Source organism: Dechloromonas sp. CZR5 (genome assembly GCF_008711155.1).
Classification (GTDB): domain Bacteria; phylum Pseudomonadota; class Gammaproteobacteria; order Burkholderiales; family Rhodocyclaceae; genus Azonexus.
Genome location: NZ_VUYQ01000002.1, coordinates 560,762 through 618,107 on the forward strand (window position 1 = coordinate 560,762; position 57,346 = coordinate 618,107).

General features: G+C 62.8%; 50 protein-coding genes (1 of these 50 only partly in view). 20 read left to right on the forward strand and 30 right to left on the reverse strand.

What is annotated here, in order from left to right; all coding sequences use genetic code 11:
• The 3 genes in view from yidD to rpmH are tightly spaced (at most 15 nt apart) and all read right to left on the reverse strand, a layout consistent with a single transcriptional unit that may run on beyond the window.
• Window positions 1–204: the 5' portion of a membrane protein insertion efficiency factor YidD gene (gene yidD / locus F1002_RS07830; protein WP_150428451.1), read on the reverse strand. It extends 6 nt beyond the left edge of the window; the window shows 204 of its 210 coding nt (coding positions 1–204); the start codon lies at window positions 202–204; its stop codon lies off the left edge, out of view.
• Window positions 201–572 (reverse strand): ribonuclease P protein component, encoded by a 372-nt coding sequence (gene rnpA / locus F1002_RS07835; protein ID WP_150428452.1) that lies wholly within the window; start codon window positions 570–572, stop codon window positions 201–203. The genes yidD and rnpA overlap by 4 nt, the downstream gene beginning before the upstream one ends.
• 15 nt (window positions 573–587) lie before the next feature.
• Complete coding sequence (gene rpmH / locus F1002_RS07840; RefSeq protein WP_027457001.1) at window positions 588–722, reverse strand: 50S ribosomal protein L34; 135 nt, start codon at window positions 720–722, stop codon at window positions 588–590.
• Between the two features lie 235 nt (window positions 723–957).
• Between rpmH and dnaA the strand changes: the two genes are divergently transcribed.
• From dnaA to dtd, 4 genes are all read left to right on the forward strand, one after another.
• On the forward strand, window positions 958–2,352 hold the full coding sequence (gene dnaA / locus F1002_RS07845) for a chromosomal replication initiator protein DnaA (protein ID WP_150428453.1): 1,395 nt from the start codon (window positions 958–960) through the stop codon (window positions 2,350–2,352).
• Between the two features lie 209 nt (window positions 2,353–2,561).
• Window positions 2,562–3,668: a DNA polymerase III subunit beta gene (dnaN, locus tag F1002_RS07850; protein ID WP_150428454.1), complete on the forward strand. Its 1,107-nt coding sequence runs from the start codon at window positions 2,562–2,564 to the stop codon at window positions 3,666–3,668.
• Window positions 3,669–3,742: 74 nt separating this feature from the next.
• A complete protein-coding gene (gyrB, locus tag F1002_RS07855; protein WP_150428455.1) occupies window positions 3,743–6,232 on the forward strand; it encodes a DNA topoisomerase (ATP-hydrolyzing) subunit B in 2,490 nt (829 codons plus the stop codon).
• 38 nt (window positions 6,233–6,270) lie between these two features.
• Complete coding sequence (gene dtd / locus F1002_RS07860) at window positions 6,271–6,723, forward strand: D-aminoacyl-tRNA deacylase (RefSeq protein WP_150428456.1); 453 nt, start codon at window positions 6,271–6,273, stop codon at window positions 6,721–6,723.
• A gap of 25 nt (window positions 6,724–6,748) precedes the next feature.
• Here the strand turns inward: dtd and F1002_RS07865 are convergent, their stop codons facing one another.
• From F1002_RS07865 to gshA, 5 genes are all read right to left on the reverse strand, one after another.
• Window positions 6,749–7,885, reverse strand: a complete 1,137-nt coding sequence (locus tag F1002_RS07865; protein ID WP_150428457.1) for a two-component system response regulator — start codon at window positions 7,883–7,885, stop codon at window positions 6,749–6,751.
• Between the two features lie 23 nt (window positions 7,886–7,908).
• Window positions 7,909–12,222: a response regulator gene (locus F1002_RS07870; RefSeq protein ID WP_150428458.1), complete on the reverse strand. Its 4,314-nt coding sequence runs from the start codon at window positions 12,220–12,222 to the stop codon at window positions 7,909–7,911.
• 207 nt (window positions 12,223–12,429) lie between these two features.
• Window positions 12,430–13,470, reverse strand: coding sequence for an FAD:protein FMN transferase (locus F1002_RS07875; RefSeq protein WP_150428459.1), 1,041 nt, complete (start codon window positions 13,468–13,470; stop codon window positions 12,430–12,432).
• Complete coding sequence (gene gshB / locus F1002_RS07880; RefSeq protein ID WP_150428460.1) at window positions 13,455–14,474, reverse strand: glutathione synthase; 1,020 nt, start codon at window positions 14,472–14,474, stop codon at window positions 13,455–13,457. The genes F1002_RS07875 and gshB overlap by 16 nt, the downstream gene beginning before the upstream one ends.
• Window positions 14,474–15,766, reverse strand: a complete 1,293-nt coding sequence (gene gshA, locus F1002_RS07885; RefSeq protein ID WP_150428461.1) for a glutamate--cysteine ligase — start codon at window positions 15,764–15,766, stop codon at window positions 14,474–14,476. Before gshA ends, gshB begins: the two co-directional genes overlap by 1 nt.
• 148 nt (window positions 15,767–15,914) lie before the next feature.
• Between gshA and F1002_RS07890 the strand changes: the two genes are divergently transcribed.
• Window positions 15,915–17,537 (forward strand): ABC-F family ATPase, encoded by a 1,623-nt coding sequence (locus F1002_RS07890; protein ID WP_150428462.1) that lies wholly within the window; start codon window positions 15,915–15,917, stop codon window positions 17,535–17,537.
• 64 nt (window positions 17,538–17,601) lie between these two features.
• Here the strand turns inward: F1002_RS07890 and F1002_RS07895 are convergent, their stop codons facing one another.
• The 4 genes from F1002_RS07895 to F1002_RS07910 form a co-directional block, all read right to left on the reverse strand.
• Window positions 17,602–17,964 carry a GlpM family protein gene (locus tag F1002_RS07895; protein WP_223879500.1) on the reverse strand — a complete coding sequence of 121 codons (363 nt, stop codon included), beginning with the start codon at window positions 17,962–17,964 and terminating at the stop codon, window positions 17,602–17,604.
• 78 nt (window positions 17,965–18,042) lie between these two features.
• Window positions 18,043–18,801 (reverse strand): hypothetical protein, encoded by a 759-nt coding sequence (locus F1002_RS07900; protein WP_150428463.1) that lies wholly within the window; start codon window positions 18,799–18,801, stop codon window positions 18,043–18,045.
• A gap of 69 nt (window positions 18,802–18,870) precedes the next feature.
• Entirely contained in the window at window positions 18,871–19,584 is a 714-nt protein-coding gene (locus F1002_RS07905) for a response regulator transcription factor (RefSeq protein ID WP_150428464.1), read from the reverse strand.
• Window positions 19,581–21,203 carry a cell wall metabolism sensor histidine kinase WalK gene (locus F1002_RS07910; RefSeq protein WP_150428465.1) on the reverse strand — a complete coding sequence of 541 codons (1,623 nt, stop codon included), beginning with the start codon at window positions 21,201–21,203 and terminating at the stop codon, window positions 19,581–19,583. The genes F1002_RS07905 and F1002_RS07910 overlap by 4 nt, the downstream gene beginning before the upstream one ends.
• A gap of 178 nt (window positions 21,204–21,381) precedes the next feature.
• Here F1002_RS07910 and F1002_RS07915 point away from each other — a divergent pair, with 178 nt between their 5' ends.
• Window positions 21,382–21,939: a hypothetical protein gene (locus F1002_RS07915; protein ID WP_150428466.1), complete on the forward strand. Its 558-nt coding sequence runs from the start codon at window positions 21,382–21,384 to the stop codon at window positions 21,937–21,939.
• 71 nt (window positions 21,940–22,010) lie between these two features.
• On the opposite strand, the gene F1002_RS07920 is transcribed toward F1002_RS07915, so the two are convergent.
• The gene (locus tag F1002_RS07920; RefSeq protein WP_150428467.1) at window positions 22,011–22,481 is read right to left on the reverse strand and encodes an SRPBCC family protein; all 471 of its coding nucleotides are present in this window, start codon (window positions 22,479–22,481) and stop codon (window positions 22,011–22,013) included.
• Between the two features lie 23 nt (window positions 22,482–22,504).
• Here F1002_RS07920 and F1002_RS07925 point away from each other — a divergent pair, with 23 nt between their 5' ends.
• A complete protein-coding gene (locus F1002_RS07925) occupies window positions 22,505–23,212 on the forward strand; it encodes a pseudouridine synthase (RefSeq protein ID WP_150428468.1) in 708 nt (235 codons plus the stop codon).
• Entirely contained in the window at window positions 23,209–24,123 is a 915-nt protein-coding gene (locus F1002_RS07930) for a hydrogen peroxide-inducible genes activator (protein ID WP_150428469.1), read from the forward strand. The genes F1002_RS07925 and F1002_RS07930 overlap by 4 nt, the downstream gene beginning before the upstream one ends.
• 101 nt (window positions 24,124–24,224) lie before the next feature.
• On the opposite strand, the gene F1002_RS07935 is transcribed toward F1002_RS07930, so the two are convergent.
• From F1002_RS07935 to F1002_RS07965, 7 genes are all read right to left on the reverse strand, one after another.
• Window positions 24,225–24,470 (reverse strand): pentapeptide MXKDX repeat protein, encoded by a 246-nt coding sequence (locus F1002_RS07935; RefSeq protein WP_150428470.1) that lies wholly within the window; start codon window positions 24,468–24,470, stop codon window positions 24,225–24,227.
• Between the two features lie 47 nt (window positions 24,471–24,517).
• Complete coding sequence (locus F1002_RS07940) at window positions 24,518–25,276, reverse strand: molybdopterin-dependent oxidoreductase (protein ID WP_223879501.1); 759 nt, start codon at window positions 25,274–25,276, stop codon at window positions 24,518–24,520.
• Window positions 25,273–25,914, reverse strand: a complete 642-nt coding sequence (locus tag F1002_RS07945) for a cytochrome b/b6 domain-containing protein (RefSeq protein WP_223879502.1) — start codon at window positions 25,912–25,914, stop codon at window positions 25,273–25,275. Before F1002_RS07945 ends, F1002_RS07940 begins: the two co-directional genes overlap by 4 nt.
• A 17-nt stretch (window positions 25,915–25,931) precedes the next feature.
• Complete coding sequence (locus F1002_RS07950; protein ID WP_150428472.1) at window positions 25,932–26,729, reverse strand: thioredoxin family protein; 798 nt, start codon at window positions 26,727–26,729, stop codon at window positions 25,932–25,934.
• A 368-nt stretch (window positions 26,730–27,097) separates the two neighbouring features.
• Window positions 27,098–29,626, reverse strand: a complete 2,529-nt coding sequence (locus F1002_RS07955) for a DNA topoisomerase III (RefSeq protein ID WP_150428473.1) — start codon at window positions 29,624–29,626, stop codon at window positions 27,098–27,100.
• Window positions 29,627–29,701: 75 nt separating this feature from the next.
• Window positions 29,702–30,787 carry a DNA-processing protein DprA gene (gene dprA / locus F1002_RS07960; RefSeq protein WP_150428474.1) on the reverse strand — a complete coding sequence of 362 codons (1,086 nt, stop codon included), beginning with the start codon at window positions 30,785–30,787 and terminating at the stop codon, window positions 29,702–29,704.
• The gene (locus tag F1002_RS07965) at window positions 30,784–31,824 is read right to left on the reverse strand and encodes a LysM peptidoglycan-binding domain-containing protein (protein ID WP_150428475.1); all 1,041 of its coding nucleotides are present in this window, start codon (window positions 31,822–31,824) and stop codon (window positions 30,784–30,786) included. The genes dprA and F1002_RS07965 overlap by 4 nt, the downstream gene beginning before the upstream one ends.
• 145 nt (window positions 31,825–31,969) lie before the next feature.
• Between F1002_RS07965 and def the strand changes: the two genes are divergently transcribed.
• Genes def through htpX form a run of 3 tightly spaced genes read left to right on the forward strand, consistent with a single transcriptional unit; the run spans window position 31,970 to window position 34,295 of the window.
• A complete protein-coding gene (gene def, locus F1002_RS07970) occupies window positions 31,970–32,473 on the forward strand; it encodes a peptide deformylase (RefSeq protein WP_150428476.1) in 504 nt (167 codons plus the stop codon).
• Window positions 32,470–33,393: a methionyl-tRNA formyltransferase gene (gene fmt, locus F1002_RS07975; RefSeq protein ID WP_150428477.1), complete on the forward strand. Its 924-nt coding sequence runs from the start codon at window positions 32,470–32,472 to the stop codon at window positions 33,391–33,393. The genes def and fmt overlap by 4 nt, the downstream gene beginning before the upstream one ends.
• Window positions 33,394–33,452: 59 nt before the next feature.
• Window positions 33,453–34,295, forward strand: a complete 843-nt coding sequence (gene htpX, locus F1002_RS07980) for a zinc metalloprotease HtpX (protein ID WP_150428478.1) — start codon at window positions 33,453–33,455, stop codon at window positions 34,293–34,295.
• 12 nt (window positions 34,296–34,307) lie between these two features.
• On the opposite strand, the gene F1002_RS07985 is transcribed toward htpX, so the two are convergent.
• The 4 genes from F1002_RS07985 to F1002_RS08000 form a co-directional block, all read right to left on the reverse strand.
• Window positions 34,308–34,640 carry a ribbon-helix-helix domain-containing protein gene (locus F1002_RS07985; protein WP_150428479.1) on the reverse strand — a complete coding sequence of 111 codons (333 nt, stop codon included), beginning with the start codon at window positions 34,638–34,640 and terminating at the stop codon, window positions 34,308–34,310.
• Between the two features lie 46 nt (window positions 34,641–34,686).
• Window positions 34,687–35,268, reverse strand: coding sequence for a DJ-1/PfpI family protein (locus F1002_RS07990; protein ID WP_150428480.1), 582 nt, complete (start codon window positions 35,266–35,268; stop codon window positions 34,687–34,689).
• Window positions 35,269–35,364: 96 nt separating this feature from the next.
• Complete coding sequence (gene speD, locus F1002_RS07995) at window positions 35,365–35,748, reverse strand: adenosylmethionine decarboxylase (RefSeq protein WP_150428481.1); 384 nt, start codon at window positions 35,746–35,748, stop codon at window positions 35,365–35,367.
• A 9-nt stretch (window positions 35,749–35,757) separates the two neighbouring features.
• Window positions 35,758–36,645, reverse strand: coding sequence for a S1/P1 nuclease (locus F1002_RS08000; protein ID WP_150428482.1), 888 nt, complete (start codon window positions 36,643–36,645; stop codon window positions 35,758–35,760).
• Window positions 36,646–36,679: 34 nt separating this feature from the next.
• On the opposite strand from F1002_RS08000, the gene rsmB reads away from it, so the two are divergent.
• From rsmB to F1002_RS08045, 9 genes are all read left to right on the forward strand, one after another.
• The gene (gene rsmB, locus F1002_RS08005) at window positions 36,680–37,939 is read left to right on the forward strand and encodes a 16S rRNA (cytosine(967)-C(5))-methyltransferase RsmB (RefSeq protein ID WP_150428483.1); all 1,260 of its coding nucleotides are present in this window, start codon (window positions 36,680–36,682) and stop codon (window positions 37,937–37,939) included.
• Window positions 37,940–37,943: 4 nt separating this feature from the next.
• Window positions 37,944–38,552, forward strand: coding sequence for a DUF4390 domain-containing protein (locus tag F1002_RS08010; protein WP_223879503.1), 609 nt, complete (start codon window positions 37,944–37,946; stop codon window positions 38,550–38,552).
• Window positions 38,549–40,705 (forward strand): ATP-binding protein, encoded by a 2,157-nt coding sequence (locus tag F1002_RS08015; protein ID WP_150428485.1) that lies wholly within the window; start codon window positions 38,549–38,551, stop codon window positions 40,703–40,705. The genes F1002_RS08010 and F1002_RS08015 overlap by 4 nt, the downstream gene beginning before the upstream one ends.
• Window positions 40,683–41,948 (forward strand): sigma-54 dependent transcriptional regulator, encoded by a 1,266-nt coding sequence (locus F1002_RS08020; protein WP_150428486.1) that lies wholly within the window; start codon window positions 40,683–40,685, stop codon window positions 41,946–41,948. The genes F1002_RS08015 and F1002_RS08020 overlap by 23 nt, the downstream gene beginning before the upstream one ends.
• 92 nt (window positions 41,949–42,040) lie before the next feature.
• The gene (trkA, locus tag F1002_RS08025) at window positions 42,041–43,474 is read left to right on the forward strand and encodes a Trk system potassium transporter TrkA (protein ID WP_150428487.1); all 1,434 of its coding nucleotides are present in this window, start codon (window positions 42,041–42,043) and stop codon (window positions 43,472–43,474) included.
• An 11-nt stretch (window positions 43,475–43,485) separates the two neighbouring features.
• Window positions 43,486–44,940 carry a TrkH family potassium uptake protein gene (locus tag F1002_RS08030; protein ID WP_150428488.1) on the forward strand — a complete coding sequence of 485 codons (1,455 nt, stop codon included), beginning with the start codon at window positions 43,486–43,488 and terminating at the stop codon, window positions 44,938–44,940.
• 92 nt (window positions 44,941–45,032) lie between these two features.
• Complete coding sequence (hemE, locus tag F1002_RS08035; protein ID WP_150428489.1) at window positions 45,033–46,100, forward strand: uroporphyrinogen decarboxylase; 1,068 nt, start codon at window positions 45,033–45,035, stop codon at window positions 46,098–46,100.
• A gap of 301 nt (window positions 46,101–46,401) precedes the next feature.
• A complete protein-coding gene (locus F1002_RS08040; protein ID WP_150428661.1) occupies window positions 46,402–48,384 on the forward strand; it encodes a primosomal protein N' in 1,983 nt (660 codons plus the stop codon).
• A 51-nt stretch (window positions 48,385–48,435) separates the two neighbouring features.
• Window positions 48,436–49,419, forward strand: a complete 984-nt coding sequence (locus F1002_RS08045) for a hypothetical protein (protein WP_150428490.1) — start codon at window positions 48,436–48,438, stop codon at window positions 49,417–49,419.
• Here F1002_RS08045 and F1002_RS08050 read toward each other — a convergent pair.
• Genes F1002_RS08050 through F1002_RS08075 form a run of 6 tightly spaced genes read right to left on the reverse strand, consistent with a single transcriptional unit; the run spans window position 49,363 to window position 57,311 of the window.
• Window positions 49,363–50,580 carry a nitrate/nitrite transporter gene (locus F1002_RS08050; protein ID WP_150428491.1) on the reverse strand — a complete coding sequence of 406 codons (1,218 nt, stop codon included), beginning with the start codon at window positions 50,578–50,580 and terminating at the stop codon, window positions 49,363–49,365. The genes F1002_RS08045 and F1002_RS08050 overlap by 57 nt on opposite strands.
• Window positions 50,577–51,287, reverse strand: coding sequence for an MOSC domain-containing protein (locus F1002_RS08055; RefSeq protein WP_150428492.1), 711 nt, complete (start codon window positions 51,285–51,287; stop codon window positions 50,577–50,579). The genes F1002_RS08050 and F1002_RS08055 overlap by 4 nt, the downstream gene beginning before the upstream one ends.
• Window positions 51,288–51,347: 60 nt before the next feature.
• On the reverse strand, window positions 51,348–52,253 hold the full coding sequence (locus tag F1002_RS08060) for an ROK family protein (protein ID WP_150428493.1): 906 nt from the start codon (window positions 52,251–52,253) through the stop codon (window positions 51,348–51,350).
• A complete protein-coding gene (locus F1002_RS08065; RefSeq protein ID WP_150428494.1) occupies window positions 52,250–52,945 on the reverse strand; it encodes a response regulator in 696 nt (231 codons plus the stop codon). The genes F1002_RS08060 and F1002_RS08065 overlap by 4 nt, the downstream gene beginning before the upstream one ends.
• Window positions 52,939–55,635, reverse strand: a complete 2,697-nt coding sequence (kdpD, locus tag F1002_RS08070; protein ID WP_150428495.1) for a two-component system sensor histidine kinase KdpD — start codon at window positions 55,633–55,635, stop codon at window positions 52,939–52,941. Before kdpD ends, F1002_RS08065 begins: the two co-directional genes overlap by 7 nt.
• Complete coding sequence (locus F1002_RS08075; protein ID WP_223879504.1) at window positions 55,632–57,311, reverse strand: CorA family divalent cation transporter; 1,680 nt, start codon at window positions 57,309–57,311, stop codon at window positions 55,632–55,634. Before F1002_RS08075 ends, kdpD begins: the two co-directional genes overlap by 4 nt.
• Between the last annotated feature and the right edge of the window lie 35 nt (window positions 57,312–57,346).

The following is a 57,346-nucleotide window of genomic DNA, read 5'->3' on the forward strand; positions in this document are numbered from 1 at the left end:
TACGGGATCATACCCGCCGGGATGCCACGGGTGACAGCGGCAGATGCGTTTTGCACCCAGCCAGCCGCCGCGAATGGCGCCATATTTCTGTACTGCTTCCACCGTATATTCCGAACAGCTCGGAAAATATCGGCAACGTCGTCCGAGAAAAGGGCTGATTGCATATTGATAAGTGCGAACCAGTCCGATCAACAGCCGCTTCATCCTGTTTCCCGCTTTGGCCGGGGTCGTTGCAGCTTGTCGAGCAGAACGAGGAAATCATCGGCCAACATTTTGCCATCCAGCGGAGACGGTTTTGTTGCAAGCCGGACGACCAGATCGACTGCCGGCAAAGATGGGCAACGTAAACGGAACTGTTCGCGGACGACACGCTTGACGCGATTACGGTCTACGGCCCGCTTCAATTGCTTCTTGCCGACAACCAGACCCAGGCGCGCTTCGGTGTTCCCTTCGGGGCGCGGCTGGTAGTGCAACATCAGCCACTTCCCGCGAATCGCCCTCCTGAAACCAAAAACGGATGAAAATTCATCCGTTTTGGTCAGGCGATAGCGTCTGGCGAAGCTTTGATTCACCTCGCCGTGTCCGGCTTAAACAGCCAGACGCTTGCGGCCCTTGGCGCGGCGAGCGGCGAGAACGGCACGGCCGCCCTTGGTGCGCGAACGGACCAGGAAGCCATGGGTGCGCTTGCGGCGCACGACCGACGGTTGATACGTGCGTTTCATGTCGTAATCCCTTGATGTGCTAAGAAAAACACGCGATTAGACTCCGTTGAGAGGGGGTTTGTCAAGATCAATTATTTTTCAAAGCTGTGGATAACTTGATTGAGGGCGGGTAAAATTGCGAGTTCGTCAGTCACCGAACGGTTTTTGACGTATCCAGAAAATTGCAATCAAATCATAGATCTAATAACCGCCATCGAATGATTGTTCGAATGCGCGGGGAGGAGTTTTTTCGTCGATGGCCGGTTTTTGGGAATCCTGTTTGCAACGCTTCGAGCAGGAACTGCCCGCGCAGCAATTCAACACCTGGATCAGGCCGCTTCGGCTCGAAGGTGAAACCACGGCTCTGGAAAACGGTTTGCGCCTCATCGCGCCCAACGGATTCATCCTGAAGTGGGTACGCGATCGCTATCTGTCGCGTATCGAAGACTACAGCCGCAACTTTTTTGCCGGCCCGGTGACCATTGCCTTGGTCATCGGTTCGGGCAAGGTTGCGCCGACGCGTGTCGAGGCGACTGCCGAATCTGTTGAAAGCACCCCGGCCAAGCCGAGCGGACCGGTCGAACGCAAGGGTAGTGCCCAGGAAAAACCGGGAGCCCGCAAGAACAATTACGAAAAATCCCGCCTGTTCCCCACTTTCACCTTCGACAATCTCGTCGTCGGCAAGGCCAACGATCTGGCCCGGGCGGCGGCGGTCCAGGTTGCCCATAATCCGGGCGGTGCCTACAACCCGTTGTTTATCTACGGTGGTGCCGGCCTTGGCAAGACCCACCTGATCCACGCCATCGGCAACACCATCCTGGCAGAAAACCCGGAAAAGGTCGTCCGCTACGTACACGCCGAGGACTATTACTCCGACGTCGTCCGCGCCTATCAGCAGAAATCCTTCGACACCTTCAAGCGCATGTACCGCTCGCTCGATGTGCTGCTGCTCGACGACGTGCAGTTCTTCAACGGCAAGAACCGTTCGCAGGAAGAATTCTTCTTCCTGTTCAACGCGCTGATCGAAGCCCGCAAGCAGATCATCATTACCTGCGACACCTATCCGAAGGACATCAACGGTCTGGACGACCGGCTGGTCACCCGTTTCGACTGGGGCCTGACCGTGCAGATCGAACCGCCGGAACTGGAAATGCGCGTCGCCATCCTGAAAAAGAAGGCCGAGGCGGAAGGTATCCAGCTTGACGACGAAGTCGCTTTCTTCATTGCCAAGCATCTACGCTCCAATGTGCGCGAGCTGGAAGGGGCGTTGAAGAAGGTGCTGGCCTATTCGTCCTTCCATGGCCGCGCCATTGCACTGGATCTGGCCAAGGAAGCGCTGAAGGATGTCATTGGTTCGGTACGCAACGTCGGTATCGACAATATCCAGAAGACTGTCGCCGACTATTACAAGATCAAGGTCGCCGACCTGTTCTCCAAGAAGCGTACACGCGCCATTGCCCGGCCGCGCCAAGCGGCGATGTGGCTATGCCGCGAAGTGACCTCGCACAGTTTCCCGGAAATCGGCGATGCCTTCGGTGGTCGCGACCATACGACGGTCATTCATGCGGTAAAGACCATCGACAGCCTGCGCACCAAGGAAAACGAGTTGAACCACGATTTGCATGTTTTGCTGCAAGTATTGAAAGGATGAGGCTGTCGATAATCCTGTGAACAAGTTGTCGACGCTTTGTGAGTCATCTGGTGAAACCCGCTTTGTGGGAAAATTATCCGGATTTCATCCACAGGCAATCCAGAGACTTTCGCAGACGGCCAAATCAATTTTAATTTATTGAAATAAAAGATAATTTTTCAGTTGTCCACAGAATTGTTCCCGATATAGTCTATAAAGGAATTTAATTTATGGTTCTTATTAAAACCCAAAGAGACACGCTTCTTGCCCCGCTGCAGTCTGTGTCGGGAATTGTCGAACGTCGTCATACGCTGCCGATCCTGTCCAACGTCCTGCTGGAAAAGAAGGGGGATCGCCTGACGCTGCTGGCGACCGATATCGAAATTCAGATCACGACTGCGACTGAAGGCGCTGGTGGCGATGGCGATGGCGCCGTGACGGTGGGTGCCCGCAAATTGCAGGAAATTTTGCGTTCGTTGCCGGATACCACCGAAGTCAGTCTGGTCCTCGAAGACAAGCGCCTGCAAGTGCGGGGCGGCAAGAGCCGTTTCAGCCTGCAGACCTTGCCGGCCGATGACTTCCCGCGGATGACTATCAGCGAGGGCGAGACCAAGCAGTTCTCGATTTCGCAGAAGGCCTTCCGCCAACTGATCAGCAAGACCCAGTACTCGATGGCGGCACAGGACGTGCGCTATTACCTGAACGGTCTGCTGCTGCTAGTCGAAGGCAAGGAACTGCGTGCCGTGGCCACCGATGGTCACCGCCTGGCCTTTGCCAGCGTCGAGATTGAAACCGAACTGCCGCGCCAGGAAATGATCCTGCCGCGCAAGACGGTTCTCGAACTGAACCGCCTGCTGGTCGATACCGACGATGCGCTGAACATTACGCTGACCCCGAACCAGGTCCGTTTCGCTTTCGGTTCCGTCGTTCTGGTTTCGAAGCTTATCGACGGCAAGTTCCCGGATTACGAGCGTGTCGTTCCGGCGACCCTGAAGAACCACATGAAGGTTGGCCGCCAGACGTTGATGCAAGCCATGCAACGCGCCGCCATCCTGACCAACGAAAAATTCCGTGGTGTCCGTGTCGTGCTCGGTGAAAACAGCCTGAAGCTGATCGCCGCCAACGCCGAACAGGAAGAAGCACAGGAAGAAATCGAAGTCGACTACACCGGCGACGTCATCGACGTCGGTTTCAACGTCGGCTATCTGCTGGATGTGCTGAACAACGTCCATGCCGATGAAATCCAGTGGAGTTTCAACGACGCCAATTCGAGCGCGCTGATTACCTTGCCGGGTAACGACCGCTTCAAGTACGTCGTGATGCCGATGCGCATCTGATTTTCCAGCAGTAACCCGAAAGAAGGTCTGTCCAGCCGGGCAGACCTTTTGCAGTTTCACGTGGAACCAAAACAATGAGTGAAGAGAACGTCCCGCAAAGCGCCTCGCCGGCCTATGGCGAATCCAGCATCCAGATCCTTGAAGGTCTGGAGGCCGTGCGCAAGCGTCCCGGCATGTACATCGGCGATACGTCCGACGGTACCGGCCTGCACCACCTGGTTTTCGAAGTCGTCGACAACTCCATCGACGAAGCGCTGGCCGGGCATTGCGACGACATCATCGTCACCATCCACACCGACAACTCGATTTCCGTCATCGACAACGGCCGCGGCATCCCGACCGGCGTCAAGATGGACGACAAGCACGAGCCGAAGCGCTCGGCGGCTGAAATCGCGCTGACCGAACTGCACGCTGGCGGCAAGTTCAACCAGAACTCGTACAAGGTGTCCGGTGGTCTGCACGGTGTCGGCGTTTCCTGCGTCAATGCACTGTCCAAGTTCCTGCGCCTGACCATTCGCCGCGATGGCAAAAAGCACTTCATGGAATTCTGCCGTGGCGTGCCGGTGGACCGCGTGCTCGAAACCCGCGACGGCGTCGAGATTTCGCCGCTGAAAGTCATCGGCGAAACCGAAAAACGCGGCACCGAAGTGCACTTCCTGGCCGACGAGGAAATCTTCGGCCATGTCGAATTCCACTACGAAATTCTCGCCAAGCGCCTGCGCGAGCTGTCCTTCCTGAACAATGGCGTCTCGATCAAGCTCGTCGACCAGCGCACCGGCAAGGAAGAACTCTTCGCCTTCGCCGGCGGCGTGCAAAGCTTCGTCGAGTACGTCAACCGCACCAAGTCGGTCCTGCACCCCAAGATTTTCTACTCGGCCGGTGAGGCCAAGGTAGGCCAGGGTGCCAGCGACAACGGCGTCACCATCGGTGTCGAAGTGGCGATGCAGTGGAACGATTCCTATCAGGAACAAGTGCTCTGCTTCACCAACAACATTCCCCAATCCGACGGCGGCACCCACCTGACCGGCCTGCGTGCCGCGATGACCCGCGTCATCAACAAGTACATCGACGAAAACGAGATCGCCAAGAAGGCCAAGGTCGATATCAGCGGCGACGACATGCGCGAAGGCCTGGCCTGCGTTCTGTCGGTCAAGATGCCTGACCCCAAGTTCGCTTCGCAGACCAAGATGAAGCTGGTTTCCTCGGAAGCCCGCCCGGCGGTCGAAGAAGTCGTGGCTCAGAAGCTGGCAGATTTCCTGCTGGAAAACCCGATTGACGCCAAGACCATTTGCGGCAAGATCGTCGAAGCTTCCCGCGCTCGCGAAGCGGCTCGCAAGGCCCGCGAAATGACCCGCCGCAAGGGTGTCCTGGACGGCATCGGTCTGCCCGGCAAGCTGGCCGACTGCCAGGAAAAAGACCCCGCGCTGTGCGAAATCTACATCGTCGAGGGTGACTCGGCCGGCGGCTCCGCCAAGCAAGGCCGCGACCGCAAGTTCCAGGCGATCCTGCCGCTGCGCGGCAAGGTACTGAACGTCGAGAAGGCGCGTTTCGATAAGCTGATCTCCTCCGAACAGATCGTCACGCTGATCACCGCCCTCGGCACGGGCATCGGCAAGGACGATTTCAACGTCGAAAAGCTGCGTTACCACCGCATCATCATCATGACCGACGCGGACGTCGACGGTGCGCACATCCGAACCCTGCTGCTGACCCTGCTCTACCGCCAGATGCCGGAACTGGTCGACCGCGGCTACATCTACATCGCTCAGCCGCCGCTCTACAAGGTCAAGCACGGCAAGACCGAGCGCTACCTCAAGGACGACCAGGAATACAACCAGTTCCTGCTCAACATGGCGCTGGATGAAGCCGTCCTGACGCCGCGTGCCGGCGCCGAGGGCATCAGCGGCCCCGCTCTGGAGGCACTGGCACGCTCCTGGCTGGCCACCGAAGCGGTGATCGAACGCCTGTCGCACATCATCAACCCCGAGGTCCTGCAATCCATCGTGCGCCACAACCTGGCGATCGATCTCTCCTCCGAAGAGAAGGCACGCGCCAGCGCCGACCTGATCGCCGGCAGGATTGCTGCCGGAACCCGCATCGTGCCCAAGTTCGACGACATACAGGAACGCTGGATTCTGCGCATTGAGCGCATGCACCACGGCAACCTGAAGGTAGGCCTGATCGACGAGGATTTGCTGCTCTCCGGCGACTTTATACAGCTCAAGCGTACGGCGGAAACCCTGTCCGACCTGTTCGGCGCAGGTGCCGTGATGGCCCGCGGCGAGAAGAAGCAGGTCGTCACCAACTTCGGCGACGCCATGAAGTGGCTGCTCAACGAAGTCGAGCGCGGCATCAGCAAGCAGCGCTACAAAGGTCTGGGCGAAATGAACCCCGAGCAGCTGTGGGAAACGACCATGGACCCGAAGGTGCGCCGCCTGCTACGCGTGCAGATCGACGACGCCATCGCCGCCGACGAAATTTTCACCACGCTGATGGGCGAAAACGTCGAACCGCGCCGGGAATTCATCGAAACCAATGCGCTCAATGCGCGGATCGATATCTAGGAATTCTTGCTAAGAAAGGCTGGAGGCGGAGTTCGGGCATGCGCGTCGTAGTTCAGCGCGTCTGTGAGGCGTCGGTCACGGTTGATCGCCAGGTGTCCGGAAGCATCGGCAAGGGGTTGCTGGTGCTGGCCGGTTTCGAGGCTGACGATAGCGAGAGCGATCTCGACTGGATGGCCGGCAAGCTGGTGCGCATGCGCCTGTTTTCCGACGAGGCGGGCGTGATGAATCGCAGCGTTCAGGAGGTCGGCGGCGAGATTCTCGCCGTTTCGCAATTCACGCTCTACGCCTCGGTCAGAAAGGGCAACCGGCCGTCGTGGAGCCGCGCGGCGCGGGGTGAGGTGTCGGGGCCGTTGTTCGAGCGCTTTGTCGCCAGGCTTTCGGCCGAGCTGGGCAAGCCGGTGCCGACCGGTGTTTTCGGCGCCGACATGCAGGTAGCGCTGGTCAATGACGGGCCGGTGACCATCGCGGTGGATTCTCGCAACCCCGATTGATTGCCAATCGGTACAAACGTGTTCATCAGAGCCCGGTTTGGGTGCTGGCAATGATCGCCGGATAGCCCGGCGGGCTGTCCTTGTGGTGGTAGATTTCCTTGATGTGGAATTCCAGGTCGGTCAGGGCGCCGTTTTCGTCGGCGTAGATTTCCTTGATGCGCAGTATTTCCGGCAATGCCGACTTGAAGGCGGCGATCAGGGTGGGGTCGAAATGGCGGCCGCTCTGCTCGTCGAAGTACTGCAGGGCGGCTTCGAGGCTGACTGCGGCCTTGTAGGGACGAACCGACATCAGGGCATCGAAGACGTCCGCGATGGCGACGATACGCCCTTCCAGCGGAATGGCTTCGCCGGCGAGGCGTTGCGGGTAGCCGCTGCCGTCCCACTTTTCGTGGTGGGTGAGGGCGATGATGCGGGCGGTTTCGAGCAGTTCGTTGTCGTGCTTGCCGATGATCTCGGCACCCATCACCGGGTGGCGATACATCACCTCCCATTCCGCTGGGTCGAGCTTGCCCGGTTTGAGCAGGATGGCGTCGGGGATGCCGATCTTGCCGATGTCGTGCATCGGCGCCGTGTTGAAGATGATGTTGGCCGCTTCTTCCCCCATGCCGTGCGCCAAGGCGATCAGGCGGGCGTAGTGGCTCATGCGCAGCACGTGGTTGCCGGTTTCGTTGTCCTTGAATTCGGCAGCGCGGCCGAGGCGCCTGATGATCTGCTGGCGGGTGGTGAGCAGTTCCAGGGTGCGCTGGCGGACCATGCGCTCGAGTTCCCGCGACTGGTCATAGAGGGCCAGATGGGTGCGTACCCGCGCCTTGACGATGGGTGGGCTGATCGGCTTGGTGATGTAGTCGACGGCGCCGGTGTCGAGGCCGCGCTGCTCGTCTTCGGTGCTGCCCATCGCGGTGACGAAGATGATCGGAATGCGCCGCCGGTCGGGGTTCGTCTTCAGGCGCCGGCAGATTTCCAGGCCGCTGATGCCGGGCATCATGATGTCGAGCAGGATCAGATCGGGCGGTTCGTCGGAATAGACGATCTTCAAGGCCTTTTCACCGGAGGTGGCAACCCGGACGCGATAATCGTCGCGCAGCACTTCGCTGAGCAGTTCGATGTTGTCCGGGCTGTCATCGACAACCAGCACGCATTGTTTGGGCAGAAGGGGGGACATGGCTGGCGACTCTCTTTGGCAGGTCAGGTGTTGTTCTGGTGGGTGGTCATCTGATGCAGTGTTTCCTTTGCGTCCTCAAAGGCATACTGATTGATCTGACGGGCCAGTTGGTCGACCAGCACGGGGTCGAACAACTGCTTGAGCCGTATGGCAATGTCGTCGAAGGACTGTACGGCGGCAGCATCGTCATTGTCCAACAGGCGATGCAGATTGGATAGCGCATCGGCCGCCAGTTCGTCGACCGGTGGCGCCGCCACAGATGATGTCTGGCTGTGGATTTCGCGGGCCTGGACGATGACGGTGGCGAGGTGTTCGGCCAGGGTTTTCAACCGCACATCGATGTCCGGATGGCCGACGGCGAGGCCGCGCTTGAGTTGTCCTTCCAGTTCGCCTGCCTGTCCGGCCAGTGCGTGCGCGCCGATATTGCCGGCGAGGCCGCGCAAGGTGTGGGCGCGGAGCAGCATGGCATCGATATTGCCGTTGGCCTGGTCGGCCAGCAGTCGGCTGGCAGCATCGGCCTGGTTGTCGCAAAAACGGCCGAGCAGGCGGTTGTACAGGGCCCGGTTGCCGCCGAGCCGGGACAAGGCGGCCGCCATATCGATGCAACTGTCGCCAGCGGGCGATGTGGTCCGGGAATTCTCGTTTTCGAGGGGGCTTTCGCGTGCGATGGATGCTTGTTGGCCCAGCCAGCGGGCCAGGGTGTCGTGAAGAAGGGTGATGTCGATGGGCTTCGGTATGTGATCGTTCATGCCGACGGCCAGGCAGCGTTCCCGGTCGCTGGCCAGGGCGTTGGCGGTCATGGCGACGATGGGCAGGTGGCGGGTGCCGGGCAGCCGGCGTATGGCTTCGGTGGCGGTGTAGCCGTCCATGACCGGCATGTGGCAATCCATCAGGATCAGATCGTAGGGGGTGAGCCCTGCCTTCTGGAGGGCAATCTGGCCGTTTTCAGCCGTTTCCACATGGAGGCCGATGCTGCTCAGCATTTCCTCGGCCAGCTCCCGATTGACTTCGTTGTCTTCGACGAGCAGCACGCGTTGGCCGGAAAATCGGCTTGGTGCGCGCGGCCTGCTGGCGGGCACCTCCCGGTTGCCGGCGTCGCGATGGAGGGCTTCCATGATGGCGTCGAACAGCGTCGACGGGGTTGCCGGTTTGCCAAGGATGGCGCCGACTTGCCTTTCGCCCAGTGCCGCCTGCAGTTCCTCCCGGTCGTAGGCGGTCGCCATGACAATTGCCGGCGACTGATCGGCCTGCTCTAGAGCGATCTGGCCGAGCAATTCGACGCCATCCACGTCGGGCATCTTCCAGTCGACGATGAGCAGGCCGTAGGGACGATTCTCCTTCTGCGCGCTGGCGAGGGCGGCGAGGGCGGGCTCGGCGCCGGCTACGGCATCGCCTTCGATATCCAGCATGTGCAGCATGTGCAGAAAAACGTCGCAGGTGCCCGGGCTGTCGTCGACGACCAGCGCCCGCAGGCCGTTCGGCAATCCCATGCGCCGGGGTGCTTCGGTCTCGCCAGCCGGGGTGCCGAACGGGAGACGGAAGGTGAAGCAACTGCCGACCCCGAGCTGGCTGCGCACGCCGATGGTGCCACCTTGCAGGTCGACGATGCGTTTGCAGATGGACAGCCCCAGCCCGGTACCGCCGTATTTGCGCGTGGTCGACGCGTCGGCCTGCGTGAAGGCGGCAAACAACCCTTCCTGCTGTTCGACGGTCATCCCGATGCCGCTATCCATGATCTCGAAGGCAAGTTCGAGCCCATTTTCGCCGCGCGAGGCCGCGGAGACGGCGACCTTGATTTCCCCGACCTCGGTGAACTTGATGGCGTTGCCGACCAGGTTGAGCAAGACCTGTCCGAGGCGCAGCGGGTCGCCGAGCAGGCGATCGGGAACCCCGGGAGCGATGTCGTAGATCAGTTCCAGCCCGCGGTCGCGGGCCTTCACGCCGCACAGGTCGCCGAGATGGCGCAGGGTGGCGTCGAGACTGAAGGGAACGCATTCGAAGTGCATCATCCCGGCCTCGATCTTGGAGAGATCGAGGATGTCGTTGATGATGCCGAGCAGCCCCTTGGCGGCATTGTCGACCTTGTTCAGGTAGTTCCGCTGGCGTGCGTCCAGTTCGGTTCGCAGCGCGAGGTGCGTCATGCCGATGATGGCGTTCATCGGGGTGCGGATTTCGTGGCTCATGTTGGCCAGGAAATCGGCCTTGGCGGCGGCGGCCGCCTCTGCCGCCTCGCGCGCCCGGCCGGATTCGCGCTCGGCTTCCTTCAGTGCCGAGATATCGACAATGACGCCGACCAGCCCGTCCGGCCGGCCATCCTGGGCGCTGAAGCCGCTGACCGAGTAGAGGGCATCGCGCAAACGGCCTTCGGCGTCGACCAATTGCACTTCGCGGCTTACCCGGGCGCATTCGGCAATGATGTGCTCGTCTTCGGCCTGATAGGCCAGGCGGGCTTCTTCCGGAATATAGGTCAGTTCGAGGACGCTTTTGCCGATCAGATCCCGGCGCTGGATGCCGAAAAACGATTCGTAGGCCTTGTTGCAGCCCAGAAAGCGGGTGCTGGTCCCCTTGTAGAAAATCGGGTTGGGAATGGTATCGAGCATCGCCTGAAGCAATGCGAACTGGCGGATCAGTTCAGCTTCGATTTCGCGGCGATCCGTGACGTCGAGAACGGTGACCAGGATCGAGTCGAGTTCGCCGTCGCCCTGGCGGATGGCGGTCAGCTGCACGTCGCCCCAGCGCGATTCGCCTCCCCGGGTGACGAATTCAAATTCATTGCGCAGGCTTTGCCGGCCATCGTGCCGCTCCTGGTTCAGCAGATCGTCCATCCGGCGCTGGATATCGACCGGCAGTTCGATGCTGTCGGGGCGGGCGAGCAACGGCTCCATCGGTTGATCGATGAAGCGGGCGAAAGCCCGGTTGATCAGTGTCGGCTTGCGCTCGCGGTCGAGGCTGACGATACCGACGGCCGCGTTGTCGAAAATGGCGCGGAAGAACGCTTCCCGTTTCTCAAGGATTTCCTGATTCTGGCGCAATGCCTGGGTGCGGACGGAAACTTTCTGCTCCAGCGCGTTGTTGGCGTCTTTCTGCTCCCGGCGGGCGCTCTGCAGATGCTGGCGCATGACGTCCAGGGCCGCGGCGAGCTGGATGACTTCCCGCCAGCGGGCAGCGGTCGTGACCGGGGCATCCAGGTCCATGTCGCCGATCCGCATGCTGTCGTTGGCCAGCGCGATCAACGGTTCGCCGAAGCGCTTGGCGATCCGGATGGCGACAATCATCCCCAGCGCCAGCGCCGACAGGGTGATCAGGCCAAGCAGTAGCAAGTCCTGCCTGGTGATCGGGATGAAGTCGCTTTCCGGCGCGCTGGCACCAAGCCATATCCCGGTATCCTTGATCGGCCTGAAAAGGCTGATCCAGCGGCCGTCTGCATGTGCGATGCGATGTACGCCCTGGGCCGGATTCGGCTCGGCCTGCCACGCCTGGAAGGCGCTGGCCAGCTCGGGAAAGCCGAGTTCCTCCGGTGTCTTGAGCAGCGCATCCTGCATGGACTGCCGATCCGTGAAGCGCGGATCGTTGGGGAGGGCGATCATCCGGCCCTCCTTGAGGAAGAGCGCGGCCTTGCCCCGCGGGCTGATATCCAATTGGGTGGTGAACTCGGCGATGTCGATCAGCCGGACGTCGTGGGCGATCACGTAGCTCGATCCATCGGCTGCCTGCCAGCGCATGCTGGCCGTGACGCCGGGTTCGCGGGTCGTGAAGAAGATGTAGGGTTCCGTCCAGAACACCGTGTTGTCGTCGGACAGCGCCAGCGCGCCCTTGAACCAGGGCCGTTCGCGGGCGTCGTAGTGGCGCTCGCGCATCTCGACGCGCTCGATCTGCCGGTTGGTATCCCAGGTGATCCAGTAGGTCTGGGCTCCCCACGCCTCCGGATTGGAGATCCGGTTGATCCAGCGGCCTTCCTTGGTCATCAGCAACAGAATTTCGCGCCCGGATTCGTGCGCAAAAACAACTGACGTGATCTCGCCATGGTGGGCGATGATCGGGAAAAAGAACTCGTTGAAGCGCAGCAATCCGTCAAGATCGAGATCGCTGTTCCTGCCCCAGCCCTGGCTGCTGCGCAAGGTGACTTCGACCGTCTTGAGGAGTCGGGTGTAACGGGCCTCGAGCTGTCCGGCGGCCAGCTCCATCTGCGATCTGGCCAGGCGGTCGACGGTCGGCATGCCGATCAGCTGGTAGAGGGCGGCCGCGAATGCGATCAGGGCAAGCAGAATGAGCAGCCCGATACGCATGATCAGGCTGTTCGCAAATCCCGGCATCCTGAAGGAAACGCTGCGCAGCATCCCTTCCCCCCCTCGTGTCGTTTTCTCGATAGCGGCCTGTCGCCGGAGGCCTCGAAATTTATTCTGTGGCGACTTTGTGTCGAGATATACGGTGGGCGTATTCCCATGTCAACAAATTATGCGATGGGCGTAGGGTTCCGGGCCGCCATTGCCCGGGCTTGCTGCACGGGAAAGGCCGCTTTTTCCGGGTTTTCGGGAAGTCGTGCCTTAGCGGACGACGATTGTGTCGGGTACTTTCCCGATGAATTCCAGGCGCCGGCTCAGGGCCTCGCTGACGAAGATGCGGCCGTCGCGGTCGACGCGCAGCACGAGGCCGACGTCCATTTGGCGAGCCATCTCGCGCCAGCCCGCAGCGCCGGCGATGAACACCGGCTTGGAGGATGCATCCGACAGGGTGCCGGACCTGGGGCCGGCGGGAATCAGTACCGTCACCGCCTGCGTATGGGCGGCGGGGTGGCCGCTGCGGGGGTCTAGCAGGTGCGGGTAGCGCTCGCCGTCGACTTCGAAGAAGCGCTGGTAATCGCCGGAGGTGCCGATGGCTTCGCCGTCGTCGAGGGTCACTGTGGCGAGCGGGCCGGGCTGGCGCGGATGCTGGATGCCGACCCGCCACTTCTTGCCTTCCTTGCTGCCCAGCGCCATGACGTTGCCGCCGATGTTGATCAGCGCGTTGCGTATGCCCATGTCGCGCAGGATGGTGGCTGCACGGTCGAGGGCGACGCCCTTCAGGTAGCCGCCGAAGTCGAGGGCGACGTGGCGATTGCGGCTGGTGACGATATTCCCGTCGACGGCGATGTCGGCAATCGACGGCCGGTCGGCCAGCCAGGTCTTGATCTCGGCCTCGGGCGGCAGTTCCGCCTTGAATTCGTCGGCTTGGAAACCCCATAGCTTGATGAGGCGGCCAATGCCGGGATCGAACAGGTTATCGCCCTGTTGTGCCAGCGCCTGGGCTTCGCGGACGAAGCCGGCCAGTTCGGTCGTGACGGTGTGCGGCTTGCCGGCGGCGATGGCCTCGTTGAGGGCACTCAGTTCCGACGGTTGCCAGGCGTGGTAGGCGCGATGCAGGCGGTCGAATTCGCGCAGTACGGCGGCAATGGCCTGGCGGCCCTGCGCCGGATCGTCGCCGACGACGATGACCTCGACCCGGGTGCCGAAGACATAGGCCTGTTGCTCCTGCAGCGGGGTGCGGCTGCAGGCGGTCAGGAGTACGGCGAGCAGGACGAACAGGAACCGCGTTACGACAATCCGCATGCGTGTTCGAGGGCGGTGATGAAGGCGCCGGCGGCATCGAATCCCGACTGCTGGCGGATCTCGACCATGCAGGTCGGGCTGGTGACGTTGATCTCGGTGAGATGGTTGCCGATGACGTCGATGCCGACCAGCATCAGGCCCCGCTTGAACAGGATGGGGCCGAGCGCGTCGGCGATCTGCCGGTCGCGGCCGGACAATTCCTGGGCAACGCCGGTACCGCCGGCGGCCAGGTTGCCGCGCGTCTCGCCGGCCTTGGGAATGCGCGCCAGGCACCACGGCACCGGTTTGCCGGCAATGAGCAGGATGCGCTTGTCGCCGTGGGTGATCTCCGGCAGGTAACGTTGCGCCATGATCGTGCGGGCGCCCTGGTGGGTCAGCGTTTCCAGAATGACGTTGCGGTTGGGGTCGTTGCGGTGCACGCGAAAGATCTGGCTGCCGCCCATGCCGTCGAGCGGCTTGAGGATGACGTCACGCTCCTCGTCGATGAAATGCTGGAGTTGCGCCATCTCCCGGCTGACCAGGGTGGGCGGCGCGAAGTCCGGAAACTCCATGATCGCCAGCTTTTCCGAATGGTCGCGCAGGGCGCGCGGCCGGTTGAAGATGCGTACGCCGTCGGCTTCGGCTCGTTCGAGCAGCCAGGTGGCGGTCAGGTACTCAAAATCGAAGGGCGGGTCCTTGCGCATGACAACCGCGTCGAAGGCGGCAAGCGGCAGCCATTCGCGGCCGGTTTCACGGTACCAGTCGTGATCGTCGGGGCGCAGGTGCAGATGCAGGGCCTCGCCCGACACGCCGCCGGTATGGGTCGTGTCGGCCTTGCGCCAGCCCAGCGTCCGGGCCTCGATGGCGTAGACCTCGTGGCCGTGTTTTTCGGCGGCCCGCATCATGGCCACCGACGAATCCTTCCACGCCTTCAGCTCGGGCAGCGGATCGACGATGAAGGCCAGTTTCAGCGACCGGCTGCTGCCGCCGAGCAGGTGCTTCTCGAAATGCAGCTGCTGCGCCATCAGTCCTCGTCGGTCTCGGGTGCCGTGCGCTCGAGCTCGATGGCGGCAGCCAGGCAGGCCAGGCGGCCGACGACGCCGTAGGCGTAGAAGCGGTTGGGCGGCGAATCGGGATTGCCGCAGCGATAGTCCGGCAGGTTGCAGCCGGTCTCGAAGGCCAGCGGCTCGAAGTGCATGCCCGGCGCATTGAGGTTCTCGTCCTTGCCGCGGCCGGTATGGACGCGATAGAAACCGCCGACGACATAGCGGTCGATCATGTAGATGACCGGTTCGGCGACGCCTTCGCCGACCGTCTCGAAGGAATGCACGCCTTCCTGGATGATGACCTCGGAGACTTCAAGTCCCTCCTTGATCACGCTCATCTTGTTGCGCTGCTTGCGGTTCAGGGCGATGACCTCGTCGGCATCGCGCACGGTCATCACGCCCATGCCGTAGGTGCCGGCGTCGGCCTTGACGACCACGTAGGGCGTCTCGTCGATGTCGTATTCGCGGTATTTTTCCTTGACGATGTCGAGCACCGCGGCGACGTTGGCGGCCAGGCATTCCTCGCCTTGCCGTTCGTGGAAATTGACGCTGCGGCAGACCGAGAAGGCCGGGTTGATGCGCCACGGGTCGATGCCGATGGCCTTGGCGAAGTCGTTGGCGACCTGGTCGTAGGCGGCGAAGTGGTTGGACTTGCGGCGCACCGCCCAGCCGGCATGCACCGGCGGCAGTACGACCTGCTCGTTGAGGCCCTGCAGGATGGGCGGAATGCCGGCCGACAGGTCGTTGTTGAGCAGGATGGCGCAGGGATCGAAACCGTCCAGGCCGAGGCGGTAGGGGGTGCGGACCAGCGGTTCGAGCAGCAGTTGCTGGCCGTTCGGCAGGTCGATGGTCGTCGGTTTGTCGATGTCCGGCAGCAGCGAGCCGATGCGCACGGTCAGGCCGGTCTGCTTGAGAATGGCGGCGATCTGCGCCACGTTCTGCAGGTAGAACTGGTTGCGCGTGTGGTTTTCCGGGATCAGCAGCAGGCTGCGCGCATCCGGGCAGAATTTCTCGATGGCGCTCATCGCCGCCTGCACGCACAACGGCAGGAAGGCCGGATTGAGGTTGTTGAAGCCGCCGGGGAACAGGTTGGTATCGACCGGCGCCAGCTTGAAGCCGGAATTGCGCAGGTCGACCGACGAATAGAAGGGCGGCGTGTGTTCCAGCCACTGGCCGCGCAGCCAGTGCTCGATTTGCGGACTGGCGGCCAGGAAGCGGCGTTCCAGTTCGAGGAGCGGCCCGGTGAGGGCCGTGGTGAGGTGGGGAACCATGTGCTGTCTCTTTCCCGGAAAATTTTTATTGTGGCTGCAAATCTTACACCGCAGTGCACAAATAGGGGGCTTCCGTGCGCGGTCAAACCGTTGAAAACAGGTAAAATTCGCCCTTTCGCTTTACCGCTATTCGCAGATCGGAATCACCGTGCTCGTCGCCGCCAACATCACCATGCAATTCGGGGTCAAACCCCTGTTCGAGAACGTCAACGTCAAGTTCGGCGAGGGCTATCGCTACGGCCTGATCGGCGCCAACGGGGCGGGCAAGTCGACCTTCATGAAGATCCTCTGCGGCGCGCTCGAGCCGTCGGCCGGCAACGTCTCGAAGGACGTCCATGAGCGCATGGCCTACCTGCGCCAGGACCAGTTCGCCTACGAAGACATGCGCGTGCTCGACGTGGTCATGATGGGCCACGAGGAGCTGTGGGCGGCGATCCAGGAACGCGACACCATCTACGCCAACCCGGAAGCCACCGAAGACGATTACATGCGCGCCGCCGAACTCGAAGGCAAAGTCGGCGAATACGACGGCTACACGGCCGAAGCCCGTGCCGGCGAGCTGCTCCTGGGTGTCGGCATTCCGACTGAACGGCACAACGGCCCGATGAGCGAGGTCGCGCCGGGCTGGAAGCTGCGCGTGCTGCTCTGCCAGGCGCTGTTCGCCAACCCGGACATCCTGCTGCTCGACGAACCGACCAACAACCTGGACATCAATACCATCCGCTGGCTGGAAGACGTGCTCAACAATCGTGATTCGACGATGATCATCATCTCCCACGATCGCCACTTCCTGAACCAGGTCTGTACCCACATGGCCGATCTGGACTACGGCAAGATCACCACCTACGCCGGCAACTACGACGACTTCATGGAAGCCGCGCAGCAGGCCCGCGAACGCCTGTCGCAGGCCAACGCCAAGGCCAAGGAACGCATCGCCGAACTGCAGACCTTCGTCCGCCGCTTCTCGGCCAACGCCTCCAAGGCCAAGCAGGCGACCAGCCGGATGAAGCTGATCGACAAGCTGAAGCCGGAAGACGTCAAGCCGTCCTCCCGCCAGTACCCGTGGATTCGCTTCGAACACGACGACAAGCAGAAGCTGCACCGCCAGGCCGTCGAAATCGAAAACCTGTCCTTCGCCTATCCGGGCAGCGAGCGCAAGATTTTCAACAACCTGACCCTGACCATCAACGGCGGCGAACGCATTGCCGTGATCGGCGAGAACGGCGTCGGCAAGACGACTTTCCTCAAGCTGCTGATGGGTGAGCTGCAGCCGCAGTTCGGTACCTTGAAGTGGGCCGAGAAGGCCAAGCCCGGTTACTACGCGCAGGATCACAGCGCCGAGTTTGCCGGTGGCGAAAGTCTGACCGACTGGATCGTCGGCTACGCCCGTGCTTCGGTCGAAGAGGGCGGCGATCTGGAAACCCTGGTCCGTGGCACCCTGGGCCGCCTGCTCTTCTCCGGCGACGAACAGAAGAAATCGGTCAATGTCATTTCCGGTGGCGAACAAGGCCGCATGCTGTTTGGCAAGCTGATGCTGCAAAAGCCGAATGTGCTGGTGATGGACGAGCCGACCAACCACCTCGACATGGAATCCATCGAAGCGCTGAACTCGGGCCTGGAAAAATTCCCCGGCACCCTGATTTTCGTGTCGCATGACCGGGAATTCGTCTCGTCGCTGGCGACCCGCGTCTTCGAAGTGAAGGGTGACGGTACGATTGTCGATTACCTCGGCGGTTACGAGGATTATCTTTCCTCTCAGGGCGTCGAGTAAGCCCCGGTTGTGCCCTGCGGGGCACCATGTTTGCGCGAGCCGAAGGCAATTGCCTTCGGCTTTTTCATGTGCCGTGCAGGCGCGTCCACACGGCCAGTAGCAGTGCTGCGGCAGCTATCCAGATCACCGTTGCAGCGAGCAGGGTCGAGGTGAGGCTGAGGCGGGGCGCCAGGATATATACCGCGACCAGGTAGGCGGCATAAGGGAGCAGGGCGCACAATCCGAACAAGGCCGTTTCACGCAGCGCCTCCGGGCCGCGTTCCTGTCCGACGAGCGCGTGGGCGATCAGTGCGAAGGTCGGGAACAGCGGTACCAGACCGGCGATATAGAAGTGGCGGCTGCCGGCGAGCAGGGTGATGACCAGAACGGCCAGCGCACCCAGCAGGCTTTTGGCGAAGAGCATCACGGTCGAGATGGGAGAGAGCAAGCGAGGCTGCGAACTGTACGCCCTTTATTGCTTTTGCGGGCAGCCGGTTTCCTTTCGGTCTCTTCCGGCGATAGGCGATCAGCCGGGGCGCTTGGCTGGCGGGTAGTAAGGCAGTAAGGCCTTGGCGGCCTCGACCCGCAGGGCCGGGCTGGCGTTCGGGTCGTTCATGACGGCGAGCAGGAAGCTCTGCGGATCGGCATGCGGGCCATTCAGGCTCAGCTTGCCGTCGGCAGCGGGAGCGCTTTCGTGACGCGGCGTGTCGCTCGCGGACAGTGTTCGGGGGGAGGCCGGTGCGAGCCGGGAAAGGGCGCGTTCGAATTCCTCCGCTTTGATTTCCGAAAAACCGGCCAGCAGTTCGGCCTGCTTGTCCGGGGTCGGTGCCATCTCCAGCCACGGCTCGTCGATGAACAGGCTGCCCATGCCGGGATCGATGAAGGCGCTCCACCGGTCGTCGCCGGCCACTCGTGCCGGCGGCAGTTCAACCGCGTCAACGGCCTCTGCCTCGATGCGATCGGAAGGAAGATCGGCGGCATGGCGGGCGATCAGGCAGGTCAGGAAGGTATTTGCTTGTTCCCGGGAGACGGCTTGAGCCAGCGGAAACCACAGGCAGAAGCCTCGCCCATCGACCGAAACGGGGGGAGCGGGGAGTTCCAGATCGTCCTGGGTGGCGTGAAAAATGATGGCCACCCGTTCCCAGTCGCCGGGGCGGCGGAAAGCAAGCCGGAGCAGACGATGCCCTCGCGGTGCCTCCGGACTGCCCCCCGGGGTCCCATCGGCCGATACCGGCTTGCCCGGCAGGCCGAAGAGGCGGTGTCGCTCGGCATTGAGTTTGTTCATGATGATCGGTGTCGTTTCAGGGCGATGGCAAGGGGGGAAGTGTCGCAAATCGGCGGAGCCGTTGCACGCTTATCGATTTGCAATGCTTTCGAGGCGGTAGCCGAGGCCACGGACAGTGTGAATCAGCGGATCGTGGCTCGCATGGTCGATTTTGGCCCGCAGGCGGCGGATGTAGACGTCCACGACATTGGTCAGCGGGTCCTCGCTGACGCCCCAGACGTTGGCAAGGATGCGTTCACGGCTGAACAGCCGGCCCGGGGCGCTCATCATCAGTTCGAGCAGTGCGAGTTCCTTCGCTGTCAGCTGCAGTATGCTGCCGCCGCGCGTGGCCTGCATGCGTTCGCGGTCGAACACCAGGTCGGCTACCTGCAGGCGGTTGGGCGTCGTGCGCTGGACATCCCTGCCGCGTCGGGCCAGCGACTCCAGGCGGGCCAGCAGTTCTTCGAAATCGAAGGGTTTGGGCAGGTAGTCATCCGCACCCAGGCGCAAACCGGCGACACGGTCTTCCACGGCCCCGAGCGCGGAGAGAATGAGGATGGGCAGGGCCACACCTTCGGCGCGCAGGGTCTGGCATATCTCCAGCCCGCTGGTTCCGGGGAGCATCAGGTCGAGCACGATGACGGCGGATTGCCTTTCCGTGGCGCATTCCCGCGCCAGTCTGCGCGCCGAACTCAGGCCGCTGATGCCGTCACCGGCCGTTTCCACGCGATGTCCTTCCGCCCGCAAGCCACGGCCGAGAAAATCGGCGATACGCGGATCGTCCTCGATGACCAGGATGTTCATGCAAGCTCTCCTTCGAGCATCTCTTGTTGCGCAACGGGGAGACTCAGCATGGCACGCGTACCGCTGGCGCCGCTCTCCAGTATCAAGCTGCCGCCGTGCGCCTGGGCCAGCGCCTGGGCGATGCTGAGGCCGAGCCCGCTGCCCTCGGTACTGTGCAGGCGGGCCTGCGTGCCCCGGAAATGCCGGTCGAATACATGGGGCAGTTCTTCCCGCGGAATGCCGATGCCCTCATCTTCAATGGTCAGCAGCACACGGGCCGGATGGTGCGCCTCGCGTTCCTGGGTCAGCACCTCGACCCGGACACGGCCGCCGGTGCTGGAGTAGCGCGTTGCGTTGTCGAGCAGGATGCCCAGGAGCTGGCGCAGCCGCAGCGGGTCGCCTTGCACCACATGACCACCCGTCATGCGGGGCGGGCCGATCAGGCTGACGCCTTGTTGTTCGGCCAGCGGGCCGGCCTGGATAACGGCTTCGGTAGCCAGTTCGTCGATATCGACGGGTATGCGGCGCAGCGACAGGGAGTCGATGTCGTTGCGGGCCATGCTGAGTAGATCGTCGATGACCGAGCCGAGCTGGCGTGCGGTGTCGACGATACGAGCCAGCGCCTGACGGTATTCGATGGCCGGCTTATCCACGCCGCGCAAGGTGATTTCCGCTTCGCCGCGGATGACCGTGGTCGGTGTGCGCAGTTCGTGGCTGATATCGGCAAACAGCCGTCGCCGCCGACTATCCGCCTCGCGCAGCGCGGTCAGGGCATCGGCCAGTTCACCGGTCCGCGCCGCTACCTGTTCTTCCAGCTGCTGGCGCTGGGCGGATTCGCGTTGCCGGTGCTCCTCGAGTTCGGCAGCCAGCGCGTTGACGCTGCGCGCCACTTCGGAAAACTCGTCGTTTCCCGAGAGCGGGATGCGATGGCTCAGCTTTCCCGCCTGCAGGGCATCGGCCCCTTCGCTGAGCAGTTGCAGCGGCCGCCTCAGTTCGCGGCCGAAGTAGAAGAGGGCGATCAAGGTCACGATACCCAGCGCACCGGCGACGCCGAGCCATAACCAGCGCACGACCGCCAGACGGGCATCCGCCGCGGCGCGTTCGCGCTGGACGGCAGCCGATTCGCGGGCAATGTTCTCGGCCACCAGTCGGCGCACGTCATAGCCGTCGGCGACGTCGAATACCCGCGAATGGGCAGCCCAGGCGGACCGCCAGTCGGTGTTGTTGACCAGCGGCCTGGCTTCGTCGACCGACTTGATCAAGGCGGTGACGCTACGTTCCAGGACCGCCAGCGCTTCGGCGCGCCGCAGGTGTTCTTCGCGGGCTTCGACGCTGCCGTCGAGCTGTATCGCCTGTTCGACCAGCACTTTCAGGCGCTGGACCGTCCCCTGCATCGCCGTCTCGAGTTCGTCGCGCTGGGCAAGGTCGGCCTGCGTGCCCTGCTGCATCTGGGCGACCCAGGTACGCAGCCGCTGTTTCTGGGCGGATAGCTGAATGAAGCTGGTTGCAATGTCGCTGGCCACGCGGCCGCGCACAACCTGATGTTCGATGGCGACCAGCGACATGGCGGCGAGCAGGGCGGCGAGGACGATGACTGCGGCAATCAGGCCGAGAACGAAGGTAAGGCGGAGTCGAAACATCGGTCTATTCTCCGTATCGGTTGCGGCGCACACAATCGTTCATCTGGCGTTCATCAAGGCGATCTGTATTTCTCATCTTTCGCTCAGGCTGGATTCAACTGCAACGTTTGAAATAGAGGGGTCGGCATGCGGTGTCATGCCTGTTGAAGCAACCGTAACCCCCAAAGGAGTTTGCAACATGAAGCGTACGTCAATTGCCATCGCGATGCTCTGTTTCGGTGGCGCCGCCCTGGCCCAATCCCAGACTATCGTCGTCAATCAGGCCATCACCCAGGCCGAAGTGCAAGCCGCCCAGCAGGGCTGGTGCCAGGCGCTGCTCGACATTGGCGCCACTTATGCCAAGTCCGGCCAACCTGCCGCCAAGGCCCTTGCCGAGAAGGTGATCGACAGCGCCTATGGCTACCAGATGGGCGCCGTGCTGTTCAAGCCGACGCTGACGGTGAATCCGCAGACCTTCCGTCCGACACGGGCCGGTGCCTTGTCCTATTTCGTTGGCGGCGATCCGGCATTCCCGAAGGATAGCGGTTTCGCGCTCAAGGGGTGGACCAAGTGCGAAGTGGCCAACAACGCCATTTTCATTGCCGGCAACAGCGCCACGACCATGGGCAAGGTCAGCTTCACCGGCAAGGAAGGCAAGGTCACCACGGTCGACAAGACCTGGAAATTCGTCAAGGACGACGCCGGCAGCTTGCGCATCGTCGTGCATCACTCGTCGCTGGAATACGCCGGCAGCTGAGTCGGGGAGTGACCGTCAGGTCGGGCAAGGTGCCCGCCTTGACGGGCTTTGCTCAATCCGGGCCGGACTGTCTATTGCGGCGTACCGCGGGCTGCCAGCGTGCGGATGATCGTGACGCAATCGACATCCGACTGGTGGTAGGCCGATTTGACGTAGTCGATGTAGGCGCGATCTTCCGAGTTCGGGGTGTTGCCGAAACTGGTGGCATAGGCGAAGCGCAGGAAGAGGGCATCCGGCTCCGGTTCCTCGATGGAAATGGTCAGGCTGCCGCCGGCGTGCTGCTCGCTGGGCAGGATGTCGAAGCGAACCCACTGCCGTTCCAGCAGGGTGACCCGGTCATGGATGACCGCCGCGCCGAAGTCGAGCTTGCGCAGCAGGTGGTCGGCATGGCGTTCGACGATGGTGCAGCTTTCCAGCCCGGGCAGGAAAGGAACGGCATCGTCGACGCGGTGGAGCAGGCCCTGCCAGAGCTGGTCGCGGCTGAGCGGGGCAATCAGCGGATTCTGCAGGTCGTTGATCTGGATGAGATGTTCGAAATTCATGGCCCGATGTTAGCATTCCAGCCATGCAACTCGAACGACTCCTCCAGAAACACGGCTTTGGCACGCGCAAGGGATGCCGGGCGCTGATCCGCAACGAACGCGTCGCCGTCAATGGCGAAATCTGCGACGATCCCTTTGCCGATATTCCGACCGAAGGCCTGGTCTTTTCGGTCGATGGGGTCGATTGGCCCTACGCGGAATTTGCCTGCCTGATGCTCAACAAGCCGGCCGGCTACGAATGCTCGCGCAAGCCGCAGCATCATCCATCGGTGCTTGAATTGCTGCCGGTTCAGCTGCGCGAACGCGAGGTCCAGCCGATCGGCCGTCTCGACGAGGATACGACCGGCCTGCTGCTGATCACCGACGACGGGCAATTGAACCACCAGCTGTCGTCGGCCAGGCGCAAGGTGCCGAAGGTCTATCTGGCGACCACGAAGCATCCGCTGGATCAGGCGCAGATCGACCAACTGCTCGCCGGCGTCCTGCTCAATGACGAACCGGAGCCGATTGCCGCTGCCGGAGCCGAAATCGCCGGGGAAAACCTGTTGCGCCTGACCGTTACCGAAGGCAAATACCATCAGGTCAAGCGCATGGTTGCCGCCGCCGGCAACCGGGTCGAAGCCCTGCATCGTGCGGCGGTCGGCGAGCTGACCCTGCCGGCCGACCTCAAGCCCGGCGAATGGCGCTGGCTGTCGGCCGACGACCTGAAAAAACTGGGATACGTGAAATGACCCTGACCGAAATGCGCTATGTCGTTGCCCTGGCGCGCGAGCGCCATTTCGGTCGGGCTGCGGATGCCTGCCATGTCAGCCAGCCGACTCTGTCGGTCGCGCTCAAGAAGGTCGAGGGTCAGATTGGCGCTCCCTTGTTCGAGCGCGGCGCCAACGATGTCCGCATCACGCCGCTGGGCGAGCGCATTGTCGCCCAGGCGCGCCGGGTGCTCGACGAGGCGGTCAAACTGGAAGAGATCGCCGAAGCCACCGGCGATCCGATGAGCGGGCAACTGCGTGTCGGCATTATCTACACCATCGCGCCCTACCTGCTGCCGCAACTGATTCCGGCCCTGAACAAACAGGCACCCAAGATGCCGCTGTTCCTCAAGGAAGACTTTACGGGCAACCTGATTCCCGCGCTCAAGGCCGGCGAACTCGACGTCATCGTCATTGCGCTGCCGTTCAGTGAACCCGGTCTGGTTGCCCAGCCGGTTTACGACGAACCTTTCCGCGTCGTCGTTCCGGCCAGCCACTCCTGGGCCTCGCACAGCGAGGTCAATGGCGACGAACTGGACGGCCAGAATCTGCTGCTGCTTGGCCAGGGGAACTGTTTCCGCGACCAGGTCCTGGAATCCTGCCCGCGCCTGAGTGCGCCGGATGCCCTCGAACATTCGCTCGAAGGCAGCTCGCTTGAAACCATCCGTTACATGGTCGCCAGCGGCGCCGGTGTGGCCGTCATGCCCAGCACCGCAGCCGATCCGCTGATGACCAAGGAGCCGCTGGTCAAGGTGTTGCCCTTTGCCGGGGTACAACCCAAACGTACCGTCGGACTCGTCTGGCGCGTGACTTTCCCCCGCCCGCAAGCCATCGACGCAGTGCGCGCGGCTTTGCTCTCCTGCACGCTTCCCGGAGCCACCGCAACGCGCTGAAGTTCCACGTGGAACCGGGGGGCCATGTTGTGCTGCGTGCACAAAAAAGGGCCGGCTTGGTGGCCGGCCCGGCACTGGCGACTTGAACCGCCTAGGCGGAATTACTTCTTCATGCCGTCCTTGGCCATACCATCTTTAGCCATACCGTCCTTGTGCATGCCGTCCTTGGCCATACCGTCTTTAGCCATGCCATCCTTGGCCATGCCGTCTTTCTTCATGCCGTCCTTGTGCATGGCTTCCTTCTTCATGCCATCCTTGGCCATGGCATCCTTCTTCATTTCATCAGCATGCACGGAGGCAACACCGAGGGACAGGGCGGCGGCAGCGATCAGGGAAAACAGTTTCATTTCAAGCTCCTTGTATCAATAAGAAAAAACAAACACACGACAAAAAATCATAAACCGGCGAACCAGTTGTAGCCCTGGTCCTCCCAATAACCGCCGGGGTATTCGTTCGTCACGAAAATCGCCCGGACATGCTTCGGGTTCTTGAAGCCCAGCTTGGTCGGCACCCGGATCTTCAGCGGGAAACCGTTCGGCGCGGGCAAAACATCGCCATCCTGGCGGAAGGCCATCAGCGTCTGCGGGTGCAGGGCCGTTGCCATGTCGATGCTGGTGTAATAGTCGTCGGCGCACTTGAAGCCGACGTAACGGGCCGAGGTGTCGGCGCCGACCCGTTCCAGGAAATGACGGAGCGGCGCGCCGGTCCATTGGCCGACGGCGCTCCAGCCCTCGACGCAGATATGGCGCGTCGTCTGCGTGACTTGCGGCAGTGCGTACAACTCGGCCAGGCTCCACGGCTTGCGGTCGCGGATGAGACCGGCCAGTTCGAGACTGAAATCCGCCGCCGAAACAGCCGGAATACCGTCCTCGTCGTAGAAGGCGTTGAACGGGAAGGGACGGACGATGGCAGAAGCCGGGTATTCCTCGACCAGACGCTTGGGGTCGAACAGCTTGGCCTGCACCGTATCGTTCCACGAGGAAATCTTGCGCAGGGCATTCTCGATGCCTGCCTCGTCGGTCACGTTGCAGCCGGCGAGCAGCGACAGGGCACCCATCGACAGGCCCTGGCGCAGGAAGAGACGGCGTTCCAGGCTGGCTATTTCGCGATTGCGCAGGGTGGCGAAACGTTCGCCCATCTTGAGTTTGATCATTGCGGGCTCCTGACCGTCGGCAAACGGCCGATCAACATGGCGAGCAGCGTCCTGGGCACGAGCACGACCATCAGGACATGGACGGCGGTAACGGCCAGGGTCAGCGCCATGGCGACGAAATGCACGACACGCGCCGTGTCGAAACCGCCGAACAATTGGACCAGCGGCGCCAGTTGCACTGGTTTCCAGATTGCCAGCCCGGACAGGGCGAGCAGGACGATGCCGAGGATGAGTGCAATATAGGCGGCGCGTTGCGCAGCGTTGTAGACTGACAGGTCGTCGTGCGCCAGGCGACCGCTCAGGGCGGCGCGGATGTCGGCCCAGACGGCGGCCGGCGACACCGGCCACAGCTTGCGGCGGAAATGGCCGCTGAGGAAACTGTGGCCGAGATACAGCAGGCCGTTGAGCGCGAGCAGCCACATGGCGGCGAAGTGCCAGAGCAGCGCACCGCCCAGCCACCCACCCAGGGTCAGTTCGTTGGGCAGGCGGAAAGCGAAGACGGGCGAGGCGTTATAGATTTTCCAGCCGCTGAGCAGCAGGATCAGGAAGGCCAGCGCATTGACCCAGTGCGTGAGGCGGACGATCCTGCCGTGTATCGTCGGCGCGGCGGGCAGGCGCCCGGTGCGGGAATCGGACATGGTCGGCACCTCCTGCTTCATGACTGGCTCGCGCACAGCGGCAAGGACAGGGCTTGCAACACGTCACGGCTGCGAGGGTTCTGCACGAAGGCGACGATGCCCAGGTCGGATGCGGCGGCTCCCTCGGGAAGTGCGAGGCGTACCGTCTCGTTCAAAACCTGCCCGGATGCGAGGATTTTCGGACCGATCCATTCGCGCACCACGTAATCGTGGCGCAGGGTGGCTCCCTGGTTTTCGCCGGCCCGCACCGATGTCGTCAAGCCGTTCTGGTAAAGCGCGACATACACCGCAGCGGCGTCCTGTCCCGGCTTCAGGCGTACTTCGAGGCGTACCGACAGGCTGCGTCCCTCCGTCTTTTGCGAGGTCAGTGACACGTCGGCGCCGGCCGGCTTGCGCGCGGCCTCCTGTAAAGCGGCATCCAGGTCGGACGAGGGCTTGGCCGAACGCCAGCTCCGGCCCTGGACAAAGAACTGCGGGGTATAGACAACGGTATTGCCGGCGGCAGCCACCTGTTCCTGCTGGCGGGCCGAAAACAGCGGCTTGGCGAAGGCATCCTTCCAGCCAATGTAATCCCAGTAGTCGACGTGCAGCGCCAGCGGCACCACGCGGCCGGCCCAATCGGCGCGCTGGCGCGCAGCGCTCAGCCAGCGGTCGGCGGGCGGGCAACTGCTGCACCCTTCCGACGTATACAGTTCCAGCAGCGCGACGCGATGTTCGGGGCTATGCGCCGTGCAGGCCGGTGCTGCCGCAATGGCTGCCGATGCGGCACCGAATGCCAGGCTGCCAAGCAAGCTGTGTCGTAAACCCCGTTTCATGGTCTTGAACCTTTCGTCGTATCGGGCGATGCACCCTCGTGGCACATGCCTGTACACGCTTAGTCGCCGCATCGCCGTTTTTCTTACACGGCTGGATATATTTTTTTAGGGGCGTAGCCGATCGGGTGATGGCTGGTTTCCGGGCGAGATGCCGGAAATGCTTGAAGAAACGATGGTATGAGGTGCGAAATGCTTGTCTTGACCGGAAACAGGCAGAACATCACGCGCGCAGAGCGTACGGGCATACGGCGGTTCGAACCGCCGATAAGCACCGGTCAAGGAGGGGGATTGCAGGAAATACCGAGGTTGACGAGGCGCCTTCCGGCATCCGCGTCAATTGCTTCCTGCTATTTGCTCAGCCGAGCCGTTCAGCTTTCCGCTTCAGCCTTCTTTTTGGCAGGCGCCTTGGGCTTGGCGACCTTCTTCTCGAATTCGAAGCCGACCTTGCCACCCTGGGCGACGAGATAGGCCGAGAATTTACGGCGCGTGCGGTTGGAGACGAACTCCTTTAGCAGGTCGGTCTTGCCGTCAGCCAGCAGCTTCTTCATCTGCACTGCATCGATCGGCTGCTGCAGGATGATCTTGCCGGAACGGAAATCGCAGGTCTTGCTTGCCCCAACCGCTTTTTCGCAGACGTAGTTATTGCCGTTGTCGTAGACCCCGGACGCACATTTCGGGCACTTGCCCAAGGCTTCCTGGCCTGAGAAATCGACGGCTTCGGCTTCGCCATCCTCGCCCGCCTTGTCCTGGCCGAAATCGAATTCCGGTTGCAGGTCGTCGTTGAGCTTGATGGCGGCGGCGAAGCTGCGGCCCATCTTGTTGCGGAAACCGGTCAGCGGGCCGACCTGTTTTTCGGTGAGCAGGGTTTCGATCTCGGCCGGTTCGTACTGGCGGCCGGCAACGATTTTCCACAGCGCGTAGTCGCAACTGCCGCACTGGAATTTCTTGTAGGTCTCGCGAATCTGGCCGCCGCACTTGGGGCAGGGGGCGGACAGCACGCCGAAGTCGCCGGGGATGGTGTCGGCCTCGTATTGCTTGGCGCGCTCGACCATGTGGCGGGTCATTTCGGCGATTTCGCGCATGAATTCGTCGCGCGTGAATTCGCCCTTCTCGATGCGGCCGAGTTTCCATTCCCAGTCGCCGGTCAGTTCCGGCTGGGTCAGTTCGTTGATGCCGAGGCCGTTGAGCAGGGTCATCAGCGAGAAGGCCTTGGCGGTCGGGATCAACTCGCGGCCTTCGCGGTGCATGTATTGCTCGCCGAGCAGGTTTTCGATGATCTGCGCACGGGTGGCCGGCGTACCGAGGCCACGGCCGGCCATCGCCGCCTTCAGTTCCTCGTCGTCGACCATCTTGCCGGCACCTTCCATGGCCGACAGCAGGGTGGCTTCCGAATAACGCGGCGGCGGCTTGGTGGCATTGGCCTTGACGGTGACTTCGTCGGTCTTGACCTTTTCCTTGGGCTCGACGGCGACCAGATTGCCTTCGTCGCCCTCCTGGCCTTCCTTGCCGTGGACGGCGAGCCAGCCCGGATTGACCAGCACCTTGCCCTCGGTCTTGAAGGGGTAGCCTTCGACGCGGGTGATGCGGGTGGTGACCAGGTATTCGGCGGCCGGGAAGAAGACGGACAGGAAGCGGCGGACGACGAAGTCGTACAGCTTCTGTTCCATCTCGTTCAGGCTCTTCGGCGCCTGCGGCGTCGGGATGATGGCGAAGTGGTCGCTGATCTTGGCGTTGTTGAAGATGCGCTTGTTGGGCAGCACCCAGTTGCGTGCCAGAATCTGGTGGGCGAACGGTGAATAGCGGGCGAGCAGCACTTCGTCGTGGCCCTTGCCGGCGCCCTGGCCGGTCAGCACGGCGAGCGTTTCCTTGACCGTCGGCAGGTAGTCTTCCGGCAGGCAGCGCGAATCGGTACGCGGGTAGGTCAGCACCTTGTGCTTTTCGTACAGCGCCTGGGCCAGCGACAGCGTGGTCTTGGCCGAGAAGCCGAAGCGGGCGTTGGCTTCGCGCTGCAGCGTGGTCAGGTCGAACAGGCCGGGCGACAGGCGGGTTTCCGGCTTGGATTCCTCGCTCACCTCGCCGGGCTTGCCCTGCGTGGCGGCACGGATGGCTTCGGCACGGGCGACTTCCCACAGGCGGTCGGCTCGGGCATGTTCGTCGTCGTTCTTGCCTTTGTAGGCTTCGTCGAACCACTTGCCCTTGTAGCTGCCGGCCTTGGCGCTGAAGTCAGCTTCGACTTCCCAGTAGTCGCGCGGCTTGAATTCGCGGATCTTCTTTTCACGCTCGACGACGATGGCCAGCGTCGGCGTTTGGACGCGGCCGACGGTGGTCAGGTGGAAACCGCCGGTTTTCGAGTTGAAGGCGGTCATCGCCCGGGTGCCGTTGATGCCGACCAGCCAGTCGGATTCGGAGCGGCAGACGGCGGCGTCGCCGAGGCCTTCCATTTCGCGGCCTGGGCGCAGACGGGAGAAGCCATCGCGGATGGCGCCCTGGGTCATCGACTGCAGCCACAGGCGCTGGACCGGCTTGCCGGACTTGGCGTTCTGGGCGATGTAATTGAAGATCAGCTCGCCTTCCCGTCCGGCGTCACAGGCGTTGACCAGGGCATCGACATCCTTGCGCTTGATCAGCTTGTTGAGCACCTTGAGGCGCGATTCGGTCTTCTCGATCGGCTTCAGGGCGAAGTGCGGCGGGATGACCGGCAGGTGGGCAAAGGACCACTTGCCGCGCTTGACCTCGAACTCTTCGGGGCAGGCCAGTTCCAGCAGGTGACCGACGGCCGACGAGAGCACGTACTCTTCGCTTTCGAAGTAGTCGTCGTGTTTGGTAAAGCCGCCCAGCGCGCGCGCGATGTCGGCGGCGACAGAAGGTTTTTCGGCAATGATCAGCTTTTTGGACATGGTTTGACCTGTTGGAATGCCGGGGCATGATAAGTGCCCCGCAAGCGGCTTGGCAAGCCGTCTCTATATATGAGGCTACTGGGCGAGGCGCTGGTAACGGTTGCCCGGAAGAGGGGCCACCAGGCCGCCGAGTTCTAGCGTCAGCAACTCCGGCAGCAGGGTATCGGCACTCTGTCCGGTGCGCTCGACGAGTTCGTCGAGGCTGCAGGGGGCGTGGCCCAGGGCAGTCAGGAGGGGCGATGCATTGGTTGGCGGTGCGCTCGCCGCCGGTGCGCGTGACGAAGGCAGGAAATCTTGGCCAAGCTCTTCCAGGACGTCGCTGGCCGTTTCCACCAGCTTGGCACCCTGCTTGATCAGCTTGTGGCAACCGCGGGCGACGGGCGAATGAATGGAGCCGGGGATGGCGAAGACTTCACGGCCCTGTTCGGCAGCTAGGCGGGCGGTGATTAGCGAGCCGCTGTCGGGCGCCGCTTCGACGACGAGAACGCCGCGCGCCAGTCCGGAAATGATCCGGTTGCGGCGCGGAAAATTGTAGGCAACGGCAGGTGTGCCAAGCGGGAATTCGGAAACGATAGCGCCGCGTTCGGCAATGGTGAGCGCCAGGTCCTTGTTGCGGGCGGGGTAGATGCGGTCGGCACCGGTGCCGATGACGGCGACCGTATCGCCGTTGGCGGCCAGTGCGCCCCGGTGGGCGGCCGCATCGATACCGAGTGCCAGTCCGCTGACGATGCACAAGCTGCGTGCTGCCAGGTGGCGGGCAAAGTTTTCGGCCGTCTGGGCGCCTTGCGGTGTGGCATTGCGGCTACCGACCATGGCAAGTCCGCGCCTGTTCAGCAGGTCGGGATTGCCGCGTACGTAAAGGAGGCTCGGCGGGTCGGCGATTTCGAGCAGGGCCGGCGGGTAGCCTGGGTCGGCCAGGGTCAGGATGGTTTGTCCCGGCTGGCCGGCCCATTCGAGACTGCGTGCAATGGCATCCGCGGGATCGGTATCGAACAACAGGTCGGCGCGGTCGCCGACGACGTGGCGTGCCTCCAGACGGCCGGCCGCGAAAATGGCTTGGGGTAAACCGAAAGCGGCGAGAAGCTTTCTTTGCGTCTCGCCGCCGATGCCGGGGATCAGGGTCAGCCGCAGCCAGGCGGCCAGGGCGTTGGTATCGCTCACGGATTCCTGACCGCGTCCCCGACGATTACCGATTTGGATGATTCGATGACCAGGGCATAACAAACGCCGTTGAAGACACGGAAGACGAAAGCCAGGCCATAGCGTTCTTCTGGTACCGGCGTTTCCGTACGAAGCCCTGTTTCATCGATGTCTACCGAGATACGCTTGCGGTAGAGGGCGACGACATGACCAATTTCCATGCCATTAGCTTTTCCGGTGTTCAGGGCGATGATCGAATTGGCCCCTCCTTCCTTCAGACCGCCGTAGATGCCGAGAACCTTGGCAGCGACTGGCTGATCTGGATGATGTGGCACGTAGGAAATGATCTGAGGTTCCGGCGCAGCGACCAGACGATCACCACGGGCGATTTCTTCCTTGGAGAGGCTGACGCGCAGCAGCGCGGGAGTGCCGGGCTTGACCAGCCGTGCATTGCCGAGAAAGAAAGCTTCGTAGGCCAGAACTTTACCGGTATCCGGATCCTTCAGCGGCTTGCCCTTGCGGAAAATATGCCATTTCTCGACAGAAGCATTCGGGATGCCTGATGCGTAGAAGGTGTCACCAGTACCGAGCAGCATACGGTCTTCCTGCATGGCCGTGATCGTGACGCCGGTTTTCAGTTCACTGTCCTCAATGATCAGGGGCTGCGAAATGAAGGGTTCGATGGCGCCCGGAGGAATGCTGGGAATTGCTTTCTGGACCGGCGCGCTATGCACGCTCGGCTGCAGCTTGCCGGAGCCGCCGGCGGCATCGCCGACCCGTTTGCCGAGCTTGAGGCGGGGCGAGCCGCTGGACATGTCGAGCATGACGACATCGCCCGGATAGATCAGGTGCGGATTCTTGATCTGATCCTTGTTCATCTGCCAGATTTCCGGCCAGCGCCAGGGTTGTTTCAGGAACTTGCCTGAGATGTCCCACAAGGTGTCCCCTTTGACGACGACGTGGCGGTCCGGCGGGTTGTCGACGAGCTGCAGCGGATCGGCGGCGGATGCGCAGACGGCCGTTACGGCCAAGATGAGCGCGGATATAATGCGAACCATAGTCGTAACCTCTCGTGCCGGTGGAACGCAATGCCACCGAAGCGGTCTCAGTAGCGTCAAGCGATTTTGCGTTTTCTTACCTCGGAATTGCTTTAGATTCTGCACGTAATAACCTAAGCGAGCAAGCTTTTATTCCATTTTTGACATGGCTCTTCTACCCATTTTGCGTTTCCCCGATCCGCGCCTGAAAAAGGTGGCTCAACCCGTTGCCAAAATCGATGACGGCATTCGAAAACTGGCGGCGGACATGGCAGAGACCATGTACGAAGCACCCGGTATCGGTCTGGCGGCAACACAGGTGGATGTGCACCAGCGCCTGGTGGTGATCGATACCTCGGAGGAGAAGAACGATCTGCTGGTCTTCATCAATCCGACGCTGTCGCGTTGCGAGGGAGAACAGGTTGGCGAAGAGGGCTGCCTGTCGGTTCCCGGCATCTACGACAAGGTCGAGCGTGCCGAACGGGTGACCATCAAGTACCAGGATCTCGACGGCAAGGTGCAGACCATGGAAGCCGAAGGCCTGCTGGCCGTTTGCATCCAGCACGAGATTGACCATCTGAACGGTATTGTCTTCGTCGATCACTTGTCCCAGCTCAAGCAGGGGCGCATCAAGAGCAAGCTGGCCAAGCAGGCGCGCGTCACCGCATGAAAGTGATCTTTGCCGGAACGCCGGAATTCGCGGCACAAGCGCTGTCGGCCATCGTCGCCGCAGGCCACGACGTGGCGCTGGTGCTGACCCAGCCCGACCGGCCGGCCGGTCGCGGCATGAGCCTGCAACCGTCTGCTGTCAAGAAAGTGGCGCAGGAACGGGGTATCGAGGTCTTTCAGCCGCTGACATTGAAGGATGCCGAGGCGCAGGCCAGGATTGCCGCCATCGGTGCCGAGGCGATGGTCGTTGCTGCCTACGGCCTGATTCTGCCGCAGGCGGTGCTCGACATGCCGCGTTTCGGTTGCCTCAACATCCACGCTTCGTTGCTGCCCCGCTGGCGCGGTGCGGCGCCGATCCAGCGTGCATTGCTGGCCGGCGACGCGGAAACCGGCGTCTGCATCATGCAGATGGAGGCCGGGCTGGATACCGGCCCGGTGCTGTTGCGCGGGGCTTTCCCAATCGAGGACACGGACACCGCGGCCACGCTGCATGATCGTCTGGCCGCGCTGGGAGCGAGGCTGTGTGTCGAGGCGCTGGGCAAGCTGCCGCTGCCGGCCGCGCCGCAACCTACCGAAGGTGTGACCTACGCGCACAAGATCGAGAAGGTGGAGGCGCAGATCGACTGGACCAGGCCGGCGGCCGAACTGGATCGCCATATCCGTGCCTTCAACCCGTTTCCGGGGGCGCAAGCCGTGTTTTCCGGGCAGACGGTCAAGCTGTGGCAGGCCCGGCCGGTGGCGGGCAGTGGTCGGGCGGGCTGCATACTGTCGGTAGACAAGCGGGAGGTGGTCGTTGCCTGCGGCGAGGGTGCCCTGGCGGTGAGCGAATTGCAGAAGGCCGGCGGCAAGCGCCTGCCGGTGCAGCAATTCCTGGCCGGACATCCGCTCAAGGAGGGCGACCGCTTCGACCTGCCCGCTTGATATTTTGTCCGGCGGCTATAGTTAACCGTCCGGACCAATCGTTTTGCGGAGGTAACGCCATGTTCAACTGGGTCAAGACAGCCATGTTGATGGCCGCCATCATGGCTTTGTTCGGCATCGTCGGCGGCATGATCGGCGGTCGGTCGGGCATGTTGCTGGCGCTGGTCTTCGGCGGTGCGATGAACCTGTTTTCCTACTGGTTTTCGGACAGCATGGTGCTGAAGATGTACAACGCCCGGCAGGTCGATGAGACCAGCGCGCCGCAGTTTTACACCATGGTGCGTGAACTGGCGCACAAGGCCGGATTGCCGATGCCCAAGGTGTACATCATCGACGAAGCGCAGCCGAATGCTTTTGCAACCGGGCGCAATCCGGAACATGCGGCGGTGGCGGCGACGACCGGCATCATCCAGTTGCTGTCGGCGCGCGAATTGCGCGGTGTGATGGCGCATGAACTGGCCCACGTCCAACACCGCGACATCCTGATCTCGACCGTTTCGGCGACCATGGCCGGCGCGATTTCCGCACTGGCCAACTTTGCCATGTTCTTCGGCGGACGTGACGAGAACGGTCGTTCGGTCAATCCGCTGGTCGGCATTCTGGTGGCGATCCTGGCGCCTCTGGCTGCCAGCCTGATCCAGATGGCCATCTCGCGGGCTCGCGAATTCGAGGCCGATCGCGGGGGCGCCGACATCAGCGGCGATCCGCATGCGCTGGCCGATGCGCTGGGCAAGATCCAGATGTATGCCGAAGGCCGCATTCCCATGGGGCCGGCCGAGGCGCATCCGGAAACCGCGCAGATGATGATCATGAACCCGCTGTCGGCTGGCGGTCTGCGCGGCCTGTTCTCGACCCATCCGGCAACCGAAGAGCGCATCGCCCGGCTGCGCGCGATGCGCTGAAGCGAAGGACCTTCAGGCCGTTGCCAGGCGCGGTGGCGGGAGGGTTCCGACAACAGCGAGGCTGGGTTTCTCGCCTGCCTTCTGGTGGCGCAGCGTCAGATAGCGCAGGCAAGTGACGCGCAGGAAGGAGGCGAAATTCTCGACCTCGCCGCGGAATTCCTCGATTTCGTCATAGAGCTTGGCGATCAACTGGTTGGTCGTCATGCCCTCGTTGCCGGCCAGCTCGGCAAGGATGTCCCAGAACAGGTTTTCCAGCCGAATTTTGGTGACGAAACCGTGGATGCGCAACGAGCGGGCCCGGGATTCGTAGAGCATCGGGTCGGCTTTGACGTAAATCTCGCACATGGGATGGCTCCAGCTGGGCAGGCGGGTTGCCTGCCCCTTCAGATTATCAAAGTGTGATCTGCGTGCCGAGCAGAACCAGGAATTTGGCCAGCCAGTCCGGATGTGCCGGCCAGGCTGGCGCGGTGACCAGATTGCCATCCACGTGGGCCTGGTCGACGGGAATGTCGGCATAGCGGCCGCCGGCGGCCCGCACTTCGGGCGCGCAAGCCGGATAGGCGCTGCATGAACGTCCGTTCAACACCTCGGCAGCGCTCAGCAACTGTGCGCCGTGGCAGATCGCGGCAATCGGTTTCTGCGTGCCGGCGAAATGCCGGATCATCGCCAGCACCTCGGGGTTGAGGCGCAGATATTCCGGTGCGCGACCGCCGGGGATGACCAGGGCGTCGTATTCCTCGACCTTGATCGCAGCAAAGTCGGCATTCAGGGTGAAATTGTGACCGGGCTTTTCGCTGTAGGTCTGGTCGCCTTCGAAATCGTGCACCGCCGTGCGGACCTGATCGCCGGCCTTCTTGCCGGGACAGGCGGCGTGCACGGTGTGCCCCAGCATCAACAGGGCCTGGAAGGGCACCATGGTTTCGTAATCTTCGGTGTAGTCACCGGTCAGCATCAGAATTTTCTTGGCAGCCATGTTTGTCTCCATTTTGGTTGTCGGCGCCGGCAAAATCGCTGGCGACGTGCAACGCATTGTGGAGATATTCGCTGCCTATCGGGTAGCAGCCGGCTGCTACGGGATCGCGAGTTGGCCGCGGCTAACCGCATGGCGTTCGATGCGGGCCGGCTCGAAGCGGGCGAGGAGCTCGGCGAACAGGGTCTGTGCACGCCCGCTGTTGTCGCCGCTGAAGTTGCAGACATACAGGTCCAGCGTGACGGCGCCGATTTCCGGCCAGGTATGAATCGCCAGGTGCGACTCGGCCAGGACGACCGTGCCGGTCACGCCTGCCGCTTGCCCCGTCGCGTCGCGAAATGCATGGAACAGCCGGCCGACGACTGTCAGACCATGGTGTTGGCAGGCGTCCACGCAATAGATTTCCAGGCCCGGGGCATCGAGCAGTCGCGATGGGTCGCAGCGGCAGTCGTGCAGGTCGGCGATCAGGTGCAATCCGTTCATGACGTGATTCTATGGCGTTCCACGTGAAACGGCATGGCCAAAGAGGGTGTCGAGCAGGCGACCGAGTCGATGGCCCGCCTCGACGATGCGTCGGTTGGCCGTGTCGCGGCTGCGCCGATGGAAGTCATCGTCGATGATGGGAAGCAGGCTGCCGGCTGTGCTCGGATAGGCCGTGACGAGCAGGCGGTGGCTTTCGTCGCGCCAGGCGGCGATGCTTGCCTGTGCCGGCGGGGGGTACTGGTCGAGCAGGTGGCGGGCCTTGTCGTCCAGCCGTTTGCCGCGCAGCCACGAAGGACCGGGCAGGTCGTCCCAATAGAGATGCAGGCTGCTGAAAGGCAGCCTCTGGTTGTGGGGATTCTCGATCTCGACCAGATTGCCGCCTTCGTCGCCATGGCGGCCGACATGCAGGGGCTGGTGGATGTCGGCAACCAGATGCAGTAGCCAGGGCAGGGCGTAGGTCATCTGCTCGGGGGGACGACCAGATTTCAATTGCCGGATCAACTGCTCGATCCGGGTATCCAGTTCGCCTTGGCGGACCTTGCCGTCGGCATCGAGGTCGCCGTAATGCCAGCGCTTGTGGCGGGCCGTGTCGGACAGGCCGGGCAGCAGCGGTGTCGGCGGATCGCGCTCTTCGTCATGGAAGCGCGGGTCGTTGCGGATGTCGTCCGGCCAGGTTGACGCTTCGGCAAACAGTGCGGCGGGGTCGGACGAGCGCGCCTTGTCGATCCAGCGGCCGTGGTCGGCATGGCGGGCGAGGATGGTACTGACGGCTTCACGGGCCGGCGGCGAGAGCTGTTGCCAGGCAATGGCCGCGACCAGTCGATGCCCGGCGGCATTCCAGGCCAGGGCGGGCTGGGTGAGGCAAAGGAAAAGCAGAACCGGAAGGAAAGGGCGCATTGGTCCATTATGCCGCGTGCGATAATCACAGCCTATGTCCAGATTGCCGTTCTCTTCACTCGCCTACGCCCTGCTGCAGGCCGCCCGTATCGATGCTGCCGTTTTCGCCGGGCAGAGCCTGGCCGACGGCCTGCTCGGCCGGGTCGATCCGGTCGCCCGACCGGCCGTGCAGGATCTCGTCTATGGCAGCCTGCGCGCCTACGGTCGGGGCGATTACTTCCTGTCCCGCCTGCTCGAGCGACCGCTGGCGGCTGACGAAATCCGGGCCTTGCTGCTGGTTTCGCTCTACCGCATCGAGACGCGGCCGGAGGCGGTGCATACCGTGGTCGATCAGGCGGTTTTCGCAGCCGGCGAGCTGGTCGGTGGCAAATTCCGCGGCCTGGTCAACGGCGTGCTGCGCAATTTCCTGCGTCAGCAGGCGGAGCTTACGGCCGCCGCCGCCCATGACCCGCTGGCTTCGGCGCAGCATCCCGACTGGTGGCTGGCCCAATTGCAAGCGGCTTATCCGGATGCCTGGCAGCGCATCGTGGCGGCCGGCAATGCACCGCCGCCCATGGGCTTGCGGGTCAATGTCCGGCTGACGACGCGCGACGCTTATCTGGCGCGCCTGAAGGCAGCCGGTATCGACGCATTGCCGGTTGGCGAAAGCGCTCTGGCGCTTGCCCGGCCGGTAGCGGTCGAGGCGCTGCCCGGCTTTGCCGAAGGCGCCGTCTCGGTACAGGACCCGGGGGCCCAGCTAGCTGCCGTCCTGCTTGATCCGGCGCCGGGCAGCCGTGTTCTTGACGCTTGTGCCGCGCCGGGCGGCAAGACGGCGCATCTGTTGGAACGGACCGATGTGGACTTGCTGGCGCTCGATCTGAAAGCCGCGCGCTGCCGCCGTATCGAAGAAAATCTGGCCCGTCTGCAACTGCGGGCCGAGGTCGCGGTGGCCGATTGTGCCAAGCTGAATACCTGGTGGGACGGCCGGCCCTTCGATGCCGTACTCGCCGACGTGCCCTGTACGGCCAGCGGCGTGGTGCGCCGCAATCCGGATGCCAAGTGGTTGCGCCGGGAGGAGGATATCGCCAGCTTCGCCAGGGCACAGGCCCGGATACTGGATGCCCTGTGGCAGGTCGTCCGTCCGGGAGGTAAACTGCTTTACGCAACCTGCTCGGTGTTTCCGGACGAAAACGGCGAGCAGATCAGTCGTTTCATCGAACGCCAGCCGCAGGCCATGCGCTGCAAAGAGGAACAGTTACTACCGACTGCCGACCACGATGGTTTCTTCTACTGCCTGCTTGAAAAGCGTGCCTGATTCCTTGCGAACAAGCCTCCGCCGCCTGCTTGGGGCGGTGTGCCGCCTTGGCGGATGGTTGTTCGCGGCAGCCTTGCTGCCGGCCGTGGTCTGGGCGGCGGAAATCGAGGTCGCCAATCCGCAGTTGCAGGCGACCGAGGACGGCTATGTGGTGTCGGCCGATTTCAAGTTCGAGTTGAATCCGCGCCTCGAGGAGGCGGTGACCAAAGGAGTTGTACTGCATCTGGTTGCCGATTTCGAACTGACCAAGGCGCGCTGGTACTGGCTCGATGAAAAGCTGGTGACGCGCAGTCAGACATATCGCCTTTCCTACCACGCGCTGACCCGGCAATACCGCTTGTCCACCGGCGGTCTGCACCAGTCCTTCAGCACCTTGTCGGAAGCCGTGCAGGTCCTTGCCCGCTTGCGCAACTGGGTGGTCGTCGAACGCGGGGAAAAGAGCGTTCGTCCGGGGGAAAGCTATGAAGCGGCATTGCGCCTGCGCCTCGATATGACGCAGTTGCCGCGCCCGTTCCAGATCACGGCGCTGGGCAATCGGGACTGGAGCCTGGCTTCCGACTGGAAGACCTGGCAGACGACACCGGCGCCCTTGCCGGCACCGGAGGCGAAATGAAGCGTTTCGTCGCCGCCGGCGGGGCTTTCGCGGCAGCAATCGGGGGCATCCTGTGGTTCCTGCTGTTGATGTCGACTGCGGCCGATACGGTGATTTTTTCGCGCAACTATCCGCTGCTGATCGCGCTCAACGTGATTCTGGCACTGGGCATGGTCGGCCTGGTCGGCTGGCAGTTGCGTACCTTGTGGCGGGACTACCAGGCCCAGGTTTTCGGAGCCCGCCTGAAACTGCGACTGATGCTGATGTTCGGCGTCATCGCGGTGTTGCCCGGCGCGCTGGTTTACGGCGTTTCAGTCCAGTTCGTGACCCGCTCCATCGAAAGCTGGTTCGACGTACGAGTCGAGAAGGCGCTCGAATCCGGCCTGCATTTGGGGCGCTCGGCGCTGGATTCACTGCTTGCCGACATCGTCGACAAAGGCCGCAGCATGGCCAGCGAATTGTCCGACATCCAGGAAGCCTCGCGCCGTTCGGCCCTGTTGCGCCTGCGCGAGGAAAAAGGCGTGCAGACGGCTGCCCTGTTTTCGGTCGGCGGCCAGCTGCTGTCCAGCGCGACCAGCGAGCTGTCCTCCCTGATGCCGGAACTGCCCAGTCAGGCCCAGCTCAAGCAGGCGCGGAATTCCCGCTCGATCGGCACCGTCGAGGGCGACGACGGCAAGCTTTTCCTGCGCGTTCTGGTCCCGGTTTCGGCGCGCGACATGTTCGAGGAGCCGCGCATCCTGCAACTGACGCAGCCGGTCCCGGCGGCCCTGGCCCACGATGCCGATGCGGTGCAGGGGGTGTATCGCGACTATCAGGAATTGCAGTTGGCGCGCGACGGCCTGACCCGCATCTATGCATTGACGCTGACGCTGACCGTGCTGGTCGCCCTGTTCGGTGCCTTTGCACTGGCCTACCTGATGGCGCGCCGGCTGGCAGCACCGCTGCATATCCTGGCTGAAGGGACGCAAGCCGTGGCACAGGGCGACTTCTCGCCGCGCCAGGCGATTTACAGCGGCGATGAGCTCGGCGTGCTGACCCAGTCGTTCAATCGCATGACGCGACAGCTCGACGATGCGCGCCGCGAGACCGAGCGCCACCGGGCGGAACTGGAATCGGCACGCGGCTACCTCGAATCGATCCTCGCCAACCTGTCCACCGGGGTACTGGTTTTCGACCGCCGCTTCGTGCTGCGCACGGTGAACGAGGGGGCGCTGACCATCCTGAACGACGACTTCGATGGCCTGGTCAGCGTTGCCGTCGAGGTGTGGCCGCGCCAGCAGGTACTTGGCAGCTTCATCCGCGAACAATTTGCGGCGACCGGTGAGCCGGAGTGGCAGGCCCAGCTCGAACTGGAGCGGCCAAACGGCATGCCGCAGGTGCTGTTGCTGCGTGGTTCGCGCTTGCCGGAGGCGAGCGGTGGCGGCGACGTGGTCGTATTCGACGATGTGACCCGGCTGATCGCCGCCCAGCGCAGCGCCGCCTGGGGCGAGGTGGCGCGCCGTCTGGCGCACGAGATCAAGAACCCGCTGACGCCGATCCAGTTGTCGGCCGAACGCCTGCAGTTCAAACTCGCCGACAAGCTGACCAACGGCGACGCCGACATGCTGGCGCGCGGCACGCAGACGATCATCAACCAGGTTCAGGCCATGAAGCGCATGGTCGACGATTTCCGCGATTACGCCCGCCTGCCGGCTCCGGAAGTGGCGCCGCTCGATCTCAACGCGTTGATCCGCGAAGTGCTGGGCCTCTACGAAAGCTCGTCGGCGACCATCGAAACCGACCTGGCAGCCGATCTCGGCAGCATCCTGGGGGATGCCACGCAGCTGCGGCAGATCATCCACAACCTGCTGCGCAATGCCGAGGATGCGCTGGAAGGACTCGAGGGTACGCGCATCGTCCTGCGTACCGAACGGGGCCTTCGCCATGCACGCCTGTCGATTGCCGACAATGGCCCGGGCTTTCCGGTCGAGCTGTTGCCGCGCATCTTCGAACCCTATGTCACTACCAAGGCCCGGGGAACCGGCCTCGGCTTGCCCATCGTCAGGAAGATCGTCGACGAACACCAGGGCAGCATCGAAATCAGCAATGCACCGGAGGGCGGCGCGCGGATCGACATCCGCCTGCCCCTGGTGAAAGAGGAGGAAGCCAAAAATGGCCATCATTCTGGTCGTTGACGACGAAGTAGGTATTCGCGAGTTGCTCTCGGAAATCCTGATCGACGAAGGTTACGACGTTCGGTTGGCGGAAAACGCGACGGCGGCGCGGCAGATTCGCAACGATCTGCGTCCGGATCTCGTCCTGCTCGATATCTGGATGCCGGATACGGATGGTATTTCCCTGCTCAAGGAATGGCATGCCGCCGGGCATCTCAACATGCCGGTGGTCATGATGTCGGGGCACGGCACCATCGATACCGCGGTCGAGGCCACGCGCTTCGGTGCCTTCGATTTCCTCGAGAAACCGATTGCCCTGCAGAAGCTGCTGTCCACCGTGCAGAAGGCGCTCAAGCACGACAAGCCGCCGGCCCGGCCGGCCCTGACGCTGGAATCCTTCACGCGCTCGGCCTTCGTCAAGGAATTCAAGCGGCGCCTCGAGCAGGCGGCGGCCAAGTCGCCGGCCCTGTTGATCAAGGGGGCCAATGGCGGCATGGCGGAAATCTGTGCGCGGACCCTGCAGTTGCCGCGTGCGCCATGGCTCGACCTGAGCGAGGTGAGCAGCGCGCTGACGCAGGAAATGCTTGAAAAAATTACCGGCGGCATCCTCTTCGTGCCGAATCTGGCCGTGCTGGGCAAGATGCAGCAGATGAACCTTGCCTTTGCCATGGAGCGTCTGGAGAAACTGAACCTGCAGTTGGTCGCCGCAACGGTCGCGCCACTGTCGACGCTGGCCGAGGCCGGCTGGGACGGCAAGCTGCTGTCGCGGATCGGCGAGGTCTGGGTGGCCATGCCGTCGCTGGCGGGCCACGGCGATGAGCTGCCGGAGATCGCCGGTCTGCTGCTGACCAATTTTGTCGAACGCGGCGAAGTGCCGTTGCGCCGTTTTTCCACCGCCGCCCTGAACACGTTGCGCTCGCTGCCGTGGAAGCGCCAGCCGGATTCGAGCTGGAGCGATCTCTACGTGCTGGTGCGCAACCTGGCCCTGACCTCGCTCGACGAGGAAATCAGCGCCGACGACGTGCTGCGCGTGATGCCCCAGGACACTGGGGAGCGTCCGGAAATCCAGTCGCTGCTGCCGCTTTTCGATCAGCCGCTACGCGAAGCGCGGGACGCCTTCGAGAAGTTGTATTTCGAGCACCATCTGCGCCTTGAAGGCGGGAATATGACGAAGTTGGCCGAGCGTTCGGGGCTGGAGCGCACCCACTTGTATCGCAAGCTCAAGCAACTGGACGTCAAACTCGGCAAGCGGGGCGAAGAATAGCGAAGAACAGGGCAGGCCGCACCGGGCAATCGGGGGATTGCAGAGTCGGGCGGATGCGCAGCTGGAATCTCCAGCGATAAGGAGGGGCGTACATGAAAGTCATCATTCTCGGTGCCGGGCAGGTTGGCGCCAGCGTGGCCGAAGGTCTGGTTTCGGAAGAAAACGACATCACGATCATCGATACCGATGGCGCCAGGCTGATGCAGTTGCAGGACCGAATCGATCTGCGGGCCGTGGTCGGCAATGCCGCGCTCCCGAGCACCCTGCGTGATGCCGGGGCCGACGATGCAGACATGGTCATTGCGCTGACGCAGAGCGATCAGACCAATCTGGTCGCCTGCAAGTTGGCCCAGAACGTGTTCAATGTTCCGACCCGCATTGCCCGCCTGCGTTCACGGGATTTTCTGGAGGACGAAACACTGCTTTCGCCGGAAAACTTCGCGGTTGATTTTGCCCTGTGTCCGGAACAGGTCATTACCGACTACATCCGTCGCCTGATCGAATTTCCCGAAGCCTTGCAGGTTCTCAATTTCGCCCAGGGGCGTGTGTGCCTGGTGGCCGTGCGGGCCTACGACGGCGGTTTGCTGGTGGGGCGGCAGATCAAGGAGATGCGCTCGCTGCTGCCGCCGGACATGGATGCCCGTATCGCGGCCATCTTCCGGGGCAACCAGCCGGTCTTCCCGGAGGGGGATACGCTGGTCGAGGCGGGAGACGAGGTGTTCCTGCTCTCGGCCGCCGAACATATCCGGCCCGTGCTGCGTCAATTGCGCCGGATGATGACGCCCGTCGAGCGCATCATGATCGCCGGCGGCGGCAATATCGGCCTGCGTCTCGCCAAGGCGCTGGAAAAGCGTTACGAAATCAAGCTCATCGAGGGTCGAAAGGAACGGGCCGAGTTCATCGCCAACGAACTGGACAACACCCTCGTCCTGCTCGGCGATGCGACCGACGAGGAACTGCTCGAGCAGGAGAACATCGGCGAGATGGACCTGTTCCTTGCCGTCACCAACGACGACGAGGACAACATCATGGCCGGCAGCCTGGCCAAGCGACTCGGCAGCAAGCGCGTCGTGGCGTTGATCAACCGTCGGGCCTACGCCGACATGATCGAGGGTGGACCGATCGATATCGGGATCTCGCCGGCGCAGGTTTCCATCGGAACATTGCTGGCCCACGTCCGGCAGGGCGACGTGGCAGAAGTCCATTCGTTGCGCCGGGGGGCTGCCGAGGCGCTGGAACTGGTTGCCCATGGCGATGCCAAGACCTCCAAGATCGTCGGCAAGCGCATCGATCAGATCGACTGGCCGCACGGGGTAACCGTCGCCGCGATGGTGCGCAATTTCGACAAGGCCGTGGTGATCGGACAGACCGACGAATGGACCTCGATTACCCGTCATGGCGAAGTGGTCATCGCGCACCACGATACGGTGATCGAACCCGGGGATCACGTGATCGTCTTCTGCACCAGCAAGAAGCTGGTCAAGAAAGTCGAGAAGCTCTTCCAGGTCGGATTCCACTTTCTGTAGGGGCTGCCGCGATGACCCGATTTGCCCCGGTTTACCGTGCGCTGGGCATGATCATCATGCTCTTCGGCCTGACCATGCTGGCGCCGCTGATTCTCTCCTACGTCGTCGATGACGGAGCACAGGCTGTCTACGACGAGTCCTTTGCCCTGACCATGCTGTGCGGAGCCTTCCTCTGGTACCGCTACCGTCGCTGTAAGCGCGAACTGAGCATCCGCGACGGATTCCTGATGGTGGTGCTGGTGTGGACGGTCCTGCCGGCATTCGCGGCGATTCCCCTGATGCTGCAACTCGGTATAAGCCATACCGATGCCTATTTCGAGACGGTTTCCGGTCTCACCACCACCGGCGCTACGGTGTTGACGAACATCGACCAGTTACCGATGTCGATCAACCTGTGGCGGCATCAGCTTGTCTGGGTGGGCGGCATGGGCCTGATCGTGCTGGCCATCGCCATCCTTCCCCTGCTCGGTATCGGCGGCCGCCAGATGTTCAAGGCCGAGACGCCGGGGCCGATGAAGGATGCCAAGATGACGCCGCGCATCGCCGAAACGGCCAAAGGGCTGTATCTGGTTTATCTCGGCGTCACCCTCGCCTGCGTCATCTCGCTGCGCATTGCCGGGATGAACTGGTTCGATGCCACGTGCCACACCTTCTCGATCATGGGTTTGGGGGGGTTCTCGACCCATGACGCCAGCTTCGGGTTTTTCGATTCGCCGACCATCGAATTTGTCGCCATCGTCTTCATGCTGATCGCCGGCATGAACTTCGGAACGCTGTTCCTGGCCGTGACCGGGCGTACGCTACGGCCCTATCTGCTCGATCCGGAAGCGCGCTGGTTCCTCGGCGTAACCTTGCTCAGCATTTTTGTCGTTGCTGTCTATATCTGGAAGGACGGTGCGTACCCCGACCTCGATACCGCGATGCGTCATGTCGCATTCAACCTGGTCTCGATCGCCACGACGACCGGCTTGTCCAGCGTCGACTACGCGCAGTGGCCGATTTTTGCACCCTTGTGGATGCTGTTCCTGTCCAGCTTCGCGACCAGTGCCGGGTCAACCGGGGGTGGTATCAAGATGATGCGGGCCCTGCTGCTCTACAAGCAGGTCTATCGCGAACTGGTACGCGCCATGCATCCCAGCGCGGTATACAACATCCGGATCGGCGGTCAGGTCGCTCCACAGCCCATTCTTTTCGCGGTGCTTTCCTTCGCCTTCATGTACATGGTCAGCATCGTATCGCTCACGCTCATCCTGGCCTTCACCGGGCTGGACATTGTCTCGGCCTTCACCGCCATCGTCGCCAGCATCAACAACACGGGACCGGGACTGGGCGTGGTCGGGCCGTCGACGACCTACGAGGTTCTCGGCGATTTCCAGACCTGGGTATGTACGTTCGCGATGCTGCTCGGCCGTCTGGAAATCTTCACTCTGCTGGTGGTGCTGACGCCTGCCTTCTGGCGCAAATAGCGTCGGGCCGCCTTTTCCTGATTTATCGCAAGTGACCGCGAGCGGGGAAAGGCGGATAATGCCGGTTTTCCGATTTTCTGGCGGAGTCCGACGTGAGCCGACCCAAGAACGACACTTTCCTGCGCGCCCTTCTCAAGGAGCCGACCGAATACACCCCGCTGTGGCTGATGCGCCAGGCGGGCCGCTACCTGCCCGAGTATTGCGAAACCCGCAAACGGGCCGGCAACTTCCTGAACCTGTGCAAGTCGCCGACCATGGCCTGCGAAGTGACCCTGCAGCCGCTGGCCCGCTACGATCTCGACGCCGCCATCCTGTTCTCCGACATCCTGACCGTGCCGGACGCCATGGGCCTCGGTCTCTACTTTGCCGAAGGCGAAGGCCCGCGTTTCGAGCGCCCGCTGCGCGAGGAATGGGCGATCAACAACCTGACCGCCCCCGATCCCTACGAGCATCTCGGCTACGTCATGGATGCCGTTTCCGAAATCCGCCGCGCGCTGGACAACTCGGTGCCGCTGATCGGCTTCTCCGGCAGCCCCTACACGCTCGCCTGCTACATGGTCGAAGGCCAGGGCTCGAGCGATTTCCGCCACATCAAGGGCATGCTCTACAACCGTCCGGATCTGCTGCACAAGATCCTGTCGGTCACCACCGAATCGGTGATTTCCTACCTGAACGCCCAGATCGACTCCGGCGCCCAGGCCGTGATGATCTTCGACACCTGGGGCGGTTCGCTGTCCAATGCTGCCTACGAGGAATTCTCGCTGCAATACATGCAGCGCATCGTTGCCGGCCTGAAGAAGGAAAAGGACGGCCAGCGCATTCCGAGCATCGTGTTCACCAAGAACGGCGGCCTGTGGCTGGAAAAGATCGCCGCCATCGGCTGCGATGCCGTCGGCCTCGACTGGACGATCGATATCGGGGAAGCCCGTCGTCGTGTCGGCGACAAGGTCGCCCTGCAAGGCAACCTCGATCCGAACGTCCTGTTTGCCCAGCCGGAAATCGTTGCAGCAGAAGCGAAGAAGGTTCTCGATAGCTACGGAACGGGCAATACCGGCCATGTCTTCAACCTGGGCCATGGAATCTCCCAATTCACGCCGCCCGAGAGCGTGACCGCCCTCGTCGAAGCGGTTCATACCCATAGCCGTCTATTACGTAAGTAATGCCTATAAGTAGGTGGCAAAGCTTGACTTATGCACAGAGTTTTGCCACCTGCAGAAAAAATGTCCGTAAAAAACCTTGACAGTATTGTGTTTATTCAAGGTGTTGAATTTAAACGATTTTGTTTGTTGCCCATTATTTCGGCAGGGTGACAAAATCCTTACCGGCCCGCGACTTAGCGCATTGGCCCGGAAGTAATTCACAAAGTTATCCACAGTTTTTGTGGACAACTCGAAAAGCCGTCGATTTTGAATCGAACCTGCCCGTTTTTTCGGAGAAATGACGGCCTCGGCCGCTGAAACGATGCCTGTTTTGCGCGTTGCCCTCGATTTACCCCTGCATCGACTCTTCGACTATGTCAGCGAATCGGCCGGCCCGGACGATGTCGGCCGACGCGTTCGGGTGCCGTTCGGGCGTGGCGAAAGGCTCGGGGTCATCGTGGACGTCGCCGATGCCAGCGACTGGCCGATCGATCAGCTCAAGGCCGCCGGCGACATACTGCGCGATCTGCCGCCGCTGCCCCGCGATTTCCTGGCCCTTTGCGAATTTGCAAGCACTTACTACCAGGCCGCTTTCGGCGAAGTCGTGATGCAGGCATTGCCGGCCGGCCTCAAGCGCCTCGATCCGCCGGACCGGCGCAGTGGTCGTGCCACCAAACCTTCCGCTACCTTGGCGCCGCCCGATTTGACCGGCGAGCAGGCCGCAGCGGTGGCGGCTATCGATCCGGCCGCGGGATTTGCCGCCTACCTGCTGCATGGCGTGACCGGCAGCGGCAAGACCGAGGTCTACCTGCGCCTGATCGACAAGGCGCTGGCGGCCGGCAAGCAGGTCCTGCTGCTGGTGCCCGAAATCAATCTGACGCCTCAGCTCGAAAGCCGGGTCCGCGCCCGTTTTCAGGAGCGTGCCGTGGTCTCCCTGCATAGCGAACTGGCCGAAGCGGCGCGCGAACGAAACTGGCGGGCGGCATTTTCCGGCGAGGCGAGCATCGTGCTCGGTACCCGGCTGGCGATCTTCACACCGATGCCGCGGCTCGGGCTGATCGTCGTCGATGAGGAGCACGATGCCTCGTTCAAGCAGCAGGACGGCATGCGCTATTCGGCCCGCGACATCGCGGTGTTTCGCGCCAACCAGCTGAAGATTCCCGTCCTTCTCGGCTCGGCGACGCCTTCGCTGGAATCGTGGTCGAATGCCCAGACCGGGCGCTACCGGATGCTCAGCCTGCGCGAGCGAGCCAACCCCGAAGCGACCCTGCCGACCGTCAAGATTCTCGATACGCGCCGCATGGCGCTCAGGGAGGGCGTCAGCGAACCGCTGGTCGCCGCCATTCAGGCCCGCCTGGAACGTGGCGAACAAAGCCTCGTTTTCCTGAACCGGCGGGGTTATGCACCGGTTCTGGCGTGCCCGCCCTGCGGCTGGGTTTCGCGCTGCAAGCGTTGTGCGGCGAACATGGTGCTGCACCTTGCCGACCGGCGCTTGCGCTGCCATCACTGCGGCTTCGAATATCGCATCCCGAAAGCCTGTCCGACCTGCGGCAATCAGGACATCCATCCCTTCGGGCGCGGCACGCAGCGCCTCGAGGGCTGGCTGCAGGAGCAGTTTCCGGATGCCCGCATCCTGCGCGTCGACCGCGATGCGGTAAAGAGCCGCAAGCAGTGGGAGGCGATCCTCGAACGCATCCATGGCGGCGAGGCCGACATCCTGGTCGGCACGCAGATGCTGGCCAAGGGGCACGACTTCCCCAGGCTGACCCTGGTTGGCATTCTGGGTGCCGATTCCGCGCTGTTCGCCGCCGACTGCCGTGCGCCGGAGCGGCTGTTCGCCCAGCTCATGCAGGTCGCCGGTCGGGCGGGACGGGCCGAGTTGAAGGGCGAGGTGCTGATCCAGACGCAGTACCCGGATAACCCCTTGTTTGCCTCGCTGGTCGCCCACGACTACCCCGGCTTCGCCAGCGCCCAGCTGACCGAGCGCGAGCAGGCCGGCTTTCCGCCCTACACCTTCCAGGCCATGCTGCGCGCCGAGGCGCCCGACATGGCGGATGCCATCGCCTTCCTGAAAACGGCGGCGCTCCTGCCGGTCATTGCCGGACACGACAACGTCCTGATCTACGATCCGGTACCGATGAAGATGGCCCGCCTGGCCAACCTCGAGCGCGGCCAGCTCCTGGTCGAATCGCATTCCCGCCCGGCGCTGCAGGCGTTTCTGCCGCGCTGGCGCGAAGCCGTCGAAGGCCTCAAGGCGCCGTCCCGTTTGCGCTGGCATATCGAGGTCGATCCGCTGGAGTTCTGATCGGCACGCCCCTTGCTGTGATGGCATCCCATCCATTGCAAGGAGCGCATCATGAAAATCGTGGATTCGACGGTACGCCTCGCGGCCAGCCACGAAGCGAGTTATGCCCATCATGTCGAGATGACCAGCACGACGGGCTTCCGGCAGGTTTTCACACAGCTGGCCGGGACGCCGGCCGACAACGACGGCGAGGCCCGCAAGCGCCTGCAGAAAATGTTGCAATCGCTGGTCGACGCCATTCTGGCGGCGCTCGACGGCAAGAAATACAAGGAAAACTTTGCCGCTACCGACGCCTTGCCGGACGAGGCCGTTCCGGCCGGGCGGACGCGGGAAATGACCTGGACGAACCGTATCGTCGAGACAGTGAAAGAAAGCGAGCGTACCGATGTCTGCGGCCAGGGCTGCGTGCGGACCCGGGACGGCCGGCAGATTGCGTTCGATTTCTCGCTACGCCTGGCCCGGGATGTCGAGTTCACCTCGACGCGACTCGACAGCGGCAGCGCGACCTTGCAGGATCCCCTGGTCCTCAGCTTCGACGGCAAAGCTGCCGAACTGTCGGCCGAGCGCATCCGTTTCGATCTCGATGCCGACGGCAAGGCCGAGGAGATACCGGGGCTGGGCAAGCATTGCGGCTTTCTCGTCTTCGACCGCAATGGCAACGGCAAGGCCGACGACGGCCGCGAATTGTTCGGCGTCGCCAGCGGCAACGGCTTTGCCGACCTGGCGGAACTCGATGACGACCGCAACGGCTGGATAGACGAGAACGATGCTGCCTACCAAAAACTGGCCGTATGGTCGGGCGACGGCTTGTCGTCGTTGGCGCAGCGCGGCGTTGGGGCGCTCTACACCGGGTCGGTCGAGGCGCCCTTCACGCTGAAAACCGCCGACAACGCCCTGCTCGGCCAGATTCGTGCCGCGGGCGTCTATTTGACGGAATCGGGCGAGGTCGGCCACCTGCAGCAGGTCGACCTCGCCGTTTCAAGCCCGGCGGTGCGGGAGAAGGAGCCAGACGAGCGCCAGCGTCTGACCGCCTAGCAGCGTCAGGAAGGCGGCACGGAATGCCGCCTCGCTGGCCCAGCCCTGGGCCTGCAGCAGGTCCACAAAACCGCCGATGCCCCATTGCAGCCCGAAGGCACCGGCAAAGACCAGCAGGTTCAGGGCGGTGTTGGCGCGTCCCGACAGCGCCGGCGGAAAAGCCTGGGAAACCAGCGAATAGGCAATGTTCGACAGCGAGAAGCAGATGCCGAGGATCGGCCACAGCAGGTCGCCGGCAAAGCCCGGCTGGAAGCTGATCAGGGCAAAGCTGATCAAGGCGGCCAGCATCGCGCCGATATAAACCTTCTCCAGCTTGATGCCGCGCCGGACCAGGCCGGTCGCGAAGAAGCCCATGAACAGGAAGCCGGCCAGCATGGCACCGCTGATCCAGGTGAGGCGCACGGCCACTGCGGCACGGTCCATGTTCTCCAGCACCATCATCCAGCGCGAGGCCCACAGGCCCTGCACGGCCATGAAGCCGCCGGTCATCATCAGTCCCATCGGTGCGTAGCGCCAGAAGTGGCGGCTCGAAAACACCGCCTTCACCCCGGCCAGCTGTTCGGCAAAGCCGGCGCCTTCGGGCTTGTTGTCGGTATCCGGTACACGGAGCCAGATGATGGCGGCGACGATCGCCGTTGCCACCGCCAGCCCGAGGGCGATGATGCGCCAGCTGGTGAAGCCGATGGCAATCTCCAGCGGTTTGGAGGCGGCCAGCGCGCCCAGCCCGCCGGCGGCCATGACCCAGCCGGTCAGCGAAGCCTGTCGCTCGGGGGGAAACCACAGGGCGAAGGCCTTGAAGGAGGCCATCAGACAGGCCGAAACGCCGAGGCCGATCAGGGCGCGACCGATAGCCAGTCCGCCCAGCGTGTCGCTCATGGCAAATACGGCGACGCCGGTGCCGGCAAGCAGCAACAGTCCCGATTCGACGCGGCGCGGACCATAGCGGTCGAGCAGCATGCCCAGCGGCAACTGGGCCGCCCCGAAAGCGAGGAAATAGGTGCTGGTCAGCAGGCCGAGGGCGTTGTCGGCGAGGTTGAGTTCGCGTGCGAGGACGGGGCCGATGACGGCGTTGACCGTGCGGAACAGGTAAGAGAGGAAGTAACCGGCGGCAAACGGCAGGAAAAGCCTGAGCCAGTTGGCCTGATGCGGGGGATTGCTCACGGGTTCTCCGGTTTCGCGTGGTACGCGGTGACGGGGGGCGGCGTCTGGTCCGCATGCTTGTGCAGCCAGCCGACCCGGGTGGCGATTTTTTGCCGCCAGTTGTCGGCGATGCCCGGGGTGGCGAGCAGCCTTTCCATCGCGGCGAGCGGCGGGCGATGCGCCTGCCAGAGCAGCATGGCCTCGGCCAGGGTGAAGGCCGCCGGATCGCTCTGTTCAAGGAGCAGGACATCGCGGGGGCCGACGCTGCCCGGGGTGACCACCCGCCAGTACCAGCCGGTCAGGCGCTGTTCGGCAATGAATTGGGCCATGCCGTCGCAGGCGTAACGCTCGTCGATTTTCCAGCACGGACTGCGCGGCTGGCAAACCTGCAGGCGAGCCGAGCCGAGCTGCCAGATATCGCCGAGCCGGACATCGTTTTCGTCGAGATCGCCGGTCGAGATGTTTTCGCCGATGCTCCCGACGACCAGTTGCCCGGCCGCTTCGGGAAAACGGGCTGCCAGCTTGGCGTAGTGCGCCGCGGGATACAGATGGACCGCCTTGTCGGGACCGCCGTGTACCCGGCGATCGGCTTGCTGGTCGCCGGCAAAGCCTTCAGGGCCGAGTTCGATCGGGCCGCTCACGGCCTGCTTGTACATGCCGGTCGGACGACCGGATTCGGGTAGCGGGCGAATGCTGCCGACAAAGAGGGAAATATTTGCTTTCATCATTTGATTTTGCCATCTCGTCCGGCAAATGTAAGCACTGGAAAACCCTTTCCGCCAATGTGCTCAGTTCCACAGCCAGGCGGCGCCGCGCACCCCCGAGGAGTCGCCGTGCATGGGCGGCAGGAAGCGCGTGCAGACGGTGTCGGAAAAAACGTGCGGCGCGCAGCGCTCGGGCAGGTTGCGATAAAGCTGCTGCATGTTGGAGAGGCCGCCACCGAAAACGATGACCTGCGGGTCCAGAATGTTGATCACCCCGGCCAGGGCCTGGCCGAGACGCTCTTCGTAACGCAGCAGTGTCGCCGCGCAGGCCTCGTCGCCTTGCCCGGCGTGGTGTTCAATCGCCGCGGCATCGAGGCGGATGCCCGTATGGCGGGCATGGTCGGCGCTCAACCCCGGGCCGGACAGGTAGGCCTCGATGCAACCCCGGCGCCCGCAGTAGCAATCGGGGGGCGGATGTTCGTCGCCGGGCAGCGCGGGCAGGGGATTGTGCCCCCATTCGCCGGCGATGGCATTGGCGCCGACCAGCACCTGCTGGCGGATTACGATGCCGCCGCCGACACCGGTGCCGAGAATGACGCCGAACACGGTCTCGGCGTCACGGCCGCTGCCGTCGATGGCTTCCGACAGGGCAAAGCAGTTGGCGTCGTTGGCCAGTCGCACCTCGCGCTGGAGCAGGGCCTGCAGGTCGCGGCGCAGGGGTTTGCCGATCAGGCAGGTCGAGTTGGCATTCTTGATCAGGCCGCCCCGCTGCGATTCGGCGCCCGGTATGCCGATACCGACGCTGCCCCGCCGGCCCAGTTCATCCTCGGTAGCCTCGACCAGCCCGGCGACGGCCATGACCGTACCGAGATAATCGCCTTGCGGCGTGTCGATGCGCCGGCGCAGCAGTTCGCTACCCTGTTCGTCGAGGGCGACGATCTCGATCTTCGTGCCGCCGAGGTCGATTCCGATGCGTAGCGAGTTTGTCATTGATCGATCAAACGATACCCAACGCCGGGCTCCGTACGGATGTTGCGCGGACGATTGGGGTCGGATTCAAGTTTTCGCCGCAATCCTGCCATATAGACCCGCAGATAGTGCGTGTCATCGACATGACTTGGCCCCCAAACCTCCTTGAGCAACTGGCGATGCGTCACGACGCGACCCAGATTGGCGATCAGCTGCACCAGGAGCTTGTATTCGATGGGGGTCAGGTGAATCTCCTGCTCGCCGCGCATGACCTGACGTTTGACCATATCGACTCGAATGTCGCCCAGAGCCACCTGCGGCGATGAAGTGCTACGTGCCGCGCGACGCAGCAAGGCCCGAATCCGGGCTTGCAGTTCGGCGATGCCGAAGGGCTTGGTCAGATAGTCATCCGCCCCGGCATCGAGTGCCCGCACTTTTTCACCTTCCAGTGTTCTCGCCGACAGAATCAGAATCGGCAGCGTCGTCCAGGTGCGGACCTCGCGAATGAGCTCGATACCGTCGCGATCGGGAAGCCCGAGATCCAGCACGGCCAGATCGGGTTTGCGGGTACCCAGCTCGATCAATCCCCGCTCCGCCGTCCCGGCTTCATGTACGGCACACCCTTCCGCCTCGAGGGCGGTTCGGATGAAGCGCCGAATCTGGGCTTCGTCCTCGATGACGACCACGCTGTAGGTGCCTGCGGGGGTTACCATGGAATCTCCTCCTTCGGCACTTCCGGTGCCTTGCCACAGGGGATGGTGATGACAAAGCGAGCGCCGCCCAAAGCACTTTTCTCCGCCCGGATAGTGCCATCGTGCGCTTCGACAATGGCTCGAACGATGGACAGTCCAAGCCCGACGCCGCTGATCGTCGATTCGCTTCGTCCGCGTGCAAACTTGGCAAACAGGGCTTCTTCCCTGCCTGGAGGCAAACCCGGCCCGTTATCCTCGACGCTGATCTCGGCATGCTTGCCCACGCATTGCGCCGAGATGGCGATGACGCTGCCGGTCGGCGTGTATTTTGCGGCATTCTCCAGCAGGTTGCAGAAGACCCGTTCCATGAGGATCGAATCGAAGTACAGCATGGGCAGATCGGCCGGCAGCGCGATGTTGACCGCATGGTCGGCCAGCACGGCGGCACGGGACTGGAGGGCTACGCCGATGACCTCCTCCAGGGGCTGCCAGTCGCGATTCAGTTTGACGTTTCCGCTCTGGAGGCGCGCCATATCCAGCAAGTTGCTGACCAGCACGCTGGTACGCAAGGCTTCGTCGCGGATGGCGTCGGCGATGTCGGCCTGCGATTTTGGCAAGGGCGGCCCGGCAAGGTTCAAGGACTCGGCGAGGCCCGAGAGTACGGTCAGCGGCGTACGCAGATCGTGCGATAGCGCCGATAGCAGGGAATTGCGCAGTTGCTCCGACTCCATCTTGACCAGCGCTTCCTGTGCCACGGCAATGAAATGAACACGTTCGAGCGCAATGGCGATCAGGCTGGCGCTCGTTTCCAGCAGACGCTGCTGTTCCGGCGGCACAGACCATTTTCCCGAAGGCGGCACGACAACCAACACCCCGCGCGTCCGCATCGGTGCCTTCAGCGGCAGGTAGAGGGCGCTGGCCGAAGGCAGCGTCGAGGTCGAACAGCCTGCCGGTTCGTTATGATCGAGGGCGTAATGGGCGATACCGATATCAAGCTCGGCCAGCTCCCTCCCATCCACCACCTGAAGATGGTCCGTGGTATCCAGAGCCATCAGCGTCGAGCGGGCGCTGAACACGCGGTCAACGAAGTGCTGGCTGATCTCGACAATTTGTTCGATGGCCAGGGCGCTGGACAACTCCCGGGCCATTTCGAACAAGGCCCGCATGCGTTGCTCCCGGCCTAGGGCGATACCCGCCTGGAATTTCAGGCGCGCGGTCATCTGCCCGATCAGGAGCGCGACCAGCAGCATGACGGCAAACGTCGGCAAGTACTGGACGTCGCTCACCGAAAACGAGAAACGCGGCGATACGAAGAAGAAATCAAAGGCGGCCACGGACAGGACCGCCGCCAGCGCACCCGGTCCGCGTCCCAGTCGATAGGCGGTGAAAACAGCCATCGACAAAAAGATCATGACGATGTTGGCCAGTTCAAGATGCGGCAGCAGCGGGGTCGCAACGAGAGCGGTCAATGCCACGCCGGAGGTTGCCAAGAGATAATCCCGCCAAGCGATGGACGGCCCTTCGCTGGAGACCTGCCTGGTCGTTTCGCTCTCGCCATTTGTCCGCTCGTCCACGTCGCGAGCAACCAGCACGACCTCGAGTTCCGGTGCCTCTTGTCCAAGCCGTTCCGCAAAGCTGCGTTGCCATGGCCACAATCTGGCTGTTTCCCGACCGACAACCACCTTGCCCAGATTGTGTTCGCGAGCGTAGGCCGTCGTCACCGCAATCAGGTCGTCGCCGGACAGGCTCGCCGTGGTGGCACCCAGATCCTGAGCCAGCTTCAAGGTGCGCAGGATGCGCGAACGATCGTTCTCCGACAGGCGCTGGAGCTTGGAGGTTTCAACGTAGATCACATGCCACGGAACATTGAACTGGGCGGCCAGTCTGGCGCCCGAGCGGATCAGCTTGTTGCTGCCGAGACCGGCGCCGATGCAGACGAGCAATGATTCCTGTGTCGGCCAGACGGTCGTCGCCGAGGTTTCCCGACGGTAGGCGAGGACATCCTCATCGACACGATCGGCGGTCCGGCGCAAGGCCAGTTCCCGCAACGCCAGCAGGTTGCCCTTGCGGAAGAAGTTCTGCACGGCGCGTTCGGCCTGCTGGGGAATATAGACCTTTCCCTCTTTCAGGCGCTGCAGCAATTCCTCGTGCGGCAGGTCGACCAGGACGATTTCATCGGCCTGATCAAAAACATGATCGGGCAGGGTTTCCCATACCTTGATGCCGGTAATGCCGCCGATGACGTCGTTCAGGCTTTCAAGATGCTGGACATTGACCGTGGTGAAGACATCGATCCCTGCCGCCAGCAATTCTTCCACGTCCTGCCAGCGCTTGGGGTGGCGTGAACCGGGTGCATTGGAGTGGGCCAGCTCGTCGACCAGAATCAGTTCGGGTTTGCGCGCCAGGGCCGCGTCGATGTCGAATTCGCGTAGTGTGTGACCTTTGTACTCGATGCTCTTTTGCGCAATCGACTCCAGGCCGCGCACCATTTCAGCAGTCTCGGATCGCCCGTGCGTTTCGACGATCCCGATCGCCAGGTCGACGCCTTGTGCCTGCAGCGCCCTTGCCGCGCCCAGCATGGCGTAGGTCTTGCCGACTCCCGGGCTTGCCCCGAAGAAGATTTTCAGCTTGCCTCGATGTCTTTGTGCCGACTCCGCTTCCAGGCGCGCCAGCAGGGCGTCCGGATCGGGGCGTTGCATCTCGCTGCTCATCCGCGTCTCCTGCCGGACCAAAGCACCTGGCCCAAGGCAGTCATTTTCTTGCCGAACGGTACACGCTCGTCGGCCAGGGTTTCCAGGAAATCCGACAGCCGCTTGGAGCGGGCGATGGCGAACAACACCAGACTGACAAACACGACTGTCGCCACGGCACCATGGACAATCCGCTCGCCCACGCTGCCTTCGCCGAAGGGAATGATGTTCATGCCGAAGTAGCCGGTCGTTACCGTGGCGATCAGGCCAAGAATCGTGATCACGGTCAGCCTGACCACCGTATTCGATTGCCGTCGCTGCGAGTCGCTGTCCAGGTAATGACTCATTTCGCGAATCTCGTCGCGCACTTCTTCATACAGGCTGTCGTTGCGCAAATGCCGGCTGCACAGGCGATACAGCGCCTGCAAATGCGGGCGCTCGGACAATTCGTGGAACCAATAGCGGTGAGTGAAGCGCAGGAAGGTTTCGAAATTCGCCCGGATGCGGCGCTTGAACCGGCGTACCGACGCCTCGTTGCGAATATTCAAGTCGTTGACGGCGTCCACCAGGATTTCCGAAAAGACCAGCAGCGATGCGCGATGCAGATGGGCGATCAGGAAGATAACGAAGTGCTGGTGCCTGAACTGCGCCAGGACACCGCGCTCGCCATTGCAGAAGTACGGCGAGGCGGCATCTCCGACCACCGTAAACGCATTGCCCGTGCAGATGAATCGCGTATTGGGGCCGGACTCGCTGTTTTGCCAGTAGCGGTCCTGGCAGTAAAGCCCGACGAAATCCCTCACCGACGGTTCGTTGCCGGGTAACGGCTCGTCGGGGTGCATGACCGTCGCCAGCCCGATTCTGACCCAGTCTTCCGATTTCAAGCGGCGGGGATTGTCGACCGCCAGATAGGCCATCATCGGCATGCGATGGTATTCGATCAGCCGGTAACGGATTTCACCCGGGAGATCGGAATGGGCCGGCACCAGTGGGGAAAGCAGCCAGGCCCAATGCTCGCTGATCCCCGGACTGCGATGGGTGCAGACATATGCCAGGAATTTGGCGCGGCGTTCGGTGTCGGAAAACGTCAGAATCCGGTCGTCGTGGTCCAGCCATTCGGACAGATGGACATTGTGCAATCCGCATCCATCTTCATCCCAGCCGGAAGGGTAGGCGCGTCCGAAGCGAAACAGGATGTCCCTGGCCTGGCTCAGGGGAAGGTCCTTTCCACGGACCTCGAGGTTGAGAATCACCAGGTCCAGATCGTGAAAGAAATACAGGTCGAGGTGGACGACATGCAGGGTGACCGGCTGGCTTCCGGGGCGCAGCGTCAGGCGCAGGCTGGCGACATCCTTGCGGCGGAAAACGTGCACCGGCGATTCGCCGATATCGTCTCCCGGCGAACGTTTCGATGAGCGTCCCTCGCCATACAGAAAACGTTGCACATAGGGCAGGAAGGAGACGAACTCCCGATAATGACGTTCCTGGAACATGCCGGGATCGGCGGTGAATTCGTCGTCGATCCGCTGCCAGGGCTTATCTTTCAAGGCCTCGAGCAATTCCCAGTGCCGTCCCTCGCCTTCCTTGGTCGCCAGCGCTTCCAACTGCAAGGGCCAGAGAAGGCTGGCATGGAAGAGTGGAACGCGCAGTTCCCCATCCGCCATTTTTTCTTCCATGCCGCTGTTCTCCCCGGTCATGCAGACGGTTGCTACCGTTTGCGCGATGTAGACAA

What these genes read in the sequence shown, in the direction of transcription:
- F1002_RS08015 (WP_150428485.1), top strand. Translation starts at nt 38,549, where the DNA reads ATGAAGCGTTTCGTCGCCGCCGGCGGGGCTTTCGCGGCAGCAATCGGG.
- F1002_RS07940 (WP_223879501.1), bottom strand. Translation starts at nt 25,276, where the DNA reads ATGATCAAACTCAAGATGGGCGAACGTTTCGCCACCCTGCGCAATCGC.
- F1002_RS08030 (WP_150428488.1), top strand. Translation starts at nt 43,486, where the DNA reads ATGACCCGATTTGCCCCGGTTTACCGTGCGCTGGGCATGATCATCATG.
- kdpD (WP_150428495.1), bottom strand. Translation starts at nt 55,635, where the DNA reads ATGAGCAGCGAGATGCAACGCCCCGATCCGGACGCCCTGCTGGCGCGC.
- F1002_RS07985 (WP_150428479.1), bottom strand. Translation starts at nt 34,640, where the DNA reads ATGTGCGAGATTTACGTCAAAGCCGACCCGATGCTCTACGAATCCCGG.
- dnaN (WP_150428454.1), top strand. Translation starts at nt 2,562, where the DNA reads ATGGTTCTTATTAAAACCCAAAGAGACACGCTTCTTGCCCCGCTGCAG.
- F1002_RS08000 (WP_150428482.1), bottom strand. Translation starts at nt 36,645, where the DNA reads ATGCGCCCTTTCCTTCCGGTTCTGCTTTTCCTTTGCCTCACCCAGCCC.
- F1002_RS07875 (WP_150428459.1), bottom strand. Translation starts at nt 13,470, where the DNA reads ATGCGGATTGTCGTAACGCGGTTCCTGTTCGTCCTGCTCGCCGTACTC.
- rpmH (WP_027457001.1), bottom strand. Translation starts at nt 722, where the DNA reads ATGAAACGCACGTATCAACCGTCGGTCGTGCGCCGCAAGCGCACCCAT.
- F1002_RS08055 (WP_150428492.1), bottom strand. Translation starts at nt 51,287, where the DNA reads ATGATGAAAGCAAATATTTCCCTCTTTGTCGGCAGCATTCGCCCGCTA.
- def (WP_150428476.1), top strand. Translation starts at nt 31,970, where the DNA reads ATGGCTCTTCTACCCATTTTGCGTTTCCCCGATCCGCGCCTGAAAAAG.
- F1002_RS07990 (WP_150428480.1), bottom strand. Translation starts at nt 35,268, where the DNA reads ATGGCTGCCAAGAAAATTCTGATGCTGACCGGTGACTACACCGAAGAT.
- F1002_RS07945 (WP_223879502.1), bottom strand. Translation starts at nt 25,914, where the DNA reads ATGTCCGATTCCCGCACCGGGCGCCTGCCCGCCGCGCCGACGATACAC.
- F1002_RS07950 (WP_150428472.1), bottom strand. Translation starts at nt 26,729, where the DNA reads ATGAAACGGGGTTTACGACACAGCTTGCTTGGCAGCCTGGCATTCGGT.
- F1002_RS08040 (WP_150428661.1), top strand. Translation starts at nt 46,402, where the DNA reads ATGCCTGTTTTGCGCGTTGCCCTCGATTTACCCCTGCATCGACTCTTC.
- F1002_RS07910 (WP_150428465.1), bottom strand. Translation starts at nt 21,203, where the DNA reads ATGTTTCGACTCCGCCTTACCTTCGTTCTCGGCCTGATTGCCGCAGTC.
- F1002_RS08045 (WP_150428490.1), top strand. Translation starts at nt 48,436, where the DNA reads ATGAAAATCGTGGATTCGACGGTACGCCTCGCGGCCAGCCACGAAGCG.
- dtd (WP_150428456.1), top strand. Translation starts at nt 6,271, where the DNA reads ATGCGCGTCGTAGTTCAGCGCGTCTGTGAGGCGTCGGTCACGGTTGAT.
- F1002_RS07900 (WP_150428463.1), bottom strand. Translation starts at nt 18,801, where the DNA reads ATGAACAAACTCAATGCCGAGCGACACCGCCTCTTCGGCCTGCCGGGC.
- F1002_RS07920 (WP_150428467.1), bottom strand. Translation starts at nt 22,481, where the DNA reads ATGAATTTCGAACATCTCATCCAGATCAACGACCTGCAGAATCCGCTG.
- F1002_RS07925 (WP_150428468.1), top strand. Translation starts at nt 22,505, where the DNA reads ATGCAACTCGAACGACTCCTCCAGAAACACGGCTTTGGCACGCGCAAG.
- F1002_RS08075 (WP_223879504.1), bottom strand. Translation starts at nt 57,311, where the DNA reads ATGACCGGGGAGAACAGCGGCATGGAAGAAAAAATGGCGGATGGGGAA.
- fmt (WP_150428477.1), top strand. Translation starts at nt 32,470, where the DNA reads ATGAAAGTGATCTTTGCCGGAACGCCGGAATTCGCGGCACAAGCGCTG.
- F1002_RS07915 (WP_150428466.1), top strand. Translation starts at nt 21,382, where the DNA reads ATGAAGCGTACGTCAATTGCCATCGCGATGCTCTGTTTCGGTGGCGCC.
- trkA (WP_150428487.1), top strand. Translation starts at nt 42,041, where the DNA reads ATGAAAGTCATCATTCTCGGTGCCGGGCAGGTTGGCGCCAGCGTGGCC.
- rsmB (WP_150428483.1), top strand. Translation starts at nt 36,680, where the DNA reads ATGTCCAGATTGCCGTTCTCTTCACTCGCCTACGCCCTGCTGCAGGCC.
- speD (WP_150428481.1), bottom strand. Translation starts at nt 35,748, where the DNA reads ATGAACGGATTGCACCTGATCGCCGACCTGCACGACTGCCGCTGCGAC.
- F1002_RS08020 (WP_150428486.1), top strand. Translation starts at nt 40,683, where the DNA reads ATGGCCATCATTCTGGTCGTTGACGACGAAGTAGGTATTCGCGAGTTG.
- htpX (WP_150428478.1), top strand. Translation starts at nt 33,453, where the DNA reads ATGTTCAACTGGGTCAAGACAGCCATGTTGATGGCCGCCATCATGGCT.
- F1002_RS07955 (WP_150428473.1), bottom strand. Translation starts at nt 29,626, where the DNA reads ATGTCCAAAAAGCTGATCATTGCCGAAAAACCTTCTGTCGCCGCCGAC.
- F1002_RS07935 (WP_150428470.1), bottom strand. Translation starts at nt 24,470, where the DNA reads ATGAAACTGTTTTCCCTGATCGCTGCCGCCGCCCTGTCCCTCGGTGTT.
- dnaA (WP_150428453.1), top strand. Translation starts at nt 958, where the DNA reads ATGGCCGGTTTTTGGGAATCCTGTTTGCAACGCTTCGAGCAGGAACTG.
- F1002_RS07930 (WP_150428469.1), top strand. Translation starts at nt 23,209, where the DNA reads ATGACCCTGACCGAAATGCGCTATGTCGTTGCCCTGGCGCGCGAGCGC.
- gshB (WP_150428460.1), bottom strand. Translation starts at nt 14,474, where the DNA reads ATGGCGCAGCAGCTGCATTTCGAGAAGCACCTGCTCGGCGGCAGCAGC.
- gyrB (WP_150428455.1), top strand. Translation starts at nt 3,743, where the DNA reads ATGAGTGAAGAGAACGTCCCGCAAAGCGCCTCGCCGGCCTATGGCGAA.
- F1002_RS07870 (WP_150428458.1), bottom strand. Translation starts at nt 12,222, where the DNA reads ATGCTGCGCAGCGTTTCCTTCAGGATGCCGGGATTTGCGAACAGCCTG.
- gshA (WP_150428461.1), bottom strand. Translation starts at nt 15,766, where the DNA reads ATGGTTCCCCACCTCACCACGGCCCTCACCGGGCCGCTCCTCGAACTG.
- F1002_RS07965 (WP_150428475.1), bottom strand. Translation starts at nt 31,824, where the DNA reads ATGGTTCGCATTATATCCGCGCTCATCTTGGCCGTAACGGCCGTCTGC.
- F1002_RS08065 (WP_150428494.1), bottom strand. Translation starts at nt 52,945, where the DNA reads ATGGTAACCCCCGCAGGCACCTACAGCGTGGTCGTCATCGAGGACGAA.
- F1002_RS07865 (WP_150428457.1), bottom strand. Translation starts at nt 7,885, where the DNA reads ATGTCCCCCCTTCTGCCCAAACAATGCGTGCTGGTTGTCGATGACAGC.
- F1002_RS08060 (WP_150428493.1), bottom strand. Translation starts at nt 52,253, where the DNA reads ATGACAAACTCGCTACGCATCGGAATCGACCTCGGCGGCACGAAGATC.
- F1002_RS07905 (WP_150428464.1), bottom strand. Translation starts at nt 19,584, where the DNA reads ATGAACATCCTGGTCATCGAGGACGATCCGCGTATCGCCGATTTTCTC.